Origin of the sequence: Microbulbifer flavimaris, from assembly GCF_001641755.2 — a bacterium.
Taxonomy (GTDB): Bacteria; Pseudomonadota; Gammaproteobacteria; order Pseudomonadales; family Cellvibrionaceae; genus Microbulbifer; species Microbulbifer flavimaris.
The window spans coordinates 115,343-173,013 of record NZ_LRFG02000004.1 but is presented as its reverse complement, the minus strand read 5'-3'; the positions used below and the strand labels follow the sequence as shown (position 1 = coordinate 173,013).

Here is a 57,671-nt window from a genome sequence, read left to right as displayed (position 1 = left end):
TGCTGGGCAAGCTTGGTAACAGCAGCAAGTCACCCTCTGCCCGGGAAGCGGTCGCCTGACCGTGGCCTGATTCGCTTTTTGTAAACCCCAGGGGGCGCCGCCGGTGCACACCGGCGGCGCCGATGGTACTCTCAGCCTCTGTAAATGACGCAAATATAATCCCATTCCAATAAAAATCAGGGCATACCAATGAGGGGTTGTCTCCCGGTTTCTCGCCAGTTCTCCACTCTCGTGCTTTCCATTTTGCTAAGTGCCTGCGGCGGAGGAGGTGGCGGCGGCTCCTCCACCCAGAACCCTCCAGCAGGGGATAGCGGGGGCAGCGGCTGGCAGCAAGGAGTATTCCTGCCATCTGAGACATTTGCCGCGCGATGCGTTGCTCCCCGCAGCGGCACCGACCCCAGCACAGGCCGCGCCTATGCCGATGTGGCAGGCACCGCACTGGATGAGAAAAACTGGCTGCGTTCCTGGACCGAAGAGCTGTACCTCTGGTACGACGAGGTGGAGGATCGTGATCCTGCCGATTACGAGGTGCTGGAGTACTTCGACCTGCTGGTGACCAATGAGCTGACGGAAACCGGGGCGCGCAAAGATAATTTCCACTTTTCCCTGCCCACCGACCAGTGGCAGTCCCAGGCGCAGTCAGGCGTAGCCGTGGGTTACGGGTTCCAGTGGGCGATTATCGAAGCGCGGCCACCGAGGGATGTGGCGGTGGCCTACTGGGACCAGGAGGGGCAGGTCGGCCTGCCGCCGCGGGGCACACGGGTGGTCACTGTGGATGGCGTCGATGTGGTGTGGGCCGATGATGAGGCCAGCGTCGACACCCTCAACGCTGCTTTTTTCCCTGGTACCGTCGGCGAGGAGCACACATTTACTTTTGAGTATGCGGATCAATCCCGTGAGACCGTGACCCTGACAGCCCGTGCCCTGGCCACGGATCCCGTGCAGCATGTGCGGGTGTTGGGCGCGGCCATGGGGCGAAAAGTGGGTTACCTGCTGTTTACCGATCACATCGCCACGGCGGAAAGTGAGCTGAAATCTGCGGTGGAAACGCTCGCTGCAGAAAATATCGACGAGCTCGTGCTCGATCTCCGCTACAACGGTGGCGGTCTCCTCGCCATCGCCAGTCAGCTGGCCTACATGGTCGCCGGTGAGGTTCCCACTTCCGGGCGGGTCTTTGAAGAGCTGGTCTTCAATGACAAGTATCCGGAGACCAATCCGGTGACGGGTGAGCCGCTGCAGCCCATGCCGTTCTTCGATACCACGCTGGGCTTCAGTAGTCTGCCAAATGGGCTGTCGCTGCCCGCACTCAACCTCCAGCGGGTATTTGTCCTGACCGGTGCCAGCACCTGCTCTGCCAGCGAGGCCATCATCAACGGACTGCGCGGCGTGGACGTGGAGGTGGTTCAGGTGGGCAGCACCACCTGCGGTAAACCCTACGGTTTCTATCCCACCGACAACTGTGGCACCACGTATTTTTCCATCCAGTTCCAGGGGCAGAATGACAAGGGCTTTGGCGACTATCCGGCAGGGTTCACCCCGGGAGGTACAGGGCCTGCAGGCGTTACTGGTTGCCAGGTGGCGGATGACTTCAGCCGGGATCTCGGCGATACCGCCGAATGGCGGTTGTCGGCGGCTCTGAGCTATATCGAGACTGGGAGTTGTGAAGGGGCTCTTGCCAGTGCCAGCAGTTTCCGCGCTGATGAAGGAGCCCTCAATGCAGGCGGCCGTGATGTTGATGCACGGGTGCTGAAGCCGGTCTGGTATGAAAACCGGATTCTGGATACCCGGGGAGGGCGGTGATGAATACTCTGACGCGAGGGATCCTCTACCTGTCCTGGCTGCTGTTGGCTGGCTGCAGTGCCAGGGCATTGCCCGGTGCCCTGGAGCCGGCGCGGCTGCAGGCGCCCTCTGCGGACGTTCGCGCCGAGCTGGTTCAGGTTGTGAGCGAGGCGCTGGGCGGGGTTCCGGTTACCCTGGGTGAGCAGGCGCTCACCAACAGCAGTATTCTGGTCGTGGAGCGGGCTGAACCCAGGGATTTGCAGCAGCGCCCGCTGTCGGGGCGCAGCCTGGAAGTGCCGGTGCGTTTCCAGCTGTTGCTGGGGGACGGACAGTGTTGGTTGAGGCGCCTGCCGGACGGGCCGCCCCGGCTACTCGGTCAAGCCCGCTGTGTCCGCGAGGAGGTTCTGGAGCAGGAGCCCAGCCACTGAGGCTTCAGCGCAGCAGGTTGGACAGGCGGGCGTTGGGCTTCTCTGCCGCCCGGTAGATCAGTGCGATCTTACCGATCTCCTGCACCAACTCGGCGCCGCTTTTCTCGCACAACTCGCCAATAATCTGGTGGCGAAGTTCCCGATCGGCCACCATTAGCTTGACCTTGATCAGCTCGTGGTCCTCGAGGGCGCGATTCAGCTCCTCCAGTACCCCCTCGCTGAGCCCCTTACCGGCTACAGTCACCACCGGCTTCAGGTTGTGGCCGAGGGTGCGCAGTGCTTTTTTACGGTCGGCGGTTAAAGGCATACAATACTCCGTTTCCACGTTGTGGATATTCATAGCGTGAGCGGCCCAGAGCCGCGACCGGTGCGTCGACGATCGTGATGATCGTGGGCCCGGTCGCGGCTCTGGGCCGCCCATGCGAAAGCTGTTGTGTTATTAGGACGCATTGTAACTGATGGGCCGATCCAAAAGCAGCCACCGCTGGCTGCGTGAGCATTTCAACGATCAATACGTGAAGCAGTCGCAGAAAGAGGGCTACCGCTCCCGCGCCAGCTACAAACTGCAGGAACTGCAAAAGAAGGATCGCCTGATCAAACCCGGTATGACGGTGGTGGACCTGGGGGCTGCGCCAGGCGGCTGGTCGCAGGTGGCCGCTGAACTGGTGGGTCACAAAGGGCATGTGCTGGCGTCTGATATTCTGCCAATGGATCCTCTGGCCGGCGTCGACTTCGTGCAGGGAGATTTCACCGAGGAAGCCGTGCTCAACCAGCTGTTGGAGCGGCTCGGCGATGAGCGCGCGGACCTTGTGATTTCCGATATGGCCCCCAATATGAGTGGAGTGCGCGACGTGGATCAGCCCGCCTCCATGTATCTGGTGGAGCTTGCGGTGGATATGGCGCGCCAGGTGCTGAAGCCCGGCGGCGCGTTCGTGGCCAAGGTTTTCCAGGGTGAGGGATTTGACGAGCTGATTCGCGATCTGCGCGGCTCCTACAGCAGTGTCGTGACTCGCAAGCCCGGTGCATCCAGGCCCCGCTCCCGTGAGGTCTATGTGGTAGCGCGGGGCTACAAGGGCGACTGAAGCCACTCTGGTGTCTCTGTTGCCCGCGAAAGTGACGCTTCGAACCCTGAAAGTTCAGTATCGGCTGGCCGGCCGGGGGCTCAAGGGGCGCCCCGAGACGCGGGCACTCATTGCGGCACCGGCCGCTGGTGACCCGATGGCCGGCCATGGTATAAGCTGCTCGCGGTAAGCGAGCCGCGCGAGTGGCCGGGCCTACCTATAATGGTCGGGTTGATCAAACGCAGCGGCTGGAACTGAATCCGCTGTGGTGGCATCCAAATAAAGTAAGCGGCCGAAATGGCCAGGCACCGGGGCGGTCGGCCGCGGTGCAAACCGCTCCCCTGTACCCGGTTCAGGATTAAGTCCAGTCCGGGCCGGGGCGGCAGGATTAGCAAGGCAAGAGGGTGATCCCTTTGAACGATATGGCGAAGAATCTGGTGCTGTGGTTGGTCATCGCGGCGGTGCTGCTGATGGTCTTTCAGAACTTCAAACCGCAGACCCGGGATGAGGCCCTCAGTTACTCCCAGTTTGTGCAGGACGTGCAGTCCGGCCAGGTAAAGAGCGTCGTCGTGGACGGCCTCATCATTACCGGTGAAAAGGCCGACGGCAGCCGCTTCAAGACCATCCAGCCTCAGATTATCGACGACGAACTCACCAACGAGCTGGTGCGCAGCAACGTGCAATTCGTCGGTCGTGAGCCGGAAGAGGCGAGCCTGTGGCAGCAGCTGCTGGTGGCGAGCTTCCCGATTCTGATCATCATTGCGGTCTTCATGTTCTTCATGCGCCAGATGCAGGGCGGTGCTGGTGGTCGCTCGGGCCCCATGGCGTTCGGCAAGAGCAAGGCGCGCCTGTTAGGTGAGGACCAGATCAAGACCACATTTGCCGACGTGGCCGGTGTGGACGAGGCAAAAGAAGATGTGCAGGAGCTGGTGGAATTCCTGCGTGATCCCACCAAGTTCCAGCGCCTGGGCGGTAACATCCCCCGCGGGGTGCTGATGGCGGGCCCTCCCGGTACCGGTAAGACCCTGCTGGCCAAGGCCATTGCCGGTGAGGCCAAGGTGCCATTCTTCTCCATTTCCGGTTCTGACTTCGTGGAGATGTTCGTCGGTGTCGGTGCCTCACGGGTGCGCGACATGTTCGAGCAGGCCAAGAAGCAGGCCCCGTGCATTATCTTCATCGACGAGATCGACGCTGTCGGTCGCCATCGCGGTGCCGGTGTCGGTGGTGGTCACGATGAGCGCGAGCAGACCCTGAACCAGCTGCTGGTGGAAATGGACGGTTTCGAGGGCAATGAGGGCGTGATCGTGATCGCTGCCACCAACCGCCCCGATGTGCTCGACCACGCGCTGCTGCGCCCGGGGCGTTTCGACCGCCAGGTCTTTGTTGGTCTGCCGGATATCCGCGGCCGCGAGCAGATCCTCAAGGTCCATATGCGCAAGGTGCCGGTGGCCGATTCGGTCTCCGCGCAGACCATTGCCCGCGGCACACCCGGATTCTCCGGTGCCGATCTGGCCAACCTGGTGAACGAGGCAGCGCTGTTCGCCGCTCGCGCCAACCGCCGTGTGGTGGGGATGGACGAGTTCGAGCGTGCCCGCGACAAGATCATGATGGGCGCCGAGCGCAAGTCCATGGTGATGAGCGAGAAAGAAAAGGTGAATACCGCCTACCACGAGGCTGGGCACGCGATCATCGGTCGCCTGGTGCCGGAGCACGATCCGGTGCACAAGGTCACCATCATTCCCCGCGGCCGCGCTCTGGGTGTTACCCAGTTCCTGCCGGAAGAGGACAAGTACAGTATTTCCAAGCGGGCCATCGAATCCCAGCTCTGCTCCCTGTTCGGCGGCCGGATTGCCGAAGAGATGACCCTGGGTGTGGATGGCGTGACCACCGGTGCCTCTAACGATATCGAACGGGCCACGGAGCTCGCCCGTAATATGGTTACCAAGTGGGGCCTGTCCGAGAAGCTGGGCCCGCTGCACTACGGTGAAGACGAGAGCGGTCAGCCCGGTGCGGGCAATCCGGTGTCCGGCAAGACCTCCAACGAGATCGACACGGAAGTGCGCCGCATCATTGATGATTGCTACGACCGCGCCCACAAACTGCTGGAAGAGAACCGCGATATTCTCGAGGCGATGAAAGATGCGCTGATGGAGTATGAGACCCTGGACGCGGAGCAGGTCGACGACCTGATGGCTCGTCGCAAGGTGCGGCCGCCCCGTGACTGGCACGACCCGGACGTGGGTGCGGGCGGTAACGGTAGCCCGGAAGGCGCTGAACAAGATGAAAACGCCGGTGAGTCTGATGAAGGCAACCCGGTGGGTGGGCCGCTGAAAGGCCACTGAACATGGCAGGATAAATGCGGAAGGCTGGGGAGCCGGCGTTGAGCCGGCTTTTCCAGCCTTCCGCTTTTTATTTTAGGGACCCTATGAAGCTGACCTGTGGAAACCACGTCCTGGACCTGTCGCGTCCGCGCATCATGGGCGTGCTCAATACGACCCCGGATTCCTTCTCGGACGGTGGCCGCTACTACCGAGACGGCGAGCTCGACCTTGAAACGGCGGTGGCCCGCGCCAGGCAGATGGTCGATGAAGGTGCGGCTATTATCGATATCGGGGGCGAGTCCACCCGGCCCGGTGCGGCTCCGGTCACAGAAGAGCAGGAGTACCAGCGGGTAGTGCCGGTGGTGGCGGCGATCGCGAAAGAGCTCGATGTGATCATTTCGGTGGATACCAGCACCCCTGCGGTTATGCTTGCCGCGGCGGAGGCAGGTGCCGGCCTGATCAACGATGTGCGCGCATTGCAGCGCCCTGGCGCCCTGGCGGCGGCAGCGGACACCGGTCTGCCGGTCTGTTTGATGCATATGCAGGGGCAGCCCGGCACCATGCAGGCCAATCCCCATTACGAGGACGTCGTTGAAGAGGTGGCGGCCTTTCTGGAAGAGAGGCTGCAGGCGTGCGAAGCGGCCGGTATCCCGCGGGGACAGGTAATTTTTGATCCCGGCTATGGCTTCGGCAAGACGGACGAACACAACCTGGAGTTGCTGAGGCGGCAGGCACAGCTGGCGCCCGAGGGGATGCCGTTGCTCGCGGGGCTGTCGCGCAAGTCCATGATCGGGCGCCTGTTGGGGCGCGAAGTGGAGGACCGGCTGCCGGGCAGCCTGGCTTTGGCGATGCTGGCCGCACAGCGGGGGGCGCGCATACTCCGGGTGCACGATGTGGCCGCCACTGCTGATGTGTTGGCATTTCAGCAGCTGGTCGACCAACCCTAGTGACGGATTTGCCCCGCTGTTCGGGCTGGGGCAATCACGGATTTGAGAAAGAAAATGGCGAGAAAGTACTTCGGCACCGACGGTATTCGTGGGCGTGTGGGCGAGGGAGCAATCACTCCCGACTTCATGTTGCGGCTCGGTTATGCCGCCGGCAAGGTCCTGGCGGAGGGGGCAGGGGGCAAAGGAGGTCATCGTCCCAGTATCCTGATCGGTAAGGACACGCGGATTTCCGGCTACATGTTTGAAGCGGCCCTGGAGGCCGGGCTGATCAACGCCGGGGTCGACGTCGGCCTGCTGGGGCCAATGCCCACGCCGGCCATCGCCTACCTGACGCGGACTTTCCACGCCCAGGCCGGGATCGTGATCAGCGCGTCCCATAACCCCTTCCAGGACAACGGCATCAAGTTCTTCAGTGCCGGTGGCAGCAAGTTGCCCGACCAGGTGGAGCTCGATATCGAGGCGGCACTCGATTTGCCGATGGTAACCGCAGAGCATCTGGGCAAGGCGTGGCGAATCGACGACGCGGCGGCACGTTACATCGAGTTCTGTAAGGCCTCGACGCCCTGGGGTTTTTCCCTGGGCGACATGAAAATCGTGCTGGATTGCGCCAACGGCGCCACTTACCACATCGCTCCCAAGGTGTTCCGCGAGTTGGGTGCCGAGGTGATCGCCATCGGCACCAGCCCCGATGGGCAGAACATCAATCTCGACTGTGGCTCTACCAAGCCTGCCAAGCTGCAGCAGGCGGTGGTAGAGCAGGGCGCCGATCTGGGGATCGCCTTCGACGGTGATGGTGACCGGGTGTTGTTTGTGGACAGCAGCGGCAACCTGGTCGACGGCGACGAACTCCTGTTCTTGATCGCCCTGCATCGCCAGCAGTTCGCGGGCGGTTGCAGCGGCGTGGTCGGCACCCAGATGAGCAATTACGGTTTTGAGCTGGCCCTCAAGGAGCTGTCTATCCCGTTCGAGCGCGCCAAGGTTGGGGACCGTTACGTTCTGGAGAAGATGCAGGCCAACGATTGGAGTCTCGGTGGTGAGTCCTCTGGTCATATCATCTGCGCGGATGCCACCACCACCGGCGACGGCATCGTCTCCGCCCTGCAGGTGCTGCGGGCGCTGGAAGATTTCGCCGAGCCCCTGGAGGCGCTCCGCGGGCGCATGAAGATGTTGCCGCAGCACATGATCAATGTGCGGCTGGCCCATCGCGACGGCGTACTTGAGCACGATGACGTGCGCGCCGCCGTTTCCAGGGCGGAGGAGCAGCTCCAGGATCGCGGTCGTGTGCTGTTGCGGCCTTCCGGCACCGAGCCCCTGATCCGGGTGATGGTGGAGGGGGTTGAGCGCGGCGAAGTGGAGCAGCTGGCTGGCGATATTGCCCAGGTGGTGGAGCGTATCGGTAACGGTTGAGTGGCGGCCGGCCGCGATGACAGGGCCGTGGCGGCAAGGCCGCTGTCCATGGCTTAAGTGCCGGATTCTTTTCGATTTTCTGTTGTATGTTGGCGGCAATATCGCTAAGATTTGCGCCCCTTGAAGGAGCACACATGCGTAGATCGCTGGTAGCAGCCAATTGGAAAATGAACGGCAGCCGCGAGTTTGCCGAGGCGTTTTTCAAGGCCCTGGACCTGAAGGGGGCAAATGGTGATGTGGTTTTTTGTCCGCCGTTTCCCTACCTGCCGCTGGTCGGCGAGCTTGTAGAGAGCTCCGGCTATGACAATGCAGGGCTCGGGGCCCAGAACGTCAGTGAGCAGGAAGCTGGGGCTTTCACCGGAGAGGTGAGTGTCGCCATGCTCAAGGATTTGGCGGTCCGTTACGTGATCGTCGGGCACTCGGAGCGCCGCAGCCTGTACCATGAGGACAGCGCGTTGGTGGCCACGAAGTTCCGCGCTGCCAGAGAGGCGGGCCTGGTGCCTATTCTCTGTGTCGGTGAGACACTGGAAGAGCGGGAAGCATCGCAGGCGCTGGATGTCATTGGTGCCCAGTTGGACGCCGTGTCCGAGCTGGTTGGCAGTGACTGCTGGAACGGAGCCGTGATTGCCTACGAGCCAGTGTGGGCCATAGGTACCGGCAAGACTGCGACTCCTGAGGAGGCGCAGGCGGTTCATGAATTTATCCGTTCGCGACTGGGTGCAGCGGGGCCTCAGGTGCAGATTTTGTATGGTGGCAGTGTGAAGGCCGCCAATGCAGCCTCCCTGTTCGAGCAGCCCGATATTGATGGCGCTCTGGTGGGTGGCGCATCCCTGGATGCAGCTGAGTTTGCCGAGATTTGTCGCGCTGCCTGACTGGTCGCGGACTAAATTGCCACGCGGATCGCGGGCTGACAGAATACTGAAAACGGGCCTCGGCCCAGAAAGTGAGTTTCCTGAAAATGGAAAAGTTGGTTTTAGTTTTTCACGTCCTTACTGCCCTGAGCATCATCGGGCTGATTCTGCTGCAGCAGGGTAAGGGCGCAGAAGCCGGCGCCTCTTTCGGCGCGGGTGCCTCCCAGACCGTGTTTGGTAGTCAGGGCAGCGGTAACTTTTTCTCCCGCCTGACCGCCATCATGGCGACCGTGTTTTTTGTCACCAGCCTCGGCCTGGCTGTTCTGGCAAAGCAGGGTGCAGGGGCTGACATCGATGACGGCCTGCCGCAGGTTCCTGCAGCGGTCGAGCAGCCGGGTCCGGCTGAAGAGATTCCGGCGCTCGAGGGTGATGTCCCGGCCCTGGAAGAGGTTCCGACTCTGGAGGAGCCCGCAGCTGACGAGATCCCTCAGGCCGAACAGGCTGAGCCTGAAGCTGACGAGGGTGTGCAGCAGTAACAAGTTTTAGCCCAGGTGGTGGAATTGGTAGACACGCTATCTTGAGGGGGTAGTGCGCTATGCGCGTGCGGGTTCAAGTCCCGCCCTGGGCACCAAATACAAGGCACTCGCTAGCGAGTGCCTTTTTTTATGCCCGCAGGTTCTGCAGGGCTCAATGTTTACTTTATTTCCTCCCTCCCTGTGCGATTGCTCCCCGATCTGATTGGCTGTCAGGGCTGTTGCGCGGGGCTTTTCTCTCGGTAGGCAAACTCTGGGTTGAATCCCGGAGATATGACCTGCCTCACATCTGGCCGCAAGTGGATTGAAATACAATCCGCTGACGCAGAGCCCGTTTTTTAAAGCTCATCTCCTGCGGGCAACGTTTGTCTGGGTTCCCCGACGTCCACCGCTAGAAGTAGGGCCAGAGGTAGAAAAATGTTCCGAATTCTACAGTTAACCGTTTTGATGCTGTCGGCGTCGCTCGCATTTGCGCAGTCGGTCAGTCGCGATGAGATTCGTGGGCTGGACGACCAGATACAGGATGCCAAGCAAGATGTCATCGAGCTGACCGCGGAGCTGGTGCAGCTGGAGGAAAAATTACTCTTTCCTTCCAATACCCAGGCTGCTTTTTTTGTTTCCCTGCCTAAAGAAAGTAGCTTCGATCTAGAGGCGGTAGAAGTAAAGCTGAATAACGAGGTGGTCGCACACCATCTCTACACCTTCCGCGAGCTGGAAGCCTTGCGTAAGGGCGGTGTGCAGAAGATTTATACGGCCAATGTTCAGTCTGGTAACCATCCACTGGAAGTCAGCTTCCTCGGCAAGTCGGCGAGCGGCCGGGAGTTACGAGCCACAGCCTCTCATACCGTTGAAAAGCGAGTTGGGCCCAAGTTTGTCGAGATAGAAATCGCTGGAGAGCAGTCAGCCATCAGTTTCAAGGACTGGTAATCATGGTTGATAGGCAGGTCTCCGCTACCGCGGTAAAGAAAAGAGCCGCCGGCGTCCTCTTGCGGCCGCTGGTTGGCCTGGTCATGCCCGCGTTGTTGGTTGCTCCCTGGGGGGTGGCCAAAGATCGCAATGAAGAAGCGCTGAAGGACCTCTTTTTTGGTGCCTCCATGTTTGAGGCCCATCAGGAGCGCTACTTTGATGCCATCGTCGGTCTGGATACGGAATTGGATCAGTATCGCCGACTCGACGAGCCCGAGCTGGATCCATTCAGTGCGCATTTCGGCCAGGCGCAGTTCTCAGTGGGAGACCTGGAGCTGTCCTACCGCATGCATCACGAGGCCGGGCGTGCCATCGAAGCGGTGCTCAAGGGCAACGTTCCCCAGCCGGTAAAAAACGAGGCGGCGTACCGCCTGGCCAAAATTCACTATCACAAGCAGCAGCCGCGTAACGCCCTGCACGCCCTCGAAATGATCGAGGGCCGGGTGCCGGAGCGGGTGCGTCCAGAAGAACAGTTCCTGCGCGCGCGGGTGTTTATGGAGCTTGGCCGCTTCGAAGAGGCGGTGTCATTACTGCGTGACCTCAAAGGTGAGTCTCGCCTTGAGGGCTTCATCGAGTACAACCTGGGTATTGCCTTGCTCAAAGCTGGCGATGCTGAGCGTGGCGTGGCGGAGCTGACTGCGCTCGGCAAGCGGAGGAGTGGAGACCCGGCACAGCAGGCGCTGTCCGATAAGACCAACCTCCTGCTGGGTTCCTACCTGATGGAGGCTGGCGAACTTGAGCGCGCTCGTCCCTACTTCGATCGTGTACAGCTGGAAGGTCCGTTCTCCAATCGCGCACTGCTCGGTGCCGGTTGGGTCGAGGCGCGCGCTGGTCGATATGACCGGGCGCTGGTGCCCTGGAAGCTGTTGCAGGCTCGCCAGGCTACCAATGAGGCCGTGCAGGAGTCGATGCTGGCGGTGCCCTTTGCGTACGGAAAACTGGATGTGCACAGCACCGCTGCCGTCAATTATGGATTTGCGCTGGACAAGTTCGGGCGGGAAATTGACACCCTCACTGCCTCGATCATCAGTATCCGTGAAGGCAAGTTTCTGGAGGCCCTGCGCCGAAAAGAGGCCGACCAGGTCAAAAACTGGGTTGTCACGCTACGGGATATTCCCGGTGCGCCGGAGACGCATTACCTGCTGGACTTGATGGCCTCCAACGACTATCAGGAGTTCCTGCGCAACTACCGCGACCTCAACGATCTGTTTGAGCGCAACGAGAGCTGGCTCGAGAGCTTGACCGCGTATGAGGACCTGATCTCCCTGCGCCGGAATTACTACGAGCCGCTTCTCCCCGGGCTGGACCAGAAGTTTCGCCAGCTGGATGCGCGAATTCGCATGCGCATGGAAGAGCGCGATAAGTTCGCGGCCCGGATCGAGCAGATGCTGGTAACCCGCCGGCCCGAATACCTGGGGCGTTCCGAGGAACTTGAGTCGCTCGAAGAGCTGCGCCAATTACGGGCACGGACCCGCAATCAGGTGGTAGGCGAAGACTCTCTACGCCGCCTCGAGCGCCTTGAAGGTGTATTGCAATTCCGTCTGGCGACCGAATACGACGCGCGGCTGACAGAGGCCTACAAGCGCCTGCAACAGCTCAATGTAGAAATTGAGAAACTGCAGACGGTCTACCAGTCCTATGTCCGTAGCCGCCAGGCCGCTACTCACAGTTACACCGGCTATGACGACACGATTCGCAATGTCCGCGCCCGGCTGCAGCAGAGCCAGGACCGCCTGGATATGCTGATGGCGCGTCAGGGAAAAATGCTCGAGACACTGGCAATCGACGAGCTGGAGCGTCGTCGCGCGCAGCTGGAAAACTACCAGATCAAGGCCAGGTTCGCGCTGGCGGACAGTTACGACCGCGCCAACGAGCTGCAGGAGCAGCGTGAAGATCAGCGCAAGGTCGAAGCCCTGCAAAAGGCAGCTGAAATCGTGATCGAAGACGGCGGCGCGGAGGTCGCACCCGAGCCCGAGTCCAGCACGGCACCGGCAGACGGTGATCCCCTGCCACAGCAGAATCCGCCGGAACTGGGTGTGCCCGCTGAAGGTGCGTCGGCACAGGAGGTTGAACAGTGAAGCCGGCCAAGACAACCCCGTTAACGGAGGCTATTCGTGCCCATAGCCGCAGTGCCAATCGTATCCTGGCGGCGGCCGCACTGGGCCTGCTGGTGCAGGGCTGTGCAGTCAATGATCGCAATACCATTGGCAGTCTCCAGCGGGTCGATATTGCGATCGAAGAGGAATACATCGACGGCAGTCTGGAAAAAGCGCTGGCCAGTTATCAGCAGTATCTACAGGAGACGCCCGAGAGTTCGCTGACCCCAGAGGCTATGCGGCGCATCGCCGACCTCAAGATCAAGCAGGCTCACCGTGCCGAGGCAGGGTTGGTGGATGGTGGTGCTGCGGCCCAGCGTCAGGCCAGTTCGGGCGCTGAAACGCCGGCAAATAATGCCGACACAGTGGCCATTTCCCGCAATGCGCGTTCAGGTGGCGGTCAGTTGACGGCTCCGGTGGCATCCCCTGCGCCGATTGTGGCGGGCGAGGCTGCAAGAGCATCGGTTGCGGGCGCCGGATCTACCGAATCCGATCGCGACTTTGAGCGGCGTGCCAGCGGTGCGGTAGAGATCGAAGGTGACTCTGCCCCGGTTCAGGCGCCCGGCGATGCCGAGGCCATCCTCGCGGCCAATGCCCGGGAAGCCATCCAGCTTTATGAGGAGCTACTGGCCAAGTACCCGCATTACGATCGCAACGACCAGGTCATGTACCAGCTGTCAAGAGCCTATGAGGAGACGGGTCAAGTCGACAAAGCAGTAGATGTACTGCGCCAGATGGCAGCCAAGTATCCCGGCTCCCGCCATCTGGATGAGGCTTTCTTTCGTCTCGGCGAATATTACTTTACCCGCAAGAAATATTTGGATGCCGAAGAGGCCTACGGCAAGGTCATCGATATCGGCCCCGCTTCCAGCTTTCACGAGTTGGCGCTGTACAAACGAGGCTGGGCTCTGTTCAAGCAGGATATGTACGAGCTGGCGCTGGACGACTATATCGCCATGCTCGACTACAAGCTGTCCGAAGGGTATGACCTGAATCAGCAAACCAACAAGGTCGAGAAAAAGCACGTGGAGGATACTTTCCGCGTGATCAGCCTCAGTTTCTCGTACCTCGGTGGGGCTGAATCCATTGTGGACTACTTCAACCGCAAGGGTGCCCGGAGTTACGAGTCCCATGTCTACAGCCACCTCGGCGAGTATTACCTGGTAAAACGCCGCTACCAGGATGCGGCCGAGGCCTACAATACGTTCGTGGAGCGTAACCCACTGCATCGGGAATCTGCGGATTTCTCCATTCGTGTCATCGAGATCTACCAGAAGGGCGGCTTCCCCCGTCTTGTACTTGACTCGAAGAAGACCTTTGCCACCACCTATGCGCTGGACGCCGAGTACTGGAACGTATTCGATATCAACGAATACGGTGAGGTCGTGGAGTTCCTGCAGGCGAACCTGATTGACCTGGCGGGCCACTATCACGCCGCTTACCAGAACAAGCGCCTCAAGGACAAGAAAACCGAAAATTACCAGGAAGCGATCCATTGGTACCGCGCCTATCTGGTCTCTTTCTCCGACCAGCCCCGCGCACCAGAAATCAATTACCAGTTCGCAGGCCTGATGCTTGAAAACCGGGACTTCCTCGGTGCCGGTAAGCAGTACGAGCGCACGGCTTACGATTACCCGCAGCACAAGAATTCGAGCGAGGCCGGCTACGCTGCGGTCTACGCCTATCGTGAGCATCTGGGCACCGCCCTGAAAGGCGCATCTGCAGCCAAGCGTGCTCCCATGCAGCGGGAGATCATCCGCTCATCGTTACAGTTTGCTGAAACCTTTCAGCAGCATGAGAAGGCGCCGCAAGTCATGGTGGGTGCTGTTGAGGATCTCTATTCACTGCGGGACTACCAGCAGACCATCGCCAATGGCCGGCTGCTGCTCGAGCGTTTCCCGCAGGCGGAGCAGGAGATTCGCCGCTCAGCGTGGGTTCTGGTTGCACACGGTTCTTTCGATACCGAGGCGTACCCCGAGGCAGAGCAGGCCTATGGCAAGGCACTCGCCCTGACCGCAGCGGATGCCAAAGATCGGGCAGACTTGTTCGACAACCTGGCGGCATCCATCTATCAGCAGGGGGACCTGGCGAGAAAAGAAGAGAATTACCAGCTTGCGGCTGAACACTTCCTGCGTATTCGTAAAGTTGCTCCGGGCGCTAAATTGCTGGCTACGGCCGAATACGATGCTGCCGCGGTGCTCATCACCCTGCAGGACTGGACCCAGGCAGCGGTTGTCCTGAATGGCTTCCGCCAGAACTTCCCCAAACATGAGCTGATCAAGGAAGTCACCAAAAAGCTCGCTGTGGTCTACCAGGAAAGCGGTGAGCTATTGCTGGCCGCAGGGGAGTTTGAGCGGATCGAGCGGGAGTCTGACGATGACGACGTTCGCCGTGAGGCGCTGACCCAGGCGGCAGACCTGTATAAAGCGGCAGATCGCAGCGACAAGGCACTGGTAGTCCTGCAGCGCTATGTGAAGTTGTTCCCCTCCCCTCTGGAGCCAGCGCTGGAGACGCACCAGCGCATCGCGGACCTGCACAAGGATGCAGGTGCGCAGTCGCAGTATTTGGCCCAGCTTGAGCGGATGGTCCGTATCGAGCGGGAAGGTGGCGCGGGCAGAACAGATCGCACCCGTTATCTGGCCGGCAACGCAGCCCTGGTGCTGGCCGAGCCCAAATTCGAGTCGTTTACTGCCGTGGCGCTGGTGGTGCCCATCGAGCAAAACTTGAACGTCAAGCGTACACGGATGAAGGCGGCGATCGATGCCTACACGAACCTGATCGACTATCAGGTGGCCGATGTTACTGCGGCGGCAACCTTCCACCTGGCCGAGATCTATCTGCACTTCAGCCATGCGCTACGGGATTCCGAGCGGCCCACCAATCTTTCACCGGTGGAGCTCGAGGAGTACGAGCTGGCGCTGGAAGAGCAGATCTATCCCTTCGAGGAGCGGGCAATCTCGGTTCATGAGAAAAATATCGAGCTGCTCGGTATGGGTATCTATAACCGCTGGATCCAGGACAGTATCGGCAAGCTTGCCGGGCTTGTACCTGCCCAATATGCGCGGGCCGAGGATGTCGGCGAGTACATGCCTTCCATCGTGCCGCGGCCAGAAGTGGATCCGGAAGAAGGCGCGGTGCAGGCCGAGGAAGGCTGAATCCGCGTAACGCTGCCTCAGCGAATGTGTCGGGAAAATAGTTCTAACAACGAAGGTTTTTCATGGAGTCAGTTTCCAGATTGCTGTTGCGGATGGTGTCGGTCACCCTGGTCGCCACCCTGCTAGCCGCCTGCTCCGGCACGCCAAAGCGTGCCGGTGGGCAGTTTGTGGATCCTTCAAGCGTGCGGGTTTCCGGTTCCGTCGAGCGTGACTTCGATCAGGCCCTGGAGTTGCTGCGTGGCGAACGCTATCCGGAGGCAATTGAACTGTTACAGGATGTCGTACAGCGTGAGCAGCGCCTTCCGGCACCCTATATCAACCTGGGTATCGCCTATTACCAGTCTGGTGATGAAAAGAATGCGGAGGAAAACCTGCTGAAGGCTCTGGAGGTTTTCCCGAACCACCCTGTTGGGGCCAATGAGCTGGCGGTGCTTTACCGGAAGCAGGGGCGTTTTGAGGAGGCGCGTGAACTGTTCACCAGTGCGCAGAACCAGAATCCGGGCTACGCACCGCTGATTAAAAACTTTGGCATATTGTGTGATCTCTATCTGCAAGATCCGCAGTGCGCTCTGGCACAATTCGAGCGTTACCTGCAGTTGGAGCCAGACGATAAAGATGTGCCGCTCTGGGTGGCTGGATTGAAGCGGAGAATACAATGAACAGTTCAATGGAGAATCCAATCATGGGTTTGGCAAGGAATGCGGTCCCGTTTCTGCTCAGCCTGGCATTTCTGGTATCCCCGGCTGCGCAAGCGCAGGATTCCAGCGCTGGCTCAAAGAAAGTCGATGATGAAGTGAAGTCCCTTTCCGGTATTTCGATTATCGGTAACAAAGAGGCGCCGAAATCACTGTACATTGTCCCCTGGAAGAGTTCCGAGGTTGGGGTGGAGAGTGAGCTGGTCTCCAGCCTGATGGATGACAAACTGCAGCCACTGGATAAAGAGGTGTTTTCCCGTGAGCTGGAGTTTTACCGACTAAGCCTTTCCGAGGACTGACGAACCGCCTCAATCAGGCAGTCGGTTTGGACTCAGGCACAAGAATTTTAATCTACGCGCAGCTACTGCAGTTTTTCTAAGAGGGTTTGTAATGGATTTCTTCAACAGCGTAATCGCTTTCTTCCAGACTGGTGGTGCATTCATGTACCCCATTCTTGTTGTGTTCGCCCTGGGGGCGGCGGTCGCTATCGAGCGCTATCTGCGCCTCGTTTATGAGCGCCACACCAACCGATCCATGTGGGACAAGCTGCAGCCAATCCTGAATTCCGGTGACTTTGATCGCGCGCGTAATCTGGTCAGCAAGGATAACTCCGGTGTCAGCAAGCTGCTGGCCATGGGTCTCGCCCGCCAGGGTGCCGTGCGTCGCCGGGAAGATATCGAAATTGCGATGGAAGAGAGCATGATGGAGATCATCCCTCAGCTCGAGAAGCGCACGCCGTACGTCGCACTTTTCTCCAATATCGCCACGCTGTTGGGCCTGCTGGGTACCATTATGGGTCTGATCGAGGCCTTTACTGCCGTGGCCAATGCCAACCCGGCCGAGAAGGCTGACCTGCTGTCAGCCAGTATTTCCGTGGCCATGAACACCACCGCGTTTGGCCTGATGGTCGGTATTACCCTGCTGATCGTACACGCACTGCTGAACTCCCTGACTGGTGAGATCGTGGATAGCCTGGAAATGGTTTCCGTGAAAGCCCTCAACATCATTTCCATCTCCAGCCGTCGTCGCCGTGACGTAGAGGCTGAAGAGAAAGCGGAGAAGGCTGCAGATTCGATCAAGGCTGATGGTGCTGACGCTGGTTCAGAGGGGGCGAGAGCGGACGCTGAGAATCCGTCCGCCGAGGCGAAGAAGGACGAGCAAGCACTGGAAAATGCGTGATGAGAAGGCGTCGCCACGGAAGAAATAAAGAGGCTCCGGAGCTCGACATTACCGCCTTCCTCAACCTGATGGTGGTGTTGGTGCCGTTCCTGCTGGTCTCTGCAGTGTTCTCGCGGGTCACCATCCTTGAGCTGGATATGCCATCCGGAGCCGGAGGTGGTGCGCCGGATGACCCCACGGTGACTGTAGAGGTTGTGGTTCGCATGGACGCCCTGGAAATCAGCGACGGGGAAAAAGTCATAGCGCGCTTCCCTAATCTGGAGCAGGCCGAATCAGAGCTGGTTAGCGGGGAAACAGACGCGGCAGCTGTGTCTGAAGGCGAGCAGTCCATGGAGATGGAGCTTCGCTCCACCGAGCAAGTCTACGATCTCAAGAAGCTGAGAGAGTTTCTCCTGGAAATTAAAGCCAGTTACCCGGAAAAGACCGATTCCATCATTTTGATGGAGCCCGATGTGGCCTACGAGCACCTGGTGGGCGTTATGGATGCGGTTCGGGGAGCCGAAGTGCGCCCTGAGGACGCCGATCCGGAAGATCCCGATGCTGTGGAAAGGGTTGAACTCTTTCCGGACGTTTCCCTAGGAGATGCGCCGTGAGACATGAAAGCCGACGCATGAAGCGCATGGCCCGGAGCCGTCGTCGCAAGACACCGGGCATGAACCTGACATCACTGATGGACGTGTTCACCATTCTGGTGTTCTTCCTGCTGACCAATACTTCCAGCAATGAAGCGCTGGAGCCGCCGAAAGTCATCACGCTCCCGGATTCAGTGGTGGAATCCAGGCCCCGTGAAACGATTACGCTGATGGTGACCGACGAAGAAGTGCTTATCGAAGCCAAGCCGGTGATTGCCACAAGTGAAGTGGCGGGCAGCGAAGAGACGGTAATCGAGGCCATCAAAGAGGCCATGCTGGCCGAAATGGATAAGGCGATCTCCCTCGCGCAAGTCAACAGCCAAGCTCAGGTCGCCAGCGAAGCTGTTGAGTCTGAGGTAGAGCCAGAGACTGCAGCGGAAGCGGGTAGTGAGGAAGAAACTCCGGTTCTGCCGCCTGAAGTCAATATTCTCGCCGACCGCACCATTCCCTTCAGCTTGCTGAAGAAGGTGATGTCGAGCTGTACCGATGCCGGTTATACCAAGGTCTCGCTGGCGGTCATTCAGAAAGCATCCCAGGGTTAGTAGAAGTCTGTGACTAATTTTCAGCAACAACAGCGCGCCGTAAAGGATGAGCTGGAGATCGTTCGCCGCCGCATCGCAGTGCTCGAGGAAGAGCAGGCACAGATCGATGCGAAACTGGCGGCCCTGAGCGAGGAGCAGGTCAAGTATGACCTGCTCAGCGAGATCTCCGAGCGCCTGGGCAAGCTGGAAGATATGAATGCCGGCGAGCTGTTTTGGGCCGATGGATACCGTGAGGATGCGTCCGAGCACGCCATCGAGCGCATTCACCGCACCGTCAGTGTTCACAACGCCAGCCTTGAGCTGCTGCAGGAACAGCGCCGCCGGGTGCACGAGCAGATCGAGGATTGTGAAGAGGAGGTTTTCGACCTCGACGAGCGCGCCGATATTTTGCGCCGCGAGGCGGAGGAGTCCCAGTTCGAATTCGAGGTCACTCGCGACCTGGAATTGAGCGACGGCCGTACCGCGGTTATGCCCTGGCACAAGAATGGTGAGGACGAGCGTCGTTTCCGCCTATGCCTTCTGGCATCCCTGCTGCTGGCATTGATGCTCGGCTACCTGGTGCCCATGTGGCAGGTGCCGGAGCCTGAAGATGAGGTGGTGGAGATTCCCGAGCGCCTGGCAAAGCTGGTAATTGAGAAGAAAACCAAGCCCAAGCCGCCGCCGGAGCCGAAACAGGCCCAGCAGAAACCGGAAGAGAAGAAGCCCGAGCCCAAGAAGCAGGTCGCCCAGAAAGAGCCTCCGCCCACCAAGGCAGAGAAGCAGGAGGCCCGTCGCAAGGCCGAGCGCACTGGTGTCCTGGCCTTCAAGGACAACTTCCAGGACCTGATCGAGGATGATCTGGATAATCGTCTCGGCCAGAGAACGCAGCTGAGCACAGCCGGCAAGAAGGAGAACCGCAGTCAGCGCTCGCTGATTACCGCAGCGGCCAAAGCTGGTAGCGGTGGTATCAATACGGCGAACCTGAGTCGCAACGTGGGTGGTACCGGCACTGCGCTGTCCGGGGTGGCCTTCTCCAGGGTCGAGAGCTCTATCGGCAGCGAAGGGGATTTCGCCGGCGAGGACCGTCCGCTCAGCGATGGGGCAGGGCCGTCACGTACGGACGAAGAGATCCAGATCGTCTTCGACCGCTACAAGGCCGCGCTGTACAGGATCTACAACCGCGAACTGCGTAACAACCCGGCACTGCAGGGGCGCATGGTGCTTAAGATCACCATCGAACCCGATGGTGCGGTCTCCCTGGCCCGGGTGGAGTCCAGCGATATGGATTCGCCACCCCTCAACAGCAAGATCGTTGCCCGCGTGAAGCGATTCAACTTCGGGCCGAAGGCCGGGGTGCCGACCATCACGATCCTGTACCCGATCGACTTCCTGCCGGCCGGCTAACCACCCGGGCGGCAACGCCCGGGGCACGTCCCGGGCTGGTTGATCCGGTTGTTTTTTGCACGATGCGGCCGGTTTCAAGCTCCGGCCATCCTTTCTTAAGAAGTTGCCTCAAGTTTTCCTGAGAACTGATTGGCAGCCCTCAAAAAAAAGGGTTGTGGGCAAAGTATTTATGACCTGCTTCACGGCCTATTTTTCCTCATCTCGCTAAAGTGCCGCCAGCGGGCAGTGTCTGCCCGAGCGCAGTATCCGCGCCCCTTGCGGCGCGAATCCCAAACCAGAATGGCGGCTGATAAGTGACGATGATGTCGGAAGTAACGGGACTGAAATCTCTACAGAAAGGGCTTGCTGGGCTTGCAGGAAGCGGCAGCCGTTTCCTGGCTAAATTTTGCTCGCCGCTGCTCGTTGGTTTGTTGTTGACCCTGCCCTTGGCCCAGGAAGCGCTGGCGGCCAACTTTGCTACGTCTGACTTCGAGACTGTGCCTGCTCCTCCCGGTAGTCCAGGTACGCCGGATGGCTGCTTGATCGATGGGCCTGGCTACCCTAGCAATGACGGGCGAACTTTCTCGGGATCAGAGCAGCTCTCCATTGATCGCTCCTGTACCGTCAAGAACTTCAGTTGTGACAATCCTCTGAACTCAACACTCAACTTTGCAAGTGTTGAAACTGGAACATTAATTGTCTTCGACAATGTGTGTTTTGGAGGTAATTTCGCCTGTGCCAATGTGGAGGGCAAAGCCTCCGTCTGGGCGGTTAACGGTTCTGATTTCAGCACTGTGCGCGAGGGCTGTCAGGACTTGATTATCCCGGTGGAGAAAATTGAGAAGCAGGCCGAGGACCTCAGTGGAACCCCGATTTCCTCGGTGACCGTTGGCGTTCCGTTTGTGTACACCCTGGATGTGCCGGTTCTTTACGATCCTGTCAGTGGTACGGTACTGCAGTCTGCGGGTTCTCTGAATGATATCGATTCCATCGTAATCAAGGATGATCTGTCAGTTGCGACGCTGGGTGTTGATCTGGAGCTACTGGCAATCAGGGCCTTTTACGAGGACGAGAACGGGGTTACAACCCCGATGTCCCGTGGCTCAGATTATTTTCTTAGTAATAGTGGCAATGACAAAGACCCCGGAGTCCTGACATTTGAGATTCGCGATCCGGCGACCTTGCCCGCGGGCGCTCAGGTACACTTCGAATTGGAGGTCGTACTCGAGGATTCGCCGGTAAACATTATCGGTAAGTCTTTTACCAATATCGCCACGTGGGAATTCGCGCGAATCATTGACGGCACCCGATACGATCCGCTGCCAGGTGAAAACGGTGTTGCCCAGCTATTAAGTATTTCCAGCCCGGACCTGGTGCTGAATAAGAGCACTGCGGCAACTGCGGTCAATGCCACCGATAGCCCCCAATTTACCCTCAGTATTCAGAATGTGGGCGGTTCCCCGGCCTGGAATATCGCTATTGAGGACCAGTTGCCGCCGGAAATGCAGGACTTCGATCCGACTGGAGCGGTTACCGTAACGATGGCTGGTGTCACTCTGGACGAGGGCACTGACTACACATTGTCGTATAACCCCGGCCCCAACGGTCAGGATGCCGGCCGGCTGTTTATCGAGCTTGAGGACGAAGCGGGTGGGCTAGCGCCAGATGATGTCTTGGTAATTACATATGAAAGCCGACTCAACACAGTAGGCTCGGACAATGAGCCAGCCAATGGGCAGCTGTTAATAAATGTCGCCGCAGCTACATTCTGGGCGAACGACGCTGAGACCAATAGCACTCGTGGCGAGTACACACGTCAATTGACTGATGGCACCGTCGGTACCGACGACCATGAAGATGCCGCCTCAGTCGAGGTAGCGCTGTCTGGTTATTATTTTGAGAAGACAGTCGCTAATAATGTCACCGGTGCTTACCCCGCGATTACTGCCGCACCCGGCGATGACCTGACTTACACTATCCGTCTGTTCAACGTCGACCAGAATATCGCCGATATTCGCATCACAGACACCATACCGACCGAGATAGTCGGAACTTCAAACCTCACCTGTCAGATTATTGGTACACAACCCACTGTTGAACCTGATTGCAGTATCAGTGGGGGCCAGTTGGTAGTGGATGGTATAAACGGCGACTCCTTGGCTCTCGCTCAGGGAAATAGTCTGATCATTGAATTTCAGGCGACCCTGGATAGTGCGCTGCCTACGGGAAGTGTTGTGCAGAACCAGGCTTCCCTTGAGGCCAGTGGCATTAACTCCGTGGATCCGGCACCTGCAAGTTATCCCAGTGATGATCCATTTGTTGGCGGAGTTTCCGATCCGGAGGTTCTTGGTGATGAGGATCCCACTGAAGTCCTGATCACTGCTCCCGGCGCCCTGGACAAGCAGAGTACGGACACAGAGCTCGCTATCGGCGCATTGACTAGTTACCAGATCACGGTTCCGGAAACCTCGGTGGAGGCGCCTCTATACGACGTACGAATACTCGATTCGTTGCCCCCGAATCTGGAATTCGTCAGTGCTACAGCCACCACCAGTACTACCACCTATACGCTGAGCAACTCGGGTACTGCCACCGAACTTGTGTTGGAAAATACGGTTACAGGCCTCGATATTCCCGCGAGCGAGCAGGCAGTGGTGACGCTGCAAGTCCGTCTCACTAATAAGCTCGCAAATCAGGACACTTCAGCGCCCTTTACTAATACCGCCCGTTACACCTATAGCCGCACTCAGGGTGGTGCTCAGACGGATGGGATCGGTACAGCGGACACGGCTTCAGCAATCAGCATTGTTGAGCCGGTCCTGTCTGCCCAGAAGTTGGTGACCAATATTAGCCAGGGTGGCCAATCAGCGGCGCGAGGTGGTGACACCCTCGAATACACGATCGAGTTGACGAATAACGGCACTTCGACCGCTTACGACGTAGCCATCATTGATACTCTCCCCGCCGGCCTGGAGCTGGAGCCGGGCTCTGCCCAGCTCACTCTCGGCGGCAATACGAATGATCTTGATCCGGATGTCAGCGGCAGTGTCCTTAGCTGGGGGCGAGTCAATGGCGATGAGGCACTGGATATTCCGGTAGGTGAAACACTGACGCTGGTTTACCGAACCAGTGTCAATGGTGTGGACGGTGGTGATCTCGTCAATACGGTCCAGGCTGATTGGACCTCTCTCGACGGTGCTGATATTGAAGAGCGTACCGGCAGCGGTGCCCCTGACCAGGCGGCGCTAAACGACTATTTCGTTACCGCGACCAGCACCTTGGCCAGCATCGATACGTCAGGCTTTGCGAAGTCGGTAATCGGAGACAGTTGGAATAGCGGTATCTCCACCAGCGCTGATACGACCGCTCGCGCCGGTGACACCATCACTTACCAGTTGACGCTCACACTGCCTGAGGGTTTGACGCGGGATGTGGTTATCACCGATGTGCTGGATCCGGGCCTTGCTTTTGCTGACGTGGTCAGCATCAACGGGGGCACTAGTGCTCCGTATGCCAGTAACGGCGTATTTACCCATGCAGACATCCCTGCCAGTAGCTTGCCGTCAGCGGACCAGACCGGAACTCTGACCTGGACTCTCGGGGATATCGACAATGCGGCCGACGCTGATCCAACCAACAATGAGTTTGTGATCGTCTACCGCGCGCGCGTGCAACATGGCCCCACCGAAGCGCCTGCCCCGACGCCAACCAGCACCATTCTTAACAACCAGGCCACAATGGGCTACACGTTTGCGGATGGCACACCCGCTACTGCCACGGCTGAGATTGCCAGCGTCGAAGTGCTGCAGCCGCAGATTAGTGAACTGACGAAGACTGGTGTAGTGGTCCCGGATGATGGTTCCACTATTGGCGACGGACTGTCATCGGCCACCGCCTACGTGGTGGATATTGCCACCGACACCATGGATTTCACGCTGCAGGCCTGTAATGTCGGGGATGCGCCGGCCTACGGTGTGCAGCTGGTCGATGACCTGCCAGCGGAGCTGGATGAAACGTCCATTGCTGCCGTGCAAGTGGCGATTGATGGTGCTGCTCTCGATACTACTGACTTCTCCTATGCGCCACCGGGTGGTCGTGACGGCAATATGGTTGTCGTGCTCGGTGTCCCGCTTGAGCCGTCAAGCTGTGTGTCGGTGGATTACAACATCGCTTTTTATACCGATATCCCGCCCAACCAGATCTGGTCCAATTTCGCGAATTTGGATGCCTACTGGTCACGTGAGACCCTGGATAGCACGAATGCTCGCGAATATATCTCTATAAATCCTGTTGCTTCTTCCAGCGTCTGGATGACCAATACGTTCGAGGTGGCGGTGCCCACCAAAGTAGCCTCGGTCTCCGAGGCGACCATCGGTGAAGAGGTGATTTACACCATTACGGTCCCCGGTACGCCAGTCAATGCCGAACTGAACGGTGTCACCGTCACCGATATACTCGATCCCGCCCTGCAGTATGTGGATGCCTCGGTGGAGGTAAACGGCTCACCTCTTGGTGCTGCTACCAACGAAAATGGCCAGGAACTCAGCTGGGATATCGGCACCATCCCCGCAGGCCAGCAGGCAGTCATCACTCTGACCACCTGGGTGGCAAATACCCAGAACGTCAACGCCAGTGCCACACCGGTCAGCAATACGGCTTCCTACACCTATCTGGAAGGCGGTGCTGATGTTGATGGCGGAACCAGCAGCCCGGCGGATATCACCATCGTGGAGCCGGATCTGGCGATGGTTAAGGATGTTGCCAACATTACTGACCCCGGTCAGCCCGCGGCGAGTGGTGATGAGCTCGAGTACACCCTGACCATTACCAACAACGGTACCTCTACCGCCTTTGATACCAACGTCGCCGATACACTGCCGGATGAGTTGAGCTATATCGGTGGATCCACTACCGCCGAAATCGATGGTTCACCTGTAGCGGGCTTCAACAGTACCCCCCTGGTGAGCGGCAATATGCTGACTTGGGGGCGGGACAATGGCGACGCTTCGCTGACGATTCCCACCGGCAGCGTGTTGGTGATCACTTACCGGGTCAACGTCGATATCGTTACCTCGGAGGATATCGTCAACAGTGCCCTGGCCGACTGGACGTCGCTCGATGGTGATTTCACAATCGGAAATCGTGAGCGCACCGGTGCGGGCTGCCCGAATACGACAGCGCCAAACACATACTGTAGCGGTGATACCAGCGGCTTGGGGGTCGATTACAATATCGACCTGACCAAGGCAGCCGTGGGCGATAGCTGGAATGGCAACGGTAGCCTCCGGGTGGGCGATACTGTCGACTATCAAGTGCAGCTGGCCCTGGTAGAGGGTGCCCACAATAATCTGGTGCTCACCGACACCCTGCCCGAGGGATTGGCCTTCGTGGAAATGGTAAGCGCGGATTACTTTGGAACTCCGCCGGCAACCTTGCCTGCTCCGGATGTCAGTGCCGACCTGCGCACGGTCACCTGGACCATCGACGCCGTAACCAATCCGATCGATGGTGACGCGACCAATGATTTCCTGACCATCGTCTACCGGGCGCGGGTACAGAATGGCGACATCCTGAGCCAGCAGCCCACGTCTCAATCCCTGACCAATACCGTGAGCCTGAACTATCAGGTTGGTGGGGTTGCCCCAGCGCCATTATTCGCAGGAGCGACAGTCAATGCACTGCAGCCATTGCTCTCGTTGACCAAATCCGGTGTGACCTCTGCTGGCGGCGATACTGAAATCAGGGGCGGTGAGACGGCCACTTATACAGTGGATGTCACCAATAACGGCGATGCACCCGCGTACGATATCGTTCTGGTGGACACCCTGCCGGTAGGATTGCGTCAGGGGGGTGTCACGACCGTCAGTGCGACGCTGGTGAATTCTGGCACCACTGTGGCTGTGACCCCGACTTATGACACGGCTACAGGCACGATTACCTGGGATTTCGACTCAGCCGCCAACGCTGCAATCGATCCGGGCGAAACTCTTCGCATTGTGTATGAAGTGACGGGTGATAGTGACCTGGCTGCCGGTGTCACGCTGACCAACACCGCGCAGGTTTCGCGCTACTACTCGTTCGATAACGACCAGCCGCCGATCAATAGCGTTGCCGACTGGCGTGAAGAGTATGGCCCGTCAGAGCCAGCCACTTTCGACCTCACAGCCATCATGCCGGGTGTGTTGAGCAAGGTAGCAGGGCAGAGCACTGTGGCCATCGGTGAGGAACTGACCTACACCATCACCGTGCCCGAGCAGCCGGTGGATGTGGCGCTTCAGGATGTACGCATCACCGACAACCTGGCGGCTACCGGTGTCGACCTGGGTTTTGTTTCTGCCAGTGTCGGTGGCAGTGCACTGACGAATACAGGCACAGCCGATAATCTGGTGCTGGTGGATAGCACTAATGGCATCGACATTCCGGCCGGTGGCCAGCTAGATGTACTGGTCACGGTCGAGGTGCTGAACACGGCAACCAACCAGGCGCGTACCGAAGCGTTCGTTAACCGCGCCTGGTATGACTATGACAATGGCGTGTCTCGTCTCGGTGATGACGCTACGACGGGCGCGGACTCCGATCCCGTTACTATCGTGCACCCGGAACTGGTGGTGGAGAAGACCGGGCCCGCATCCCTGAAAGTTGGCACGCCGGACAACTTCGTGCTGAACGTTGCCAACACCGGTGGAGCCAGTGCCTGGAACGTGACACTGACCGACTGGCTGCCCAACCCAGCGCCGGGCGGCATGTGCGATGCCCAGCCGGTGATTCAGTCGGCAGTGATCCAGAAAGCAGACAGTTCGACGGTCACGCTAAATGCTGCGGATTTTGCGGTCAGTTTTGTGGATGGTGATCCTACCTGTCAGTTCACAATGACACTGCAAACGGATGATGCGCTGGCGCCGGGCGACAGCCTGAGCGTTACCTATCAGGTCGAGTTGGATGATGACAATATCCACGGCAGCACCCTGATTAACATTGCCGGTGCAACCGAGTGGTTCAGTGCCGATGCAGCCTCATCTGAGCGCTTCGCATACCAGCGTCAGCTGACCGATGGCACCCCCGGAGTGGTCGACCACGAGGATAACCACGAGTTTATCGTCGAGGCGGCGACCCTTGAGATGCGCAAGACCGTGGTCAATGTGACCACGGGTGAGTCGGGCGCGACGGCCAGCCCCGGGGATCGCCTGCGCTATACCATCGAGATTGAGAACACCAGCGATGTGCCGCTGAATGGCTTTAGCCTGATCGATGAGCTCGATCGACTGAATACCACAGCAATGTTTGAGGCGGATTCGTTGGCAGTCGTAACCTTGCCAAGTGGTGCCTCCGAAAGCATCACTGGTAACGGCGGCAGCCAGGGCAGTGGTCTGCTCGAGGTCAATGACCTGGCCATTGCTCCGGCGGGAGACGCCGGTGACATGCTCACCGTTGAATTCGAGGCGACCCTCGCACCGGTGATCACCAGCGGCACAGTGGTGCTCAATCAGGCGCAGCTCGGCGTCAGCGGTGTGATTTTTGAGTCAAGTGACGATCCCGCGCTCGGAGGAGCTGAAGATCCCACCGAGACGCTGATCGATTCAGAACCGCTTTTCCAGATCGAAAAGACTTCCGAGGATCTGACCGGTGACACCGCCATGCTGTTGGCTGGTGAGACCCTGCGCTACACCCTCACTGTGCAGAATATCGGTGGCGAAAATGCCATCGGTGCAGTACTGCGTGACCAGGTGCCGGCAAACACGACGTATGTGGCAAATTCAACCACCCTCAACGGCGTGGCAGTTGCCGATGTCAACGGCGGCAGTCCACTGGCGGCCGGCCTGACGATCAATTCGCCTGGAGCTCAAGAGGGTGAACTGTTGGCGGATCCGGCAGCCTCGGGAGATGCGCGGGCGGTAGTCACCTTCGAAGTGACGGTGAATGACGTCAACGAGGGCACACTGATCTCCAACCAGGGCTTCCTCAACGGTGACGGCGCCGGTAGTGGAGCCTTTGAGGAAGCGCCTTCTGACGACCCGGCAACCGAAGCTGAAAATGACCCGACTATTGATATCGTCGGCGAATCGTCATTGCTGCTAGCGCGTAAAGCCGTGGCCCTTCAGGTGGACAACCTGAGTGCCGGCATCGTCGACCCGGGTGATACCCTGCGCTACACCATCGTGGTGGAAAACCGTGGCGGTGTGGATGCTACCGAGGCAGAGCTGACGGACCTGATTCCGGCCAATACCACCTACGTGCCCGGTTCCACGACACTGAACGGTATTGCAGTCAGCGATAATGGTGGCGGCGAGGCCCGTATTGCCACCGGCCTGCCGATCTCTTCCGAAGACCTGACCCCACCGCTGCCGGGCGCACTCGAAGGTGTTATCAGTTCCGCCCGTACCGCGACGATCGTGTTTGATGTCACGGTGGATGCCGGCACACCAACAGGTACGGTCATCAGTAACCAGGGCAGTGTGGACAGCGCAGAGCTCCCGCTGGTTCTGACCGATGCCGACGGCAACCCGGCGAACGGTGCCCAGCCGACTGACGTCGTCGTGGGCGATGCCCAGCAGCTCGCCATCATTAAAGAAGTGGCCGTGGTGAACGGCGCAGCCGAGGCGGGCGCCACGCTGGAGTACCTGGTTACCGTGACCAATATCAGCGCGGTACCGGCCAGCAATGTGGTGATCACCGATGATCTGCTGGTTGCCGGCGATGGTGCACTCACTTATGTCGCCGATTCGGCCAGGCTCAATGGCCAGGCTGATGGCATCACGGTGAACGGCTCCGTCATTACCGCCGACTACTCCGCTGTCTTCGGCGAGTTGCAACCGGAAGACTCGGCCACACTGCGCTTCCAGGCCAAGCTGGGGGCTGATCTCGCGATCGGCACGACTGTGCTGAATACCGCCGTGGTGGAGTGGAATGATCCACCTTCCAGCGAGCAGGCCAGTGTCTCCATCGACGTGGGGGGTACACCGGGTATCGCCAATCTTGCCGGTTACCTCTGGCAGGATGTGAACTTCAACGCTCAGCCGGATACTGATGAGCAACTGCTGCAGAACTGGACCATTGAGCTCTACTTCAATGGCAACCTTGTCGAGACTGCGCAGAGCGACGAAAACGGCTACTTCCAGTTCGACGGCCTGCTCACCAATATGGCCGGTGGCGCAAGCTATGAGCTGAAATATGTCGCGCCGGGCGCGGGCGTTAACACTGCTTCTCTGGGTAATGGGGACTCAGACTTCACCAACGGCCCGCAGCAGATTACTGAAATCTATGTGGATTCCGGTGCGAACCTACAGGACCTGAATCTGCCGCTGACCCCCAACGGTGTGGTTTACGACTCCGTGGTCCGTGGGCCAGTGGGTGGAGCCACCCTGACCATGTTGCGCGCTTCCAGTGGTGTTGAGTTGCCGGACAGCTGTTTCGATGACCCGAACCAGCAGGGGCAGGTGACGCAGGCCGGCGGTTTCTACAAGTTCGACATCAACTTCTCCGGCGCTGGCTGTCCGGCGGGCAATGACTACCTGATTCAGGTGGAGTTGCCGGGAGATAACTACGTCGCCGGTGAATCCGCGATTATTCCGCCGCAAACCAATGCCGATACGGCTGGCTTCGATGTGGCAGCCTGCCTGGGCAGCGCTGGCGACGCGGTGCCGGTCACCACGGAGCACTGTGAGGCACAGGCATCGCCGACGGCACCATCGATCGATATCGACGCGCAGAGCTCCGGTACCAACTATTACCTGCGCCTGCGTTTGGATGACAACCGGGTGCCGGGTGAAAGCCAGCTGTTCAACAACCACATTGCCGTGGACCCGCAGCTGGACGGTGCACTGTCGATCACCAAGACTGCATCCATGCTGAATGTGACCCGCAGCCAGCTGGTGCCTTACACGATTACGTTCAGCAACGCGCTCGGTGTGCCGCTGACGGATCTGCAGCTCGTGGACTTCTTCCCGGCGGGCTTCAAGTACGTGGCCGGATCGGCCCGTGTCGATGGCATGGCAATTGAGCCCGAGGTGGAAGGCCTGCAGCTGCGTTGGTCCGGCCTGCGGATCGACCCGCAACAGACCCGAACTGCAAAACTCCTGCTGGTAGTCGGCTCCGGTGTGGGTGAAGGTGAGTATGTTAACCGGGCGCAGCTGTTCAATGGCTTGTCGGGGCAGGTGGTTTCCGGTGAAGCGTTCGCTACCGTTCGAGTCATTCCCGACCCGACCTTCGACTGTACCGATGTGATCGGCAAGGTCTACGACGACAAAAATATGAACGGTTATCAGGACGACGGTGAAGGCGGGGTGCCTGGTGCTCGTGTGGTTACGGCCACGGGCCTGAATGCCACCACCGATGCGCACGGGCGCTTCCATATCACCTGTGCTGTGGTGCCGAATCAGGATCGCGGTTCCAACTTTGTGCTGAAGCTGGATGATCGCAGCCTCCCCAGCGGTTATCGCCTTACCAGTGAAAACCCACGCGTGGTACGCGCCACACGAGGCAAGATGATCAAGGTGAACTTCGGCTCCAGCCTGCACCGCGTTGTGCGCCTGGATATGGCCGAGGGTGTGTTCGAACCGGAGAGCACCGAAATGCGCCCGCAGTGGAATTCCCGCACAGAGCTGTTGCTGGAAAAACTGCAGGAGGCACCTTCGGTGCTGCGCCTCTCCTATCTGGCGGAGACGGAAGATCCGGATCTGGTGGAGCGTCGCCTGCAGGTAATGAAAGCGCGGATTGCCGACGAATGGGTGCGCAATTACGGCGACTACGAACTGACGATTGAGACCGAGGTGTTCTGGCGGCGCGGGGCGCCGCCGAGCCGGGGGGGATGGAAGTGATGTTAATTCCTCAGAAAGCGCGGCTCACCGCCGACGCGAGACTATGTGCGCGGCCCAAAGCCCTCTGTGTTGCGATCAGCCTGTTGGCGCTTTCGGCAGCCTCTCCGGCTATTGCACAGAATGTCGATTTGCAGGCCGAAGATGCCAGCTGGTGGGAGGTCTGGAAAGAGATTCCGGGACTTACGCCGGCTGTTGAAGAGCCCCCAGTGGACTATGAAGAGCAACCGGTTGGAAGCAATACCGAAACCATGCTGCTGGGCCAGCCACGGAACCAGTGGGTGCAGGATGCGACCCTGTTCTCCGAGGCGATGGAACCGGTGGTGGAGGAAAACCTCATCGACCCGATGCTCTTCGAATCTGTTGATGATGAAGTCGATGAGACCCGGGTCGAAGCGCTAGAGGAAAAACTGGCCGAGCTGTCCGGCAAGCACAATCTGCGCCTGAAATTTATCGGCCATACCGACAGTGCGGCGATGACGGTGCAACAGCTGGCGGAATACCTGGATAAGGAAGAGTTCACCCGCGCCCGTGCCCAGTATGTGGCGGAGTTTTTCCAGCTGGCGCTGGATCTGCCGGAGGAGGCGGTTTCCTTCGAGGGCCGGGGCGATCAGGAGCCGCTGGTGGAAAATATCACCAGTCAGGGCCGGGCCATGAATCGCCGCGTCCAGGTGCAGGTCACCTACGACGAGCTGGATCAGGAAGCGCAGGCCGAGATGGCCCGCGCCCAGGCTTTACAGCTCAACCGGGTAAAAGTCTGCCGCCAGGAAACGGTCTGTCGCTTGACCTACACCGCCGGTTCCGAAGAGCGTGCGCGATTGAAAAACCTGGTGACGCCGCTGCGTTGGCAACCGGGCCAGGTGGATCTGCCGGGAGCCTTTATGCGGCGCATCCGCGAGGTCCGTGCACAGCTGGCGGACAAGAATAATCTGGTGGTGCACTTTGTCGGTCATACCGACAGCCTGCCATTGCCGGAAGGTCCGGCGGCGCTCTATAGCGACCATATGGCGCTGTCGAGGGCCGAAGCGCGGCGCGTGGCACTGGCGGTCCGCGACAGCCTCGGTCTGCCCGAGAGCATGGTGACCTACAGCGGCAAGGGCAGCACCATGCCCATGGTCGCCAATGACACCGCCAAGGGCCGCGCCCTGAACCGTCGTGTAGAAGTGGAGTTCTGGTACGACGACCCGCTGGAAACTGCACACGATGGCGTACAGGCCTGTCCGGAAGCGGCGGGTGCCGAAACCATTACCGTGGTCCATGAGTCGCCCACCGGGCCGCTGGCCCCGATCCGTTTTGAGAGCGGCGACCCGGTCATCCCTCAATCTCAGCTGGCGCGCATGCGCAGCATCATGAACGAAGTGGCGGACAGGGCCAACGTTAGGCTGAGTTTCGTTGGCTACAGTGAAAACGAGCGTATGGAGCGCCGTGAGGCCATGGTCTACGGCGATGATGTGGGCCTTTCGCGTGCCCGTGCCCGTCGCGCCATGCAGCAGGTGCAGCAGGCGCTGAACCTCACAGAGGAACAGGTTGAGTTCGAAGGCCGTGGTTTTGTGCAGTCCGACGATGTGGTTTCCACCGGTTTTGTCGAACTGGACGGTGCGCGGGTCGAAGTGCAGGTGGTCTACGACGAGCTGGCAGTGCTGTCGGAGCAGGACCGCCTGGCGATCGAACGCATCGATCGTGAAGCCGTGGCCAATAATCCCTATGCGCTCAACCTGATGCGCATCACTGTGGATGGCAGCCCGGAGTACGACCCGTACAAAAACTCTGCCGACCTGCAGCGTTGCACCGATGTGGCACTGGAGCAGGCCAATATCCAGTTCCGTTTCGATAACAAGACCATGACGCCGCGACTGAACGTCAGCGCCTGGCCGACTACGGTGCGCTACCAGGATGATCCGGGAACGGAAGTGGATGACAGCCGCGTGCAGTTCCGCAGCTACTCCAATTATCCAAATTTTATCGAGCGGGCCGAGGTGCGCCTGTTTGAAGAGGAGCAGTCACTGCGCGATACGCCGGTGGCAGTAGTGCCCCTGGACGAAAACGGCAACGGCAGCTGGAGCGCCGGGTTTGAGCAGTTCGAGGCCCCGCTGAAGAAATTGCAGTACTTGGTGCGTGTTTACGACGAGAAGGGGCGTTACGACGAGACCCGCCCACAGACCCTGTGGCTGGTGGACCGTCTCGATGGCCCGGTGGATGAAAGTATTGCCGAGCAGGAGCTGCTGGTGGGCTACGGTGAAAACCGTATCGCCAGCCAGAATATTCCTCTCGACGGCAACACCGTGCGCGTCAACGGTGCCCAGATTCCTGAGGATCACACTGTTTGGCTGGCTGGACAGTCCGTACCGGTCAGTGACAACGGCGAGTTTATTGCCGAGCAGATATTCACCCGCGGCCTGCACACAGTAGAAGTTGCGGTGCTCGACCCCGAGGGTAACGGTGAGTTATTCCTGCGTGACCTGCGCTTTGCCAACGACGAATGGTTTACCGTGGGCATCGCCGATTTCACCATCGGTGTGGACGATACCAACGGTCCCGCAGACCTGGTGACCGGTGACGAAACCCACTATGACAACTCCGTTAGCTACGATGGCCGCCTGGCGTTCTATACCAGTGGTGGTTTCGGTGAGGGCTGGCGCCTGGCCGCCAGTGCGGACACGGAAGAGGGGCCAGTGGACGAACTCTTTTCCAACTTCCTGGAGAAAACACCGGATGCCCTGTTCCGCCGCCTGGACAGCGACCTCTACTACCCCACCTTCGGTGATGACTCCACGGTAGTGGAAGATGCGCCGACCTCCGGCAAGTTCTACGTCAAGCTCTCCAAGTATGACGATTACGGCATGTGGGGTAACTTCAAGGCGAGTTACACCGACAACGAGTTGGCGCATATCGATCGCGCGCTCTACGGTGCCACCGGTCACTACGAAACCGATGATGTCACCAGTTTCGGTGAGAAGCGCTTTGCCATCGACGGCTTCAGTGCCGAGCCGGGCACCATTGCCGGCCGCGACGAATTCCGTGGTACTGGTGGCTCCCTGTACTTCATGCGCCATCAGGATATTCTCGCCGGTTCCGAGCGCGTGCGCGTCGAGGTGCGGGACAAGGACTCCGGTCTCGTACTGGGTGTAAAGAACCTGACCCCGGTCATCGACTACGACGTGGACTACATCCAGGGGCGGATCCTGCTGAACCGGCCGCTCTCCGCCATCGCCAATGACAACCTGCTGATTCAGGACGGCTCGTACAACGGTAACCCTCAATACCTGGTAGCGCGCTACGAGTACACGCCGGGCTTCGAGGAAATGGATACCCTCGCACTGGGTGGTCGTGCCCACTACTGGATTGGCGATCACGTTAAAGTGGGCGTGAGCGGTACCCAGCAGGATGAGGAAGATAATGAGAGTTCCCTGCAGGGCATCGACCTGACCTTCCGCAAGAGCGCGGGCAGCTGGCTGAAGCTGGAATCCGCCACCAGTGAGGGCAACAACCTCGACAGTTTGTCGTCCCTCGACGGCGGCTTTAGCTTTAATTCGGACAACCCGATTGACCCCCAGGCCAAGGCTGGCGCGTCAAAAGTGGAAGGTAGCCTGCAGCTGAACGACTTCTTCGAAGGCGCTCGCGGTTCCGGTACCTTCTACCATCAGGAGCGGGAAGCTGGTTTCTCCGCACCGGGTCAGCTGGTCAATGGGGATACCACCCAGACCGGTGTGAGTGTGAATGTGCCGATCGGTAGCCGCGCCGATATCAGTCTGAAGGCAGACAGCAAAGATCAGGACCTGGGCCTGCAGACCTCCGCCGTGGATCTGGCGGTGGGTTACCAGGTTAATGACCGCTGGCGCCTCACCACCGGTGCCCGCGCCGATACCCGCGAAGACCTGTCTCCGGTTGTACCTGCCACCCAGACTCAGGGCGACCGCACTGATATGGCGGTGGAAGCCGCGTACGATTCCGGCGCCGACTGGCGTGCATTCGGCTTCGTGCAGCGTACGCTCGAAGTGGAGGGTAACCGTGACGAGAACAACCGGGTCGGTCTCGGTGGAGCCTACCGCGTGAACGAGCGGTTGACCCTGGACAGCGAACTGTCCGGTGGTGATACCGGCACTGCGGCGCGAGTGGGCACTGACTACCTGATCAGTGACCGCACCAATATCTACCTGAACTACACCCTCGATAACGAGCGCACCGACACCGGCGTGCGCGCACGCAAGGGCAACATGGCCAGTGGTTTCCGCAGCCGTTACTCCGACAGCGTGAGCATCTATGGTGAGGAGCGTTACAGCCACGGCGATGTGTCCACAGGTCTCACCCACGCCCTGGGTATGGATCTGGCGCCGAGCGATCGCTGGAATTACGGCACCTCCGTCGAGGCCGGCACGCTGGAAGACCCGCGCACCGGCGCGCAGACGGATCGCCGTGCGATCGGCCTGAACATGGGCTTCAGCGACGGTGATATCCGTCTCGCCTCCGCCGTCGAGTACCGCACCGATACCATGGAAAACCCGGTGGAAGGGCAGGACACGGTGCTCGAGAACGAGCGCAAGACCTGGCTGCTGAAAAATACCGCCAGCTACCAGATCAGCCCTGACTGGCGTCTGGTGGGCAAGCTCAATTATTCCGATAGCCAGAGTTCCCAGGGCCAGTTCTACGATGGCAAGTTCACTGAGGCTGTTATGGGCTACGCCTATCGCCCGGTGAATAACGACCGCTGGAACACCTTGTTGAAGTACACCTACTTCTACAACGTGCCCACCCAGGGACAGGTGACAGTAGAGAACACGGCGGCGGAGTTCATCCAGAAGAGCCACATCTTCTCGGTGGACACCAGCTATGACATCAGTCGTCAATGGACCTTGGGTGCCAAGTACGCCTATCGCCTCGGCCAGCTGAGCCAGGACCGGCAGAACCCCGAGTTCTTTGATAGCCGCGCCAACCTGTACGTGTTGCGCGCCGACTGGCATTTCGTCAACAAGTGGGATCTTCTGATCGAGGGCCGTATGCTGGACCTGCCGGATGCTCAGGACCAGCGCAGCGGTGCTCTCTTGGGACTCTACCGTCAGGTAGGTCGGCACCTGAAGGTGGGTGTGGGCTACAACTTCACCGACTTCTCGGACGACCTGACCCAGCTGGATTACGACAGCCAGGGCGTGTTCCTCAATGTGATCGGCAAACTTTGAGTTGCGGCATGGCGACAGGGACGTCGCTGCCTGATTGCATCCTCTCTTGCGAGCCGCGAGCCTTTATTAAGGCTGTTAGCGGCAACGAAATCGAGAGTCAGAAAAAAATGGAATGATGTCTGGACTTGGCGCAATCACATCCCTAGAATGCGCAGCCTCTTCGGCGCTAGTTCAACCAGCGCCAGTCAACGAAGCTGTACCAGGGCTCGTTGGCGGAGTTGATGCGGGGTGGAGCAGCCTGGTAGCTCGTCGGGCTCATAACCCGAAGGTCGTCGGTTCGAATCCGGCCCCCGCTACCAAATTCAAGTCCTACAGCTTCGTAGGCAGGGCCCGACAGGTCGGGCTCGCTTTTTACCTGGTTCCGGCGCAGCCGCTGAAGATCGTCGGTTCGAATCCGGCCCCCGCTACCAAATTCAAGACCTACAGCCTCGTAGGCAGGGCCCGACAGGTCGGGCTCGCTTTTTACCTGGTTCCGGCGCAGCCGCTGAAGGTCGTCGGTTCGAATCCGGCCCCGCGACCAAAGTATTCCGCCAGTGGCTCCAAGATGGATGTCCGACGACTCGGTCTCCCTCTTTACCTAGCCCTGGCGCGGCCGCGCGAACATCACTAGTTGGAATCCGGCTCACTCTGCCAAATTTAAGCCCCAGGGGTATCGCGCAACTAGTCGGCTAGTTAGCTTTTCTTTTACCACTGACCGTCACAGGCGAGCCTGCTGGCCAGCTGGGCTGGCCAAGACAGGCGAGCGATCCTTCCTCGGCTTATCCAAGTCCGGCTACCTGAGTACCTTTGGTCGGTTTTTGCAATTGCTCTCGGCATTGGGAGCGATAGTGGAAAGTGTTCGCCTGAAGGGCAGCGTGGATGCGCCGCTCGGTCAAAGCCTTGGCTGCATGTTCACCGCAAATATCACCAAACGTTTTTGAGCCTCGTCGATCGGGACGACTTTGTGACCCAAAAGCTTGTTGCTGAAAATGGGAGGCATTATCATCTCTGCATATTCGCTCCGCTTACCGGGGTGGAAGGGGCGGCGGGCGCTTGGGCGCTTTTATGAAGAGTGAAGAGTTGGTAACGACGCCATCCGCACAGGCTCAGGCATTTTTGTAAGCAGAAGTTGGAAACGTGCGAATGAATAAATTGGTGTTAGTGCTTCTTACCCTTGTTTTTGCGTTCACGGCGCCAGTGCAGGCGAGCGATGAGTCAAAGGAAGAGCCTATTCAGCACTACCAGGTGCCGGACGTGACCTCGATGGAGGATGCCGAGCGTATTTTTGTCGAGACCACAGCCGAGATGAAGAGCAAGAAAAAGCTCGATCAGGTGGAGCTGGAGCAAATCCATGTCGTCACCTATAGCCTGGAGAAAAGCGTTGCTTATTTTGCAGAGAACCTGAAGGGGGAGCGGCAGCAGTTGGCGAAAGAGCTGGCAGTAGTGGTTGAGGATATTCACTTGGCCTCTGAGAACAATCGTCATGAGGCGGCGAAAGCGCACCTGAGTAATTACTTCGAGCTGGCAGAGCGATTTGCTTCGGGATTTTAAGTGACCAGTTCGCGGATTGGCTAAGCGAGTAGGTCGTCAGAGCCGCCAGCACCACGCTGATTTGCTGTGGGCGAGGTCGAGATCGTGGCTAAAGGCAGCTGTCGCGCTGACTGACCGGAAAGTCGCCTTCACCTAAAGTTGACGTCATGGCCTGGTGCCCGCTGCTGCCAGGGGCCCGCTCCGAATAAGTGCCGCTGGCCTGCGCCCGTCCTGGGTGCAGTTTCCGTAGGTTGAAGGCTGTGACTCTGATGAGGAGGGCAGGTCTGGAGTGAGTGCAGTTCGCGGACGGATTGGGTTGGCCGGGCGAGTGGCAATGGGCGGAGTAATTCCCCCACTTGCAGCGCATGTTTACTCCTATAATAAGGGGCGGGCAAGGGGCCTCGATGTGTAATCAAATGCCAAACATGGCTTGACTCCATCGGTTCGGGCCCCTAGAATGCGCAGCCTCTTGAGTGGTTAGGCAACTGGCCACAGGGGAGCGAAGGCAACCAGGCTTCGCTTTTCAGAGAGTTGATGCGGGGTGGAGCAGCCTGGTAGCTCGTCGGGCTCATAACCCGAAGGTCGTAGGTTCAAATCCTGCCCCCGCTACCAAATTCTGCATCTGCGTACAGGCGCAGGTGCGCGTTAGAAGCCCCTGTTAGGGGCTTTTTCGTATCTGCAGGATACGGTTTCCGAATGGGCCGGAAGTAGGCGCCGCGGTTTGTCATTCGGACCGTGGTGCGGGCTTCCCAGCCCATTTTTTGTTTGTGGTGACGAAAATGACGAGCAAGCGCGAACAGCTGGAAGAACTCCTTGCGCCAGTAGTGGCCTCGCTGGGTTGCGAGCTGTGGGGCATTGAATATCAGACCCATGGGCGCAATGCGCTGCTGCGCATCTATATCGATGCCGAAGACGGCATCGCGGTAGAGGATTGCGAGAAGGTCAGCCGCCAGGCGAGTGCGGTACTGGATGTAGAAGATCCGATCAGTGGCAAGTACACCCTGGAGGTGTCTTCCCCGGGCATGGATCGTCCGCTGTATCGCCTGGATCAGTACCAGCGCTTTGTCGGTCACCAGATCGAAGTGCGTCTGCGCATGCCGCTGGAAGGGCAGCGCAAGTGGCGGGGCTTGCTCGCCGGTGTCGAGGGTGAGGAAATTGTCCTGCGCATCGACGACGAGAATGAATATCTGTTGCCCATCGACAGCATCGAGCGGGCCAACATTATTCCCCAGTTCAAGTAACAACCGGCGTAAGCGCGGTTGAAAGAGCTTTTAGTAGCGTTTTTGAAAGAGGCAGCTGCATGAACAAAGAGATCTTGCTGGTAGCCGAGGCGGTTTCCAACGAGAAGGGCGTTGACCAGGAAATTATTTTCCAGGCGATCGAGGCGGCTTTGGCAACAGCCACCAAGAAACGCTACGACGAGGACTCCACCATTGAGGTGATCATCGATCGCCGCAGCGGTGACTACGAGACCTACCGCAGCTGGGAAGTCGTGGATGACGATACCCTGGCAGAGCTGGGCACCCAGTTCACCCTCGAAGAGGCGCACGAGAAAGATACCGAGCTGAAAGCCGGTGATGTCTACCGTGAGCAGGTCGAGAATGTGGAGTTCGGTCGTATCGCCGCCCAGACCGCCAAGCAGGTCATCGTGCAGAAAGTACGCGAGGCCGAGCGCGCCAAGGTGGTCGAGGAATATCGCGACCGCGTTGGTGACCTGGTCAGCGGCACCGTCAAGAAGGTGACCCGCGACTTTATCGCCGTTGACCTGGGTAACAATGCCGAGGCACGACTGCCGCGCGATCAGCTGGTCGGCCGCGAGATTTTCCGCCTGGGCGACCGTGTCCGCGCCATCCTGCTGGAGATTCAGCCGGAAGCCCGCGGCCCGCAGCTGATGCTCAGCCGCTCCTGCCCGGAGATGCTGATCGAGCTGTTCCGCATTGAAGTGCCGGAAATTGCCGAAGAGGTTATCGAGATCAAGGGCGCGGCCCGCGATCCGGGTCTGCGCGCCAAGATCGCCGTGACCACCAACGATGGCCGTATCGACCCGGTTGGTGCCTGTGTGGGTATGCGCGGTGCGCGCGTGCAGGCGGTATCCAATGAGTTGTCCGGTGAGCGCGTTGATATCGTGCTGTGGGATGACAACCCGGCCCAGTTTGTAATCAACGCCATGGCGCCGGCGGAAATTGAGTCCATCGTGGTGGACGAAGATGCCGGTTCTATGGATGTGGCCGTCGCTGAAGAGAATCTCGCCATGGCCATTGGCCGCAGTGGCCAGAACGTACGCCTCGCGTCCGAGCTGACCCAGTGGCAGATCAACGTAATGAGTGTTGAGGAGTGGCAGTCCAAGCAGGAAGCCGAGTCCAGCACCGTTATGGAAACATTTATGGAGCGTCTCGACATCGATGAGGATGTCGCCGGCGTACTGGTTGACGAGGGCTTTACCACCCTCGAGGAAGTGGCCTACGTGCCGCTGGAAGAAATGCTGGGCATTGAGGGCTTCGACGAGGAAATCGCCGAGGAGCTCCGCGCCCGCGCCAAGGATGCCCTGCTGACGCAGGCGTTGGCTTCTGAGGAGCAGCTGGATGCCTCCGAGCCGCAGGAAGACCTGCTGAATATGGATGGGATGGATCGTCATCTGGCCTACCAGCTGGCCAGCCGTGGAATTGCTTCCATGGAAGACCTCGCCGAGCAGGCGGTAGACGACCTGCTGGATATCGACGGTTTGGACCAGGAACGTGCCGCTGCGCTGATTATGAAAGCGCGCGAGCCCTGGTTTGCCGACGATGCCGGCGAACAGGCGTAAGCGCAGAGATGCGCGAATGAAATAGATAAATCCCCTCCGACCAAGTGACTTTTAGGAGAGAGAATGGCCGAAGTAACAGTTAGTGAACTCGCCAAATCGGTTGGTGCCACCGAAGAACGTCTGCTGAAGCAGATGAAGGAAGCGGGTTTGCCCCATACCTCTGCAGATGCGGTGGTGTCGGACGAAGAGAAACAGGTCCTGCTCAACTTCCTGAAAAGCAGTCATGGGGAGAAGAGCGCCGCGCCGCGTAAGATCACCCTGAAGCGCAAGACCACCACCACGCTGAAAACCGGCTCTGGCACCGGCCGTAAAACTGTGAACGTGGAAGTGCGCAAGAAGCGGACTTACGTCAAGCGCCCCGAATCCGAGGCCGAGGAAGCGACACCCGAGCCTACCCAGGCAGAGCTGGATCGCGCCCTCGCCGAGCAGGCTGAGCTCGAGAAAGCCCGTGCCGAGCAGGCTGAAGCCGAGCGCGCCCGCGCCGAGGCCGAGGCCCAGGCTGCCCGCGAAGAGGCCGAAGCCGAGGCCAAAGCCGCGGCAGAGGCAGCCAAGCAGGTCGAGGAAGCTGCGGCACCTGAGGCGGAAGAGAAGCCGGAAGCAACCGCTGAAGCTGAAAAGCCCGCGGCGCCGGTACGCTCCACCTACGTCGATGACATCGAGGCCATGCGTATTGCCGCCATGGAGCGTCGCAAAAAGCAGGTCGCTGAAGAAGCCAAGGAGCTGGAAGAGAAGAAGGCTCGCCTGGAAGAAGAGCGCAAGCGCGCTGAGGAAGACCGAGAGGCCAAGGCGAAGAAGACTGCCGCTGAGAAGCCCTCCCTGCGCCGCAAGATGGAGACGGTTTCCGTCCCCACTGTAAAGGATGAGGATGAAGAGCCCCGCAAGCGTCGCGGACGCCGGGCGCCCAAGGGCGGCCCGAAGAAGTCCAGCAAGACCGCGCTCTACGATCAGGCGCTGGAAGCCTTCGAGAGTGATGAGGCAGAAAAACGCAGCACACGCTCCCTGTCCCGTCCTACGCTGAAAATCAAGAACACACACGGCTTCAAGAAGCCGACAGGAAAGCAGGTGTACGAAGTACAGATTGGCGAAACCATCACCGTAGGCGACCTGGCCAAGCAGTTGAACATGAAGGCCGGTGAGCTGATCAAGCGCCTGATGAAAATGGGCGAGATGGTCACCATCAACCAGTCCCTGGACCGCGATACCGCGACACTGATCGTCGAGGAGCTGGGCCACAAAGTGGTGATGCGCTCTGAGACCGAGCTGGAAGACGAGCTGGTCGCAGAAGTGGAGCAGCTTGAGGGCGAGCAGGTATCCCGTGCACCGGTAGTGACCGTGATGGGTCACGTCGACCACGGTAAGACGTCCCTGCTGGACTACATTCGCGAGACCAAGGTGGCCTCAGGCGAGGCCGGCGGCATCACCCAGCACATCGGTGCCTACCGGGTGAAGACCGGCCAGGGCGAAATCGCCTTCCTGGATACGCCCGGACACGCGGCGTTTACCGCCATGCGCGCCCGTGGTGCACAGGCGACCGACGTGGTGATCCTGGTAGTGGCCGCCGATGACGGCGTTATGCCGCAGACCGAAGAGGCTATTCAGCACTCCAAGGCCGCCGGCGTGCCGATGGTTGTCGCCATCAACAAGTGCGACAAGGAAGCGGCAGATCCGGATCGGGTCAAGAACGAGCTGGCGGCCAAGGACGTGATCCCGGAAGACTGGGGCGGTGACACCCAGTTCATCGAAGTGTCCGCGCATTCAGGTCAGGGCATCGACGAACTGCTGGAAGCGATCTCCCTGCAGGCCGAGATGCTCGAGCTGAAGGCCGAAGTGGGTGTGCCTGCACGCGGTGTGGTGATCGAATCCCGCCTGGAGAAAGGCCGCGGCGTTGTGGCAACCCTGCTGGTACAGAGCGGCGAGCTGAAGCGCGGCGATATCGTGCTGGCTGGCCAGAGCTACGGTCGCGTCCGAGCCATGACCAACGAACTTGGCCAGAGCGTCAAGCAGGCCGGTCCGTCAACCCCGGTCGAGCTGCTGGGTCTGGACGCCACGCCCAATGCTGGTGACGACTTTATGGTTGTGGCCGACGAGCGTAAGGCCCGTGAAGTGGCCGAGCAGCGCGCCGACAAAGAGCGCCGCGAGCGCATGCAGCGCCAACAGGCGGCCAAGCTGGAGAACATGTTTGCCGACATGGAAGCGGGCGAGCGCAAGGTGCTGCCGGTTGTCATCAAGGCAGACGTACGCGGTTCCCTGGAGGCCATCCTGTCTGCGCTGGCAGATATCGGCAACGAGGAAGTGTCGGTCAACGTGGTATCCAGTGGTGTCGGCGGCATTGCCGAAAACGACATCAACCTGGCCCTGACCTCCGGCGCCATCGTGATTGGCTTCAACACCCGTGCCGACGTAGCCGCACGCAAGCTGGCGGAAACCGAGAGCGTTGAGATCCGCTACTACAGCGTGATCTATAACCTGCTGGATGAAGTGAAGCAGGCGCTGTCTGGCATGCTGGAGCCGGAAGTCCGCGAGGAGATCGTCGGTATCGCCCAGGTGCGCGATGTATTCCGTTCACCGAAGTTCGGCGCCATCGCCGGCTGTATGGTGACCGAGGGCACCGTCTACCGGAACAAGCCGATTCGCGTCCTGCGCGACAACGTGGTGATCTACCAGGGCGAACTGGAATCCCTGCGTCGCTTCAAAGACGACGTACAGGAAGTTCGCAACGGTATGGAGTGTGGTATTGGCGTGAAGGACTACAACGACGTCAAGCCCGGTGACCAGATCGAGGTCTACGATATCGTCAAGGTTGCCCGCGAACTCTAAACTCGGGACAACAAGCGTCGCGCGGCGGCCCCGGCCCCGCGCGACTGCCAACCGCCATTGGAAATAGGTAAGAAATGGCAAGAGAATTCTTCCGTGCCGACCGCGTGGCAGACGCCATGCGTCGTGAGCTGGCCCAGGTGATCCAGAAAGAGGTCCGCGACCCGCGTCTGGGCATGGTCAACATCAATGATGTGGAAGTGAGTCGGGACCTGGCCTCCGCCAAGGTCTTTGTCACTTTTGTCGGTGAGGATGATCCTGCAAAGATCAAAGCCTCGATGGACGTGCTCAGCCGCGCGGCCGGCTTCCTGCGCAGTCACCTGGCTAAAGCCATCCAGATGCGCACCATCCCCCGCCTGCAGTTTCGTTACGACGAGACCTCCGTGCGCGGCCAGCAGTTGTCTGCTCTAATCGACAAGGCGGTCGAGTCTGATCGTTCCCACCATTCCAGCGACGACGGCGACGACAAAGAGTAATCATGGGCCGCAGACCTAAATGGGGCCGGCCGGTGAACGGGGTGCTGTTGCTGAATAAGCCCGCCGGTATCACTGCCAACGACGCCCTGCAAAAAGCCAAGCGACTGTTTTTCGCCAACCGCGCCGGTCATACCGGGGCGCTAGACCCACTCGCCACTGGTGTGTTGCCGATCTGTTTTGGTGAGGCGACCAAGTTTTCCCAGTATCTGCTGGATGCGGACAAGCGCTACAGGAGCACGTTCTGCTTCGGCATGGCTACCGACAGCGGTGACGCTGATGGCAATGTGATTGCCACCAGCGACGCCTCCGCCCTGACTGAAGAGGCTGTCCTCGAGGCCATGGCACAGTTCCGGGGCAAGATCAGCCAGGTTCCTTCCATGTATTCCGCCCTCAAGCACAAGGGCCAGCCGCTGTATAAGCTGGCGCGCCAGGGGATCGAGGTGGAGCGCGAGGCCCGGGAAGTGGAGATCTTCGAGTACGAGCTGCTGAGCTTTACACCGGGTCGGCAGCCGCGGGCCGAGGTGGAGATTCACTGTACCAAGGGCACTTATGTGCGCAGCCTGGCGGAGGATCTTGGTGCTGCGCTGGAGGTTGGCGCCTATGTAGAGAAGCTCCACCGCAGTGCCGCCGGTCCCTTTGAAGAAAAAGATGCCGTAACCCTGGACGAGCTCACCGAAGAGCGCGGCGAAGACCGGGCGGAAGTGCTGGATCACCACCTGCTTCCGGTGGATTCCCCCGCCTCCGGCCTCCCCAAACTGACCCTGCCGGATGACTCCGGCTACTATGTGCGCCAGGGGCAGCCGGTGATGGATTTGCAGGTCTACCGTATCGGCCAAGAAGGTGATATGGTGCGCCTCTTCCTGGAAAGTGGTGAATTTCTAGGCGTAGGAGAGATTACTGACGACGGGCGGGTCGCCCCCCGGCGTCTGGTAAGCAACAGTTGAATGACTTTTTGGTCAATTGATGTTGATCGAAGGGAGGCGGCATACGGATGTGTCGCTCGCCGGCAAGTGCCGGCGCGAGCCCGCTCGGGGCAAGCAGATCCGCGTATCTGCGCCGCCCCGGGCAGGGCGACGATTTAAATCCGCCTGGAGGGCGGCTGTTATGGATTGTTGGAAAAGGCGTTCCCTGCCTTTACCAACCCGCAATTTCGGCACATGTCCGAAATTGCTCCGCGCACCTTGCACCATTTGTGTGATGCGAGGTGCGTCCCGGCCGTCCTCGGCCGGGGAAAAAGCGTTAGCTGGTCTGTAAATATGCACGGGCCAGCCGAATCTTCAAAGCATATTACGACGAGGTAATTCGTTATGGCACTGACTGCAAATGAAAAAGCAGCCATCCTCAAAGAGCACGGCCAGTCTGAAGGCGATACCGGTTCTCCGGAAGTCCAGGTAGCCCTGCTGACTGCCAACATCAACAAGCTGCAGAGCCACTTCTCTGCACACAAGCAGGATCACCACTCCCGTCGTGGCCTGATCCGCATGGTAAACCAGCGTCGCAAGCTGCTGGACTACCTGAAGAAAAAGGATCTGAACCGTTACGCACAGCTGATCGCCAAGCTCGGCCTGCGTCGCTAAGACTCCTGAATGCCCGCCTCTGGCGGGCATTCTTCTAATTGCAGCCTGGAAAGTGATGGGCTCGCTGCCACGGATGATGGGAACAGAAGTCGGGCAGCGGCCAGCGTTATCAAGTCTTTCCAGGCGCATTACCGGCTTCGGCCGGTAAAGGCGTTTCGGCGCCGCCCTCAGGTTCGTTGATCGTACAGAAGTAGAAACGCACCTGCGGGAACACTGTAGGGGTTACTGGAATGGGCCAGTAACCGTGAGGAAATAGGAAAATACTAGTGAATCCAGTAAGCAAAACTTTCCAGTACGGAAATCAGCAAGTCACCATCGAAACTGGCCGCGTTGCGCGCCAGGCTACCGGTGCGGCGCTGGTAACCATGGGCGAAACCGTGGTGCTGTGTACCGTTGTAGGCGCCAAAGAAGCCAAGCCTGATCAGAGCTTCTTCCCGCTGTCCGTGCATTATCAGGAAAAGGCCTATGCGGCCGGCAAAATTCCCGGTGGCTTCTTCAAGCGTGAAGGCCGCCCGTCTGAAAAAGAAACCCTGACTTCCCGTCTGATCGACCGTCCGATCCGTCCGCTGTTCCCGAACGGTTTCATGAACGAAGTCCAGGTGATGATTACCGTACTGTCCGCAGAGAAAGACGTGGATCCGGATATCGCCGGCATGATCGGCACCTCCGCGGCTCTGTCTGTATCCGGTATCCCGTTCGGCGGCCCGATCGGTGCTGCACGTGTGGGTTACACCCAGGAAGACGGCTACCTGCTGAACCCGACTTACAGCGCGCTGAAGACTTCCGAGCTGGACATGGTCGTTGCCGGTACCAAAGACGCCGTTCTGATGGTGGAATCCGAAGCTAAAGAGCTGCCGGAAGACATCATGCTGGGCGCGGTACTGTTTGCTCACCAGGAAATGCAGGCGGTTGTAAAAGTCTGTGAAGAGCTGAAGGCCGAAGCGGGCAAGCCCACTTGGGACTGGCAGCCGGAAGCGGTGAACGAAGAGCTGAAGTCCGCCCTGGAAAGCCAGTTCGGCGCCAAGGTAGCTGAAGCCTACAAAATCACCGACAAGCAGCAGCGCACCACTCGCCTGAGCGAGCTGCGCAACGAAGCCGCTGAAGCGCTGGCTACCGATGAAGTGGACGAAAGTACCGTCAAGAGCTACTTCGGCAAGCTGGAGAAGAAGACCGTTCGTGGTGCTGTAGTACGTGGCGAGCCGCGTATCGATGGCCGTGACACCAAGACTGTGCGCCCGATCAGCGTAGAAGTTGGTGTACTGCCGAAAGGCCACGGGTCCGCGCTGTTTACCCGTGGTGAAACCCAGGCACTGGTCGTTTCCACCCTCGGTGCGACCCGCGATGCGCAGATCATCGACGCCTTGGAAGGTGAGCGTAAAGACTACTTCATGCTGCACTACAACTTCCCTCCCTACTCAGTAGGTGAGGCGGGTCGTGTCGGCGCTACCGGCCGTCGTGAAATCGGCCACGGCCGTCTGGCCCGTCGTGGTATCGCTGCAGTACTGCCGGATCCGGAGAGCTTCCCGTACACCCTGCGTGTGGTTTCCGAGATCACTGAATCCAACGGTTCCAGCTCCATGGCTTCCGTGTGTGGTTCCAGCCTGGCACTGATGGACGCCGGTGTGCCGCTGAAGGCGCCCGTTGCTGGTATCGCCATGGGCCTGGTGAAAGAAGATGACGGCTATGCAGTTCTGACCGACATCCTCGGTGACGAGGACCACCTCGGCGACATGGACTTCAAAGTAGCCGGTACCGCCTCTGGTGTAACCGCGCTGCAGATGGACATCAAGATCGAAGGTATCACCGAAGAGATCATGGAAACCGCTCTGGAGCAGGCCCTGCACGCGCGTCTGCATATCCTGGCGGAAATGAACAAGGTGATCGGCGAGTCCCGTGCCACTGTGAACGAGAACGCACCACGCTACGCGACCCTGAAGATCCATCCGGACAAGATCCGCGACGTGATCGGCAAGGGTGGTGCCACCATCCGTTCCATCACCGAGGAAACCGGTGCCTCCATCGATATTGAAGACGATGGCAGTGTGAAAGTCTTCGGTGAAGACGGTGAGAGCCTGGAAGCGGCGGTTACCCGCATCGAGGAAATCACCGCGGAAGCCGAGATCGGCGCCATCTACGAGGGTACCGTGGTACGTATCGTTGACTTCGGTGCGTTCGTGAACTTCCTGCCGGGCAAAGATGGCCTCGTGCACATCTCCCAGATCGCGGAAGAGCGCGTAAACGCGGTGACCGACTACCTGAGCGAAGGCCAGAAGGTATTCGTAAAGGTACTGGACGTCGACCAGCGTGGCCGCATCAAGCTCTCCATCAAGGAAGCGAAGGCGGATCAGGCTGAGCAGGCAGAAGAGCAGTCCTCAGGCGAGGAATAACCGCTCCGCTGGCCTGAACAGGCAGCTCTGACTGCCCGAAGCCAAAAAAGCCCGGCACAGCCGGGCTTTTTTGTGCCCACTGGAAAGATCCCTGGTGCGCTTGCTTCTGATAACACTGCCTCAGTGCTGCGCAGTGAGGGAAAACACCAGTAATCGCATAAATTATTCGTCCTGACTCTTTATGGGGCATTAATTTAAAGGAATACTGCGCCTGCACCGCGCTGGCGCGAAGTTTAAATGTGCAAAAAGAGTGAAAATTAGTCGCTAGATTGCGCGTTTGTACCAATTATTATTCAGGCTTGGCGTCGGCCGTGACAAAGTTATCCGCAAGCTTCGTCACATTCGCCGCTACAAATCCTTACACAATTTGTCCGAAATTAACCTTTCGCTTATTTATTGATCTGCCAGTCCTGACAATGTTGTCATTCGGTAATATTTTTCTGAAATTTTTATGATCTAGCTCTCGCCGCGTGGGAATTTTTTTCGCACAATGCTGGCGAGGAATAAGATATTCCTTCGAAAAATAAGCCAGCACATAAAGTATTTAGCTTGTGGTGACAGAACCTGAACTTGGGGTACAGGTTTATCGGTGTGGCGGGGGCCACTAAAGCTCAGGCAAATACAGAGCATCCGGCAGCTGGGCCGAAAATTCAGGGGCGAGAGGTTTTCGCCCCAGCAGTATAAATACAACAACTGTCTGGGAGACTTTCTCATGTTCCAAAAAAATAAGCTGAGTAGCTCAGTTGCCGGTGTGGGTTCCCTCACCCGCGCAGCTGTCGTTGCTGCAGGCACACTTTTCTCTGCAGCCGTTATGGCGCAGCAATCCGGTAGCATCGAGGGTAAGGTATTTCTCGATGCCGGCGTCGAAGCTGCCGGTGTAACCGTCAAGGCCACCAGCCCGGTGATGCCCCGTGGCCGAACCGCTACCACTGGTGAGGATGGCGAATTTAAGCTTCCGGCTCTGATTCCCGGTACTTATACGCTGGAATTCTCCACTGAGGATGGTATTACCCGCTCCGTAACTGCCCGTGTACTCCTGGACCAGAAGTCTAATGTCAGTGTGGTCATGGTGCCGGAGGCAGATGCCAATAGCTTGGAAGAGATTGAAGTAACCGGCCAGCAGATCGTGGTGGGAGGCGAAGCGAGTCTGTCCAATGCCTTGGGCTCTGACGTGGTCGACGGCGTGCCGATCGGCACTAACTACCGCGATATGATGAAGCTGATCCCGGGCGTGCAGTACACCGAAAATGCGGTACGCGGTGCCAACGCCGGTGGTTCTGGTCAAGACAACACTTACGCCTTTGATGGTGTGAATATCACACTGCCGATGTTCGGTACACTGTCCGCCGAGCCGTCTAGCCACGATATCGAGATGGTGACTGTAGATCGTGGCGGTTCCAACGCCATCGGTTTTAATCGCTCCGGCGGTTTCTCAGTGGATTCCAAGTCAAAGTCAGGTACCAATGAGTTCCATGCCGGCTTTGAACACAAGATGATGCCGAAGGATTTTGTCGGTGAGAATAATGATGGGGTCGAGTACGAGCTGAACCAGAGCTGGACCACTATGTACGCTAGCGGCCCGCTGATTGAGGACCAGCTGTTCTTCTATGGTTCTTACTATGGCCCGCGGTCTGACCGTGATAACAAGGCCACCGCGTATGGCGATGTTAAGGATTTTACCAGTGAGCGTGATGAGTACTTCGGCAAGCTGACATGGGCCGCTACTGACGATATCCTGCTGAATGGTAGCTTCCGTACTTCTGAGCGGATCGACGAAGGTGCCTCAATCGGCGCCAATGAGGCGGATTCCGTCTCACTGGGTAGCAAGTCCACAATGGAGGTGATCACTCTGGACGGCTCCTGGGTGATTAATGACAGCACTACCTTCACCGCCCAGCTGACCAGCTATGCGCAGGAGGGTGCCGATCAGCCGGACCGCCTGCTGGGAGTACAACCTGACCTTGCTGCCGGCCTGGATACCAACAATCTGGCAGACATGGGTTATCTCAGTGTCCCGGTACCGACCGGCGACAACCCCGATTTTGATGCATTCGTGCAGCCGATCATCAATCAGTACGGCTACATTAACGATGCCGGTGACGTCATGGGCGGCGGCGGCGTTGGTGCCTACAGCAGCATCTGGGAGCAGAACTTCTATCGCAAGAGCTTCGAGATGGCCCTGGACCACAATCTGGAGTGGGGCAGCACCAGCCATGAGATTCACGTTGGTTTCCAGTGGAATGAGGGTGAGGAAGAGCTGACTGCGCTATCCAACGGCTGGGGCTCCATTCGCGTCCTGGGCGGTCTGGAGACCATCGATTCCCTCGGCGTCGACCCGACAACAGTTGTGGGTGATGCCGACCCAATGTCTCCGGTTTACTACAGTGCTTCCATTCAGCAGATGAGTCTGGGCATTGATGGTGCGCCGGTCTCCCCGATCAACTCTTTCACCGAGAATTACAACTTCGAGGTGAATGACAAGATCGACTGGAACGACTTCACCTTCAATGTTGGCTTCCTGATCAGTGAGGACATCCTCTACGGTGAGGGGCTGCGCGAGGCAAACAACTTCTCCGGCTTTGTCGAAGACGCAGGTAACAAGTACGAGATGTATCGCGTCGATTGGAAGGACATGATCCAGCCCCGCCTGGGTGTGACCTATCGATACAACGACGCGGAAGACACTGTGTTCCTGAACTATGGCCACTACAACCCGTCCGTCAGCTCCCTGGCCCGCGCGGCTTCCTGGGCGCGTAACAGCCGCCGCTCCCTGAGCGTGTACTTCGACGAGAACGGTGACTTCCTGGCCTACAACCCGGCTTCCGGTTCCAGCGGCAAGGTGTTTGAAAAAGACATGGACCCGCGCCTGATGGAAGAACTTACGCTGGGTACTACGCGCAATGTGATGGAAGGTCTGAACATTCGTGCTCACGTGCGTTACCGCGAGAACGACAATTACTGGGAAGACACGCCCTACTACACACCGTCTGGATGGTACTTCAATCAGCCTGAACGTATCCCGGCTGATGTCGCTGCCGAGGAGTTCTATGCCTACTCTGCAGATGAGATGGCCAAGATTCGCGAAGAGTTGCCGTCCACCTCTTCCTACGTGATCGCTCAGATCGACGGCGCTTATACCAAGTACTGGGAAGCGAGCCTGGAAGCTGAGTGGGTTGGTGATCGCACTTACCTGAACGCGTCATACGTCCGTAGCCGTTACTCCGGTAACTTTGACCAGGACAACACCAGCTCTTATAGCAACGATGCATCATTATTCGTGGGCTCCTCCAGCCTGATGGACTGGGAAACCCTGAATATCTGGGATAATCGCGAAGGTACCCTGACCGGTGACCGTCCTCATATCTTTAAGGCGTTCGGTTATTACACCACTGACTGGAATGCCAACGTAGGTGCCTATTTGCTTTACCAGTCTGGCCACGCTTGGCAGGTAATGGATGGTACCGTCTATGGCTATGAGCCGGCCTGGTGGAACGATAGTGGTGCCTACGGCGAGAAGGCTGGTAGTCGCCGTACTCCGAGCCACTGGCAGTTGGACCTGAACTACACCCAGAACTTCCAGGTGTTTGGTGATTACACCCTGAAAGTGCGTGCGGATCTGTTCAATGTGTTCGACCGGCAGACCGGTTACGATCCGCAGCAAAAACTGCGTGGTCGGTTCTATGACTTCGGTGAATACCGCCGCTACTACAACTCCCGTCGCCTGCAGCTGTCCTTCGGCGTCGACTTCTAACCAGAGATGCCCCGCTCTGCGGGGCATCGGTTAGCTCTTGATCGGCAGGTTTTTAATCTGCCTCCCAACAGAATGCTCCGGTTCACCGGGGCATTTCTATTTTTACTCCTCTTGCCCGGCCGATTTACGTGGCTGTGACCTCCAGTTCACATCAGTTATCATCGAGACCATTCGAATAAGAACCGGTCTTGATGGAGGTCGCCCTTGGGTAGCAGTTACTGGCTGGCAGAGGTTCTGCTGGCACTGGCGGCGTTGCTGGTCGCTAACCAATACTGGTATCTGGCCCGGGAGCGTTCCCAGTCTCCCGCGCTGTTGGTGGTGGCCGGCTGCCTCGCGCTGGCCCTGGCGGCGTTTGTGGGTGCTTATCGCTACGGTGTCGACCCTCAGGTGACGGAGTTGCACCGGGCCCTGTCCCGCCTGTCCGGCTTCCTGACTTTCTCCAGTATTGGTTTGGCGCTGTTGTGGGTTTACTTCGCGCCCGCAATGGGCCGCCAGAGCCGTGCGCCGGCGTATGTGGCGCTGGTGCTGTTAACTGGCTCTGCGTTGGGGGCCATGGAGTCCGGGCTTATTCCTGCTGGTTCCGTGAGCTCGCTCTGGTCCAGTATCGGCCTTGCCGGGTGGCTCGCGGTGGCCTTGCTGGCGCGTTTGCGCGGGCACCGGCTGAGTCGGGGTGAAGCACTGCTGCTCGCCGCTGGTCCGGTACTGGTGATTGTCGCTTCCACCATTATTGGCACAGGGCCTTCCAGGCTGCTGGGGCTTGCGCGCATGAACTGGTTTCACTTGTTGCTGGCGCTCGGCGTAATGACGCTGCTCTGGGGGCGGCCACTGTTTGAAATCGCTGATAGGAAGTCCCATGAGTCGAAGTGAGTGGTCGCTGCAGGGCGGGTGTCACTGCGGTGCCGTGCGCTTCCGCGCAACCGTGGTGACCGGTGTCGGCGAAACCCCCGTGGCCCATGAGTGCAATTGCTCCATGTGCCAGATGGTGGGATTTCAGCATCTGATTGTTGCTGCGGAGCATTTTGACTTGCTCAGAGGCAATGAAAATTTGCACTGTTACACCTTCAACACCGGCGTGGCCAAGCACTACTTCTGTCGCCACTGTGGTGTGAAGTCTTTCTATGTGCCGCGTTCGAATCCTGATGGTTTCAGTATCAACCTGCGCTGTCTGGATAAGGTGCCAGAGGGCACGCGGCTGGAACCGTTTGACGGGCAGCACTGGGAGGCCAATGCAGGCGCCCTGGCGCATTTGAGTAAGGTAGGGAAGAAATGACTGAAGCCGCAAGCCGTGAGGCGATCCAGCGTGTGGATAGCGGGGAACAATACGGAAAGCCCGGATTACCACTGTACGTGGTGGAGACCCCGCTCTGCCGTGCCGTGATCGCGGAGCAGGGCGCTCAGCTGCTGGAGTTTCAGGGCAAAGGCAAGGAGCCGCTGCTCTGGCTCAGCCCGCGTGCGGGCTTTGAGCGTGGCAAGGCAGTTCGCGGCGGCATTCCGCTGTGCCTGCCCTGGTTTGGTATCCATCCGGATAAAGACAAGCCCAAGCACGGCCTGGTCCGCAGCCGCCCCTGGAGCTTGGACAGCGCCGAAATTCTGGCGGACGGCGAAGTGCAGTTGGTGTTCACTTACCGCCACGATGCCGATGCCCTGTTCGATTCTGATTTTCTCTGCCGCTATACCATGACGCTTGGTGAAACCCTTGGCCTCGAGCTGGAGCTGCAGAATACGGGCGCAGACAGCGCAAAGTTCAGCTGGGCCTGGCATACCTATTTTGCTGTCGAGGATGTGGCATCCGTCCACGTACTGGGCCTGGAGGGGCAGGGTTACCTCGATAACACCCGCGGCCTCACCAGGGCCAGGTTAGAGGGTGCGCTGGCTTTCCCGGGAGAGGTGGACCGGGTATTCGAAAGCGCGCCCGATCGGCAACGTATCCAGCTACCGAGCCCGATCACGACCGCCAGCGAGGGCTGCGATACGGTGATTACTTGGAACCCCGGTGCGGAACTGGCTGCGACCTTGCCTGATGTGGGGGACCACTATCGCGGCTTTGTCTGTGTTGAGCACGGCAATGCCTTTGCGGACAGCTGGAATCTCGCTCCGGGTGAAAGCCGTTCCGCCAAGCTGGCATTTAGCCAAGAGTAACCACCCACTGCGCGAGATAGCTTCCCGATTTCAACCACAGGAGAGCAGGATGCCCGGACAGGATTTAGCGCCGGCGGATACCGGTTTGATCCATGCCTATCTGTTGGACAGGCAGGGCGGCGGCCGTCATCTCGACTGGGAAGAGGTCGCGCACTGGGATCCCACTCAGGGTGCCCTGTGGCTACATTTTGATTACACCAGTGAACCCGTTCGGCATTGGCTGGGCAAGGAGGCGGATGTCGATCCGCTGGTTGCGGAAGCGCTGCTGACGGAAGAGACCCGCCCACGTACTCTACCGGTGGGGGACGGACTGCTGATCGCGCTGCGCGGCGTCAACCTGAATCCACAGTCCCAGCCTGAGGATATGGTTTCCGTTCGCCTGTGGGTCGAGGAGCATCGCATCATCAGCACCCGCAAGCGGCGCCTGTTGTCGGTCGGGGACCTGCTGGGATCGCTGGAAGCGGGTCGCGGACCGCAGGGCACCGCGGAGCTACTGGTCGCCCTGACCGACTTGCTGGTATGGCGCATGAGTGACACGGTCGATAGATTCGAAAGCGATATCGATGAACTGGAGGACCGTGTGCTCGAGACCGGCGGCGGCAGCCTGCGTTCGGAGCTGGCCCAGCTGCGCAAGCAGACCATTACCCTGCGTCGCTACCTGGCGCCGCAGCGGGAAGCACTATCGCGGCTGCTGGTGGAAAAGGTCGCCTGGTTCGATGAGGCTAGCCGTATTCGCCTGCGCGAGGTGAGTGACCGCTTGCAGCGGCATATCGAGGATATCGACGCGGTGCGGGAGAGGGCGGCGGTGACCCAGGAGGAGCTGCTGAGCCGCAATTCCGAGCAGCTCAACAGCCGCATGTACGTGCTCTCGGTCGTGGCCGCTATTTTCCTGCCGCTGGGTTTTCTTACCGGTCTTCTGGGCATCAATGTTGGCGGGATACCGGGCGCAGACAATCCCGACGCTTTTTTCTGGTTCACCGGCCTGCTTCTGGTTGCGGTTGCGCTGCAGGTGCTGGTGTTTCGCTGGCGTAAGTGGCTCTGAGCTTTTTGTCCTGAGCGCGATCAGCCGAATACGGTCACTGTTTGCCGGGTAAAGGCACAGAGGCGGCCGCTGCTGTCCCAGAGCTTTGCCCCGATCACCCCGTAACCATCCGCTGCCTGTTCCACCTCGGCCAGGTATTGCCACCATTCCGTCGCCGGCTTATCGGACAGCGGCTCCATAAATTCGATGGTCCAGGTGAGCGAGCTGGCGGGCGCCGGCTGGCTCAGCATGGGCAGCAGCGCGGGAGGCCAGGCATCGATAAGTGCCAGCAGGTGGCCAATTGCCGCGGGCGCGCCGCTGGTTTCCTCATGACGGAAACGCACCCAGCCACCCAGTTCACGCACGTGGCTACCCGAGAAGGGCATGGCACCGCGGGCGAAGCGGTAGTCGAAGTGACGGGTAAACTCCGGAACCAGGCCGGGGATATCCGGCAGGGCAGGGCACTGGTCCGGTGAGGGGAATTCCGGTGCCGGCGCCATTTCCGCGTGCACGGAAGATTGCCGGCCACAACCGAAGCTCGCCAGAGCAGCCAGGACCGGCTGACCATTCTGGAGAGCGCGTCCCTCCACCTGGGTCACCGATTTGCCTGCGCGTAGCACATCTGTATCGAGTTGCAGATCACCGGGCTCTGCCGGTGCTATGAATGAAAACGTGATGGAGCGCAGGCTGGCGTCGCCGGAGACCCGCCCCGACATGGGCTCGTGCAGCATGGCCGCTACCAGTCCGCCAAAGGTGGCTCGCCCCTGCGCCCAGCCCTCCGGAATGTGCACGGCACCGCCGGAGCGCCAATTGGGGAAGAGTCGATCGAATTCCATTTCTTACCTCGGGTTCAGTCGGTCTCGGGCTCAGGAAAAGGTGTGGCTGTCTTCGGGGAAAATGCCGTTTTTCACATCTGCGGCATACTTGTGCAGTGCACCGGGAATATCGCCGGCTTCGACGAGAAAGTTCTTGGAAAATTTCGGCGGTTTTTCGGTCAGGCCGAGAATATCGTTGATCACCAGCACCTGTGCGTCGGTATCGCGACCCGCGCCGATACCGATGGTGGGCATGGAGACGCTGTCGGTAATGCGCTTGGCCAGTTGCGCCGGAACGCACTCCAATACCAGCAGGTCAGCGCCCGCCTCATCCAGCTCTGCCGCATCCGTGAGGATCTGGCCGGCAGTGTCCTCGTCCCGCCCCTGTACGCGGAAACCGCCCAGTTTGTGCACAGATTGCGGTGTCAGCCCCAGGTGGGCACAGACGGGAATGCCGCGGTCGGTGAGAATCTTTACGGTCTCAGCCAGCCAGGCTCCGCCCTCGATTTTCACCATATGGGCCCCCGCCTGCATGATGCGGGTGGCGTTGGCGAGCGCCTGCTCCGGAGTGGCATAAGTCATGAAGGGCATATCCCCCATGATCAGGGATTTTTTGTTGCCGCGGGCCACCGCTTCCACGTGGTAAATCATCTGTTCCATGGTGACGGGGATGGTGCTGTCATAACCGAGCACCGTCATGCCCAGAGAGTCCCCGACCAGTACTGCCTCTACACCGGTGCGTTGTGCCATGGCTGCCATGGGCGCGTCATAAAGGGCGACGGTGATGAACTTCTCACCATCCTCCTTCATCTTGCGCAGTGTCTGTACGGTGATGGGTTTGCTGAGTTCGCTGGGGGTGTACGGCATGGCGATCAGTTTCCGGGGTTGTAGTAGTGGCGGCCACTGTTGATGGTGAGCAGGTATTCCACCAGCTGTCGGTAGTCTTGCGGGCGGTCGACGATGTCGATGTCCTCACTGTTGACGATCAACAGGGGCGCCTGGTCATAGTAGTGAAAGAAGTTGGTGTAGGCTTCATTCAGGAGCGCCAGGTAATCGTTACTGATCGACTTTTCTGCCGCGATGCCGCGGGTGCGAATACGCTCCTGCAGGACATTGAGGGGAGCCTGCAGGTAGATCACCAGATCAGGCTTGGGCGCCTGCAGGGTCAGGTGGTGATAAACCTGCTTGTAGAGAGCCAGCTCGTCCGCATCCAGCGTGACTTCTGCAAACAGCTGGTCTTTCTCGATCAGGAAGTCGGATACCCGTACCGGCTTGAACAGGTCATCCTGCCGCAGTCCCTGGATTTGCTGCGAGCGCTGCAGGAGGAAATGCATCTGCGTCGGCAGAGCGGCGCTCTTGGGGTCGCGATAAAAGCGCTCCAGGAAGGGATTGTCTTCGGGCAGTTCCAGCAGGGTGTCGTAATTGAAAGTGGCGGCGAGCTTTTTCGCAAGGGTGGTCTTGCCAACGCCAATGTTGCCCTCGACGGCAATAAAGCGGGGCAATTCCCGCTCGGTAAGGTTGAGTTCTTGTAACAGCGTTTCGTTGTGCTCTGGTGACACTGGCGGCTACTCCTTGATGTTATCGTTACCGCAGTCGGCTCCGGCTATTTCACCTCGCCGCGCCTTTTAAAAACAATTCTCTGCACCCGTCGCTGACGTTTTAACCCAGTTTTTCGAGTCGGTTGGGCGGGCAGTGCCGCAGCAGTTCCTGAATCGACTCGCCTTCGGGCAGCGTAAGCCGTGGCTCCAGCTCGGCCAACGGTAGCAGTACAAAGTTGCGCTCACCAATGCGCGGGTGTGGGACCTGCAAGCGCTGGGAGTTGATGGTCTCGCGGCCGAACAGGAGGATGTCCAGGTCAAGGGTGCGTGCGCCCCAGCGCACCGAGCGCTCCCGTCCATGCCGGGCTTCAATTGCCTGCAAATGATCCAGCAGTGCCTCTGCCTCCAGAGCGGTTTCGAGTTCGGCAACTGCATTGATGTAATCGGGTTGATCCCCCGGCCCTACCGGGGCACTTAAATAGAAACTGGAGCAGCGCAACACGCGGGTCTGCGGCAAAGCGGCCATGGCCTCGAGGGCGTTACTGAGCTGCTGCTCTGGATTGTCCAGGTTGCTGCCGAGGCCGATATACACTCCGCCGATCACTGTCGCTACTCCGGCTTCGGGCGACGGCGCCGGCCACCGCGGGAGCCGCGACCACGCCGGCCACCACCACTGCGCTGGACCTTCCGCACCAGTTCCGCACGGCCCTCTTCGTCCGCTTCCTGGAAGTCGGTCCACCACTGGCCCAGCCCCGGCTCCAGCTCGCCGCAGGCTTCACGCAGCAGCAGGAAGTCATAGGCGGCGCGGAAACGCGGGTGCTCGCTCAGGCGTTGCGCCCGGCTGCCGTTGCGCTGTGGCAACCGCAGCTGCAGCTCCCAGATTTCCCGCATGGGGATCGAGA

The 57,671-nt window shown here is 59.3% G+C and carries 39 protein-coding genes and 3 tRNA genes (2 of these 42 running past the window's edge); 36 read left to right on the top strand and 6 right to left on the bottom strand.

All coding sequences use genetic code 11. The features are described 5' to 3' along the window. The 3 genes from pntB to AWR36_RS12120 all read left to right on the top strand — a co-directional run. Positions 1-59 carry the final stretch of a Re/Si-specific NAD(P)(+) transhydrogenase subunit beta gene (pntB, locus tag AWR36_RS12130; RefSeq protein ID WP_067085295.1) on the top strand. The gene continues 1,369 nt to the left of window position 1, outside the view, so 59 of the gene's 1,428 nt are visible here — the last part of the coding sequence; its start codon lies off the left edge, out of view; the stop codon is at positions 57-59. A gap of 130 nt (positions 60-189) precedes the next feature. Next, the gene (locus AWR36_RS12125) at positions 190-1,800 is read left to right on the top strand and encodes a S41 family peptidase (RefSeq protein WP_067085293.1); all 1,611 of its coding nucleotides are present in this window, start codon (positions 190-192) and stop codon (positions 1,798-1,800) included. Beyond that, the gene (locus tag AWR36_RS12120) at positions 1,800-2,207 is read left to right on the top strand and encodes a hypothetical protein (RefSeq protein WP_067085291.1); all 408 of its coding nucleotides are present in this window, start codon (positions 1,800-1,802) and stop codon (positions 2,205-2,207) included. Before AWR36_RS12125 ends, AWR36_RS12120 begins: the two co-directional genes overlap by 1 nt. A gap of 4 nt (positions 2,208-2,211) precedes the next feature. Here the strand turns inward: AWR36_RS12120 and yhbY are convergent, their stop codons facing one another. Further along, positions 2,212-2,514, bottom strand: a complete 303-nt coding sequence (gene yhbY / locus AWR36_RS12115) for a ribosome assembly RNA-binding protein YhbY (RefSeq protein ID WP_067085289.1) — start codon at positions 2,512-2,514, stop codon at positions 2,212-2,214. A 151-nt stretch (positions 2,515-2,665) separates the two neighbouring features. Here yhbY and rlmE point away from each other — a divergent pair, with 151 nt between their 5' ends. The 33 genes from rlmE (at position 2,666) to zntB (ending at position 54,437) form a co-directional block, all read left to right on the top strand. Continuing rightward, the gene (rlmE, locus tag AWR36_RS12110) at positions 2,666-3,289 is read left to right on the top strand and encodes a 23S rRNA (uridine(2552)-2'-O)-methyltransferase RlmE (RefSeq protein WP_067085287.1); all 624 of its coding nucleotides are present in this window, start codon (positions 2,666-2,668) and stop codon (positions 3,287-3,289) included. Between the two features lie 401 nt (positions 3,290-3,690). Next, positions 3,691-5,610: an ATP-dependent zinc metalloprotease FtsH gene (gene ftsH / locus AWR36_RS12105; protein WP_067085285.1), complete on the top strand. Its 1,920-nt coding sequence runs from the start codon at positions 3,691-3,693 to the stop codon at positions 5,608-5,610. Between the two features lie 83 nt (positions 5,611-5,693). After that, on the top strand, positions 5,694-6,536 hold the full coding sequence (folP, locus tag AWR36_RS12100) for a dihydropteroate synthase (RefSeq protein ID WP_067085283.1): 843 nt from the start codon (positions 5,694-5,696) through the stop codon (positions 6,534-6,536). A 54-nt stretch (positions 6,537-6,590) separates the two neighbouring features. Then, positions 6,591-7,943: a phosphoglucosamine mutase gene (gene glmM, locus AWR36_RS12095; protein ID WP_067085281.1), complete on the top strand. Its 1,353-nt coding sequence runs from the start codon at positions 6,591-6,593 to the stop codon at positions 7,941-7,943. Between the two features lie 134 nt (positions 7,944-8,077). After that, positions 8,078-8,815 (top strand): triose-phosphate isomerase, encoded by a 738-nt coding sequence (gene tpiA, locus AWR36_RS12090; RefSeq protein ID WP_067085279.1) that lies wholly within the window; start codon positions 8,078-8,080, stop codon positions 8,813-8,815. An 86-nt stretch (positions 8,816-8,901) separates the two neighbouring features. Next, positions 8,902-9,330, top strand: a complete 429-nt coding sequence (gene secG, locus AWR36_RS12085) for a preprotein translocase subunit SecG (RefSeq protein WP_067085277.1) — start codon at positions 8,902-8,904, stop codon at positions 9,328-9,330. A 9-nt stretch (positions 9,331-9,339) separates the two neighbouring features. Beyond that, a tRNA-Leu gene (locus tag AWR36_RS12080) sits at positions 9,340-9,425 on the top strand. A gap of 319 nt (positions 9,426-9,744) precedes the next feature. Beyond that, entirely contained in the window at positions 9,745-10,254 is a 510-nt protein-coding gene (locus tag AWR36_RS12075) for a hypothetical protein (RefSeq protein WP_067085274.1), read from the top strand. A 2-nt stretch (positions 10,255-10,256) separates the two neighbouring features. After that, positions 10,257-12,371, top strand: coding sequence for a tetratricopeptide repeat protein (locus AWR36_RS12070; protein ID WP_231745318.1), 2,115 nt, complete (start codon positions 10,257-10,259; stop codon positions 12,369-12,371). Next, a complete protein-coding gene (locus tag AWR36_RS12065) occupies positions 12,368-15,544 on the top strand; it encodes a tetratricopeptide repeat protein (protein ID WP_082679578.1) in 3,177 nt (1,058 codons plus the stop codon). The genes AWR36_RS12070 and AWR36_RS12065 overlap by 4 nt, the downstream gene beginning before the upstream one ends. 62 nt (positions 15,545-15,606) lie before the next feature. Next, on the top strand, positions 15,607-16,203 hold the full coding sequence (locus AWR36_RS12060) for a tetratricopeptide repeat protein (protein ID WP_231745317.1): 597 nt from the start codon (positions 15,607-15,609) through the stop codon (positions 16,201-16,203). Next, positions 16,200-16,538 carry a hypothetical protein gene (locus AWR36_RS12055; RefSeq protein ID WP_231745316.1) on the top strand — a complete coding sequence of 113 codons (339 nt, stop codon included), beginning with the start codon at positions 16,200-16,202 and terminating at the stop codon, positions 16,536-16,538. The genes AWR36_RS12060 and AWR36_RS12055 overlap by 4 nt, the downstream gene beginning before the upstream one ends. A 91-nt stretch (positions 16,539-16,629) precedes the next feature. Continuing rightward, positions 16,630-17,418 carry a MotA/TolQ/ExbB proton channel family protein gene (locus tag AWR36_RS12050; RefSeq protein ID WP_082679577.1) on the top strand — a complete coding sequence of 263 codons (789 nt, stop codon included), beginning with the start codon at positions 16,630-16,632 and terminating at the stop codon, positions 17,416-17,418. Further along, positions 17,418-18,011 carry an ExbD/TolR family protein gene (locus AWR36_RS12045; RefSeq protein WP_067085270.1) on the top strand — a complete coding sequence of 198 codons (594 nt, stop codon included), beginning with the start codon at positions 17,418-17,420 and terminating at the stop codon, positions 18,009-18,011. The genes AWR36_RS12050 and AWR36_RS12045 overlap by 1 nt, the downstream gene beginning before the upstream one ends. After that, complete coding sequence (locus AWR36_RS12040) at positions 18,008-18,592, top strand: ExbD/TolR family protein (RefSeq protein WP_231745315.1); 585 nt, start codon at positions 18,008-18,010, stop codon at positions 18,590-18,592. The genes AWR36_RS12045 and AWR36_RS12040 overlap by 4 nt, the downstream gene beginning before the upstream one ends. A gap of 9 nt (positions 18,593-18,601) precedes the next feature. Further along, a complete protein-coding gene (locus tag AWR36_RS12035; RefSeq protein ID WP_067085266.1) occupies positions 18,602-19,975 on the top strand; it encodes an AgmX/PglI C-terminal domain-containing protein in 1,374 nt (457 codons plus the stop codon). Positions 19,976-20,493: 518 nt separating this feature from the next. Next, a complete protein-coding gene (locus tag AWR36_RS12030; RefSeq protein ID WP_176491139.1) occupies positions 20,494-30,768 on the top strand; it encodes an isopeptide-forming domain-containing fimbrial protein in 10,275 nt (3,424 codons plus the stop codon). Continuing rightward, on the top strand, positions 30,768-35,939 hold the full coding sequence (locus AWR36_RS12025) for an OmpA family protein (RefSeq protein ID WP_231745330.1): 5,172 nt from the start codon (positions 30,768-30,770) through the stop codon (positions 35,937-35,939). Before AWR36_RS12030 ends, AWR36_RS12025 begins: the two co-directional genes overlap by 1 nt. Before the next feature lie 222 nt (positions 35,940-36,161). Further along, positions 36,162-36,238, top strand: a tRNA-Met gene (locus tag AWR36_RS12020). A gap of 823 nt (positions 36,239-37,061) precedes the next feature. Continuing rightward, positions 37,062-37,469 carry a DUF6746 family protein gene (locus AWR36_RS12015; protein ID WP_067085262.1) on the top strand — a complete coding sequence of 136 codons (408 nt, stop codon included), beginning with the start codon at positions 37,062-37,064 and terminating at the stop codon, positions 37,467-37,469. A gap of 514 nt (positions 37,470-37,983) precedes the next feature. Further along, positions 37,984-38,060 (top strand) — tRNA-Met (locus tag AWR36_RS12010). Positions 38,061-38,227: 167 nt separating this feature from the next. Further along, positions 38,228-38,689 (top strand): ribosome maturation factor RimP, encoded by a 462-nt coding sequence (gene rimP / locus AWR36_RS12005; protein WP_067085260.1) that lies wholly within the window; start codon positions 38,228-38,230, stop codon positions 38,687-38,689. A gap of 59 nt (positions 38,690-38,748) precedes the next feature. Continuing rightward, a complete protein-coding gene (gene nusA, locus AWR36_RS12000) occupies positions 38,749-40,251 on the top strand; it encodes a transcription termination factor NusA (RefSeq protein ID WP_067085257.1) in 1,503 nt (500 codons plus the stop codon). A 63-nt stretch (positions 40,252-40,314) separates the two neighbouring features. Beyond that, complete coding sequence (gene infB / locus AWR36_RS11995) at positions 40,315-43,068, top strand: translation initiation factor IF-2 (protein ID WP_067085255.1); 2,754 nt, start codon at positions 40,315-40,317, stop codon at positions 43,066-43,068. A 74-nt stretch (positions 43,069-43,142) separates the two neighbouring features. Continuing rightward, positions 43,143-43,541, top strand: a complete 399-nt coding sequence (rbfA, locus tag AWR36_RS11990; protein WP_067085253.1) for a 30S ribosome-binding factor RbfA — start codon at positions 43,143-43,145, stop codon at positions 43,539-43,541. 2 nt (positions 43,542-43,543) lie between these two features. Further along, complete coding sequence (gene truB / locus AWR36_RS11985) at positions 43,544-44,485, top strand: tRNA pseudouridine(55) synthase TruB (protein ID WP_067085251.1); 942 nt, start codon at positions 43,544-43,546, stop codon at positions 44,483-44,485. Positions 44,486-44,848: 363 nt separating this feature from the next. After that, on the top strand, positions 44,849-45,118 hold the full coding sequence (gene rpsO / locus AWR36_RS11980; RefSeq protein ID WP_067085249.1) for a 30S ribosomal protein S15: 270 nt from the start codon (positions 44,849-44,851) through the stop codon (positions 45,116-45,118). 266 nt (positions 45,119-45,384) lie between these two features. Next, entirely contained in the window at positions 45,385-47,505 is a 2,121-nt protein-coding gene (gene pnp / locus AWR36_RS11975; RefSeq protein WP_067085247.1) for a polyribonucleotide nucleotidyltransferase, read from the top strand. Between the two features lie 712 nt (positions 47,506-48,217). Then, entirely contained in the window at positions 48,218-51,256 is a 3,039-nt protein-coding gene (locus tag AWR36_RS11970) for a TonB-dependent receptor (protein WP_067085245.1), read from the top strand. A gap of 204 nt (positions 51,257-51,460) precedes the next feature. Continuing rightward, complete coding sequence (locus AWR36_RS11965; protein ID WP_067085243.1) at positions 51,461-52,123, top strand: hypothetical protein; 663 nt, start codon at positions 51,461-51,463, stop codon at positions 52,121-52,123. After that, positions 52,110-52,526, top strand: coding sequence for a GFA family protein (locus AWR36_RS11960; protein ID WP_067085242.1), 417 nt, complete (start codon positions 52,110-52,112; stop codon positions 52,524-52,526). Before AWR36_RS11965 ends, AWR36_RS11960 begins: the two co-directional genes overlap by 14 nt. Then, positions 52,523-53,395, top strand: coding sequence for a D-hexose-6-phosphate mutarotase (locus tag AWR36_RS11955; RefSeq protein WP_067085240.1), 873 nt, complete (start codon positions 52,523-52,525; stop codon positions 53,393-53,395). The genes AWR36_RS11960 and AWR36_RS11955 overlap by 4 nt, the downstream gene beginning before the upstream one ends. A gap of 49 nt (positions 53,396-53,444) precedes the next feature. Then, positions 53,445-54,437, top strand: coding sequence for a zinc transporter ZntB (gene zntB / locus AWR36_RS11950; RefSeq protein WP_067085238.1), 993 nt, complete (start codon positions 53,445-53,447; stop codon positions 54,435-54,437). 20 nt (positions 54,438-54,457) lie between these two features. Here the strand turns inward: zntB and AWR36_RS11945 are convergent, their stop codons facing one another. The 5 genes from AWR36_RS11945 to pcnB form a co-directional block, all read right to left on the bottom strand. After that, positions 54,458-55,252, bottom strand: coding sequence for an acyl-CoA thioesterase (locus AWR36_RS11945; protein WP_067085236.1), 795 nt, complete (start codon positions 55,250-55,252; stop codon positions 54,458-54,460). A 30-nt stretch (positions 55,253-55,282) separates the two neighbouring features. After that, entirely contained in the window at positions 55,283-56,098 is an 816-nt protein-coding gene (panB, locus tag AWR36_RS11940) for a 3-methyl-2-oxobutanoate hydroxymethyltransferase (protein WP_067085234.1), read from the bottom strand. 5 nt (positions 56,099-56,103) lie between these two features. Further along, on the bottom strand, positions 56,104-56,790 hold the full coding sequence (locus AWR36_RS11935) for a deoxynucleoside kinase (protein WP_067085232.1): 687 nt from the start codon (positions 56,788-56,790) through the stop codon (positions 56,104-56,106). 100 nt (positions 56,791-56,890) lie between these two features. Beyond that, positions 56,891-57,370 (bottom strand): 2-amino-4-hydroxy-6-hydroxymethyldihydropteridine diphosphokinase, encoded by a 480-nt coding sequence (gene folK / locus AWR36_RS11930; protein ID WP_082679595.1) that lies wholly within the window; start codon positions 57,368-57,370, stop codon positions 56,891-56,893. Positions 57,371-57,378: 8 nt separating this feature from the next. Continuing rightward, positions 57,379-57,671 carry the end of a polynucleotide adenylyltransferase PcnB gene (gene pcnB, locus AWR36_RS11925; RefSeq protein ID WP_067085228.1) on the bottom strand. Its footprint extends 1,054 nt past the window's final position, so the window shows 293 of its 1,347 coding nt (coding positions 1,055-1,347); its start codon lies beyond the right edge, outside the window; the stop codon is at positions 57,379-57,381.

Bases quoted from the DNA above. Each gene is read 5' to 3' on its own strand.
- rpsO (WP_067085249.1), top strand. From the start codon at position 44,849: ATGGCACTGACTGCAAATGAAAAAGCAGCCATCCTCAAAGAGCACGGC.
- AWR36_RS12045 (WP_067085270.1), top strand. From the start codon at position 17,418: ATGAGAAGGCGTCGCCACGGAAGAAATAAAGAGGCTCCGGAGCTCGAC.
- rbfA (WP_067085253.1), top strand. From the start codon at position 43,143: ATGGCAAGAGAATTCTTCCGTGCCGACCGCGTGGCAGACGCCATGCGT.
- AWR36_RS12125 (WP_067085293.1), top strand. From the start codon at position 190: ATGAGGGGTTGTCTCCCGGTTTCTCGCCAGTTCTCCACTCTCGTGCTT.
- AWR36_RS12070 (WP_231745318.1), top strand. From the start codon at position 10,257: ATGGTTGATAGGCAGGTCTCCGCTACCGCGGTAAAGAAAAGAGCCGCC.
- AWR36_RS11945 (WP_067085236.1), bottom strand. From the start codon at position 55,252: ATGGAATTCGATCGACTCTTCCCCAATTGGCGCTCCGGCGGTGCCGTG.
- glmM (WP_067085281.1), top strand. From the start codon at position 6,591: ATGGCGAGAAAGTACTTCGGCACCGACGGTATTCGTGGGCGTGTGGGC.
- infB (WP_067085255.1), top strand. From the start codon at position 40,315: ATGGCCGAAGTAACAGTTAGTGAACTCGCCAAATCGGTTGGTGCCACC.
- nusA (WP_067085257.1), top strand. From the start codon at position 38,749: ATGAACAAAGAGATCTTGCTGGTAGCCGAGGCGGTTTCCAACGAGAAG.
- secG (WP_067085277.1), top strand. From the start codon at position 8,902: ATGGAAAAGTTGGTTTTAGTTTTTCACGTCCTTACTGCCCTGAGCATC.
- AWR36_RS11960 (WP_067085242.1), top strand. From the start codon at position 52,110: ATGAGTCGAAGTGAGTGGTCGCTGCAGGGCGGGTGTCACTGCGGTGCC.
- yhbY (WP_067085289.1), bottom strand. From the start codon at position 2,514: ATGCCTTTAACCGCCGACCGTAAAAAAGCACTGCGCACCCTCGGCCAC.
- rlmE (WP_067085287.1), top strand. From the start codon at position 2,666: ATGGGCCGATCCAAAAGCAGCCACCGCTGGCTGCGTGAGCATTTCAAC.
- AWR36_RS12025 (WP_231745330.1), top strand. From the start codon at position 30,768: ATGTTAATTCCTCAGAAAGCGCGGCTCACCGCCGACGCGAGACTATGT.
- AWR36_RS11955 (WP_067085240.1), top strand. From the start codon at position 52,523: ATGACTGAAGCCGCAAGCCGTGAGGCGATCCAGCGTGTGGATAGCGGG.
- AWR36_RS12050 (WP_082679577.1), top strand. From the start codon at position 16,630: ATGGATTTCTTCAACAGCGTAATCGCTTTCTTCCAGACTGGTGGTGCA.
- ftsH (WP_067085285.1), top strand. From the start codon at position 3,691: ATGGCGAAGAATCTGGTGCTGTGGTTGGTCATCGCGGCGGTGCTGCTG.
- AWR36_RS12015 (WP_067085262.1), top strand. From the start codon at position 37,062: ATGAATAAATTGGTGTTAGTGCTTCTTACCCTTGTTTTTGCGTTCACG.
- AWR36_RS11970 (WP_067085245.1), top strand. From the start codon at position 48,218: ATGTTCCAAAAAAATAAGCTGAGTAGCTCAGTTGCCGGTGTGGGTTCC.
- folP (WP_067085283.1), top strand. From the start codon at position 5,694: ATGAAGCTGACCTGTGGAAACCACGTCCTGGACCTGTCGCGTCCGCGC.
- AWR36_RS12060 (WP_231745317.1), top strand. From the start codon at position 15,607: ATGGAGTCAGTTTCCAGATTGCTGTTGCGGATGGTGTCGGTCACCCTG.
- zntB (WP_067085238.1), top strand. From the start codon at position 53,445: ATGCCCGGACAGGATTTAGCGCCGGCGGATACCGGTTTGATCCATGCC.
- AWR36_RS12075 (WP_067085274.1), top strand. From the start codon at position 9,745: ATGTTCCGAATTCTACAGTTAACCGTTTTGATGCTGTCGGCGTCGCTC.
- AWR36_RS12055 (WP_231745316.1), top strand. From the start codon at position 16,200: ATGAACAGTTCAATGGAGAATCCAATCATGGGTTTGGCAAGGAATGCG.
- rimP (WP_067085260.1), top strand. From the start codon at position 38,228: ATGACGAGCAAGCGCGAACAGCTGGAAGAACTCCTTGCGCCAGTAGTG.
- truB (WP_067085251.1), top strand. From the start codon at position 43,544: ATGGGCCGCAGACCTAAATGGGGCCGGCCGGTGAACGGGGTGCTGTTG.
- AWR36_RS12120 (WP_067085291.1), top strand. From the start codon at position 1,800: ATGAATACTCTGACGCGAGGGATCCTCTACCTGTCCTGGCTGCTGTTG.
- panB (WP_067085234.1), bottom strand. From the start codon at position 56,098: ATGCCGTACACCCCCAGCGAACTCAGCAAACCCATCACCGTACAGACA.
- tpiA (WP_067085279.1), top strand. From the start codon at position 8,078: ATGCGTAGATCGCTGGTAGCAGCCAATTGGAAAATGAACGGCAGCCGC.